A 46139-nucleotide genomic window follows, 5' to 3' on the forward strand; every position below is an offset into this window, starting at 1 on the left:
CGAAGGCGGCAGCAGGTAATCGGTCTGGCGATCCACAGGGATGAAGCGGCTCATGGCGATCTTCTCAGCTCGGCGATGACGGTGGTCAGTATCTCACGGTGCAACGGAAAGACCGACAGGCTGCTAGGGTCGGGGCGAGGTCGCTGGCTGATTCCGCCATGCGCTGGGGCACATCGCGGCTGCGGGTAATCTTGCCGGTGGTGATGCCGTACACCAACCCAATGGTGACGAAGTAGATAAACATCAGCGGCACGAGCGAGCGCAGAAACGGCGAAGGAATCAAACCGCCCTCTTCGTTGCGCAGCGGCGAGGCTTCGGGTAGCACCACCAGCAGCACCAGGGCAATGTAGGCCAGCGTTGCCAATCCAACGCGCTTGAGGCCGCGCTTTTCGGCCTCCGTCAGCGTCGGCGTGACCACCTCGGTTTTGAAATCTTTACCCATGGGGAGCGTACGCTGTAGCCGTGGCTCCACTACTTTGTCGACCAGCAGGGTGCCGACGGCTGCCAGTACAAACACTGAACAGGCCACAAAGTAGTAGTTATCTACGGGAGAGATGTAAGCGTCTGGGTCTACCAGCCGAGCAGCATCGGTCGTAATACCTGCAAACAGCGCATCGCCCACGGTGATGAACAGGCTAGCATCAAACCCAGCCCCGGCGGCTGCGTAAGCAGCGGCGGCCCCCGCCACGGGATGTCTGCCCACTGAGTAGTAGACCATCGCGGCCAGCGGGATCAGGATGAGGTAGTTGGCATCGGAAGCAATGCTGCCGCAAATACCCGCCATAAATACGCAGAACGTCAGCAGTGAAGGCGGTGCCTTGGCGACGCTCACCTGCATCAGCGTCGACATCAGGCCCACTTTATCGGCCAGCCCAATGCCGAACATCACCACCAAAATCAGCCCCAGCGGCGGGAAGTTGACGAAGTTACTGACCACGCTGGTCAGCATGAACTCGACGCCATCCGCAGAGAGCAGGCTGCGAACGGTCACTTCTGCCTCGGTTTGCGGGTTGACCGCCGAGACGCCTAGCGCGGCTAAAATAGCGGAAATAACCACCACCAGGGCGGCCAAAATAGTGAATAGGATAAACGGGTGCGGCAGCTTATTGCCTACCCGCTCGATGGAAGCGAGAACACCTTGCATGACAGTTTCCTTATAAGAAGCCTTGTTATTCAACGTTGTTATGCCACTTAACGTGGCGGCTAGCGCTGTTAGTCGCGCTTCAGTAGTGATGTGGCCAGCGCCACAAACATGCCGCCTGCGACGGGCAGAATGGCATCGTTAAAGTCGTAGCGTTCGTTATGCAGGTAGGCGCTGTCGCCGTTCCCCACAAAGAAGAAACACCCCGGTACTTCTTGCAGGTAAAACGCAAAATCCTCAGCGCCCATGGTGGGCATGTAGTCCAGCTGCTGAATATCGGCGCTGACGCCTTGTTCGGCGGCAATCGCCAACACACGCTCCGACCAAGCGGTATCGTTTACTAACGGAGGGATTTGGTGCTGATGCTCTAGCTGAAAACGAGCGCCGTGAGCGGAACACACCCCATTAACGACCTGTTCCAGCTTGCCGACCAATGCAGCGCGGGAGCTTTCCCGGTCGCTGCGGATGTTGACCAGCAGCTCTGCTTGGCCTGGAATCACGTTGGCGGCGCCGCCCGCATGAAAGGCCGCGACGGTAATCACGCCTGCTTCCAACGGTGATTTATGGCGGCCCACCAGCCCTTGCAGCTGCTGAACGAGAGACGCGCCCACATAGATCGGGTCGACCGCTAAATGCGGCATGGCCGCGTGGCCAGAGACGCCTTCAATGGTGATTTTGAAGGTGTCGTTACCGCCCATAGCGGGGCCGGGTTTGACGAACAGCTGCCCTTCGGGAAAGCCAGGGCGGTTGTGGTAGCCAAAAATCGCGTCTACCTGCGGGTTTTGGAGCACGCCCGCTTTGACCATCTTATCGGCCCCGTTTCCACCCTCTTCTCCTGGCTGAAACAGCAGTTTGATGTAGCCGCAGAGCTGATCGCGCTGGGCGATAATCGCTTCAGCGGCGAGCAGCAGCGTCGCTGTGTGTCCATCGTGGCCGCAGGCGTGCATCAGCCCTTCTCGTTGGGAGCGGTGCGCAAAGCTGTTGGCTTCTTTGATCGGCAGCGCATCCATATCGGCCCGAAAGGCAATCACAGGGCCTTTACGGCCGGTGTCCAGCTCGGCCAGTACGCCGGTAGTAGCAATGCCTTCGGTGACCTTATAGCCCAGTGACGTCAGCCGTTCGGCCACCCGTTTGGCCGTGTCAGTTTCCTCGAATTTGAGCTCTGGATGCTGGTGAAGCTGATGGCGCACGGCCACCGCGTCGTCAATTTGTGGCTGGGTGAAAAAGGGGGATGAATGCATGTCCTGTCCTTGCCGTTGTCTGTGTCGTTGTGGGCATCGGTAACGCTAAGCGACTTGGCGGGCAGGAACGAGTGCCAAAAGAGATGTGTTTGTTGCTTTCAAAGCAACGATGTGCGCAGGGGAGGCGCTGATGAATGTCGGAGATAGGAATTCGAACAAAACGTAGTATTGGGTGTGATTAAGGAACCGCTGATCAATTCGTCTCTAAGTGGCTGAAACGCTCATAATGGCGCTTTCACTGCATCAGCGGTCGCTTTCTGACCAGCGAAGGTGGTCTGTTTCCCTTGCCAGCTGGATTATCCGGCTGGCAGGGCAGATTCAAGACGCACTGGCCCTGTCAACGCGTCCTTCGCATCGTGCCGCCAGCACCAGATTGGCCAGCCCGAACAGGCTGAATAGCTGCGCCTGGTTCTTGGCCAGCCCCTTGTAGCTCACCTTCCGGTAGCCGAAGAGGTTCTTGAACACATGAAACGGATGCTGGCCTTCGCCTTCTCGATCTTGAGCAGCAGCGCTTTCATCGGGCTGTCGTCTATCTTCTTGATGGCGCCACGCTTGGCGGACACACAGCAGCGAGAGTCCGGAGCATCCTTCTCTTCCTCCAGATGCTTCCACATGCCGGTGTAGCCCGCGTCGCCGTATACCCGCTGGTCATCGTCCCGAACCAGGTGGCCCGCCATGGTGGCATCGGCGACGTTGGCCGAGGTGGCGTCGACGATGGTGCCCTCGCACATGAGCAGGCCCTGCTCAGCCAAGTGGGCGTTGATCTCCTCGAAGATCCGCTGGGTCTGCGCATGCTTCTCCAACAGATGAAGGAAGCGCAGCAGCGTGGTCGCGCCCGGTACGCTCTCGATGGCCAGATCGATACCCATGAAGTCGCGCATCGCCTGACTATCGTAGATCGCATCTTCGAGCGCCTCGTCGGTGAGCGCATACCACTGTTGCAGGAAGTAGATCCGCAGCATGCGCTCCAGGTCGATGGGTGAACGGCCACGCTTGCCCGCTGCGTTCAGGAAGTAGGACGGCGACAGCGCGTCGAGGAGCCGTTGCCAAGGCACCAGCACCTCCATCTGGGCCAGAAACCGCTCGCGGCGGGTTACCTTCTTCTTGTTCTGGTGCTCTGCCTGGGCGAAAGAGATCTGCTTCATCGGGTGGCTCGGTTAGCAAGTGATGGACAGCTAAGATTTTACCCTGCCGGTAGCGCTCTGGCAGCTTCAGGGGGATTTATGCAGCGTTTCCCTAATGCAAGGCATTTTCCCTAATCCATTATGGCCGCATCAAAGAAGCGATTCATGCGTGTCGGTGCATGTGGGTAAGCATCCCAGATGCTGGCTATGGCCAGCGGGAGCTGGCGACAGATGATCTGCTGAGTGTTTATGAAGCGGCTGGCGGTATTTCCATCGCCTGACTGACGAGGCCCGCCAGAGAGGTGCGCTATGAGCCCAAGACGAAAAGAGAAACACCCTATGAATGGCAGAGGCCCCAACTTCTGGCATGGGCTGCTGGATTTTTTTGCCCATCACTTTGGTGGCCATGCTTACGTTCACGATGGGCTTTATTCGTGGTGTTCACCGAGGGCGGTAGCCTGAAGAAATCACTACTCCATGGAAAAACGCTTCGTTGCCCCTCTCACTGAACCTGAACAACAGACGCTGACCTCCGCCTATCACCATGGCGAGAAGCGCGCTCTCCGTCGTCGGGCGCATGCCATTCTACTGAGTGACCAAGGCCATACGATTAACCAAATCAGTGAGATACTTTAGGTTCGCCGTGATGCCGTATCACGATGGTTCAAGCAATGGGAAGTGTCCGGTTTTGATGGTCTCATTCACTCAAGAGCCAACGTGACGAAACGGACTGGCGACGGAAACGGTCATAGAAGCGTTTGACCAGTTTGTGATCCAGAAGGATCCAGACACCTTCGCCGTTGTGGTGCTCGACAATGCCAGCATGCATCGCTCCATCGGTGGTTACGGAGCTGATCACGCGATTAATTTTGAATAGGCGTCTGGGACGCCGCCAGCACATACAAAAACTCCAGCCCCAGCGTCGCGGCGGCCAGCGAGGTAATGTCGCCGTGGTCGTAGGCGGGGTTCACTTCCACTAGGTCCATGCCCACCAGTTCCATCCCCACCATACCGCGCATCACTTTCAGCATCAGATCGGTAGACATGCCGCCGCATACCGGCGTGCCGGTGCCCGGTGCAAAGGCGGGGTCCAGGCCGTCGATGTCCAGCGTGACGTAGGCTGGGTGATGGCCCACCCGCGCGCGAATGCGCTCCAGCACTGCCGCCGGGCCGTGGTCGTTCACCCAGTCGGCGTCCAGCACTTCGTAAGGGTGGTTGTTGCGGTCATAGCTGGTACGAATACCGATTTGCAGCGAGTGCTCCGGCACGACCAAGCCTTCTTGTAAGGCGTGGTGGAAAATCGTGCCGTGGTCAAAGCGCGTGCCTTGCTCATAGGTATCGGTGTGGGCATCAAAGTGAATCAGTGCCAGCGGGCCATGTTCACGGGCGTGAGCGCGCAGCAGCGGCAGGCTGATGTAGTGGTCGCCGCCCAGCGTCAGCATCTTTTTGCCTGCATTCAACCAGCGCATAGCGTGGGTTTCCAGGTTGTCTACCAGGCTTTCCGGCTCGCCGTAGGCGTAATCCAGGTTGCCGGCATCGCACACCCGCAGGCGCTCTTCCAGAGCAAAATCCCACGGCCAGCGCCTGCCTTCCCAAATCAGGTTGGCGGTGCTTTGGCGAATGGCGTTCGGCCCCATGCGGGTGCCAGAACGGCCAGAGCACGCTAGATCAAACGGTACGCCGCTAACTACGACTTCAGCATCGGTGGCGTTAGGGTCGGTAGCTTTGGGCACGCCCATAAACGTGGAGATAACGTCACCAAACAGGCTGGGCATGATCTGAGATGGGGTCACCTAACGTGTACTCCTATGGTGTGCAACAGTAAGAAAAGGGTGGCAAGCGCGAGCGGGGATGCTCAAGGAAGCGCGACGATAAGGAATTTTTCGTAATGAATGAAATGAATGTTTAGAATGAAATCATTCACACTATGAATAGTGAGGTGCTATGCGTTCGCTTCGCCACTTTGATCTTAATTTACTGCTGGTGTTCGAGACGCTGATGCGCGAGCGCCATGTCACCCGCGCTGCCGAAAAACTGCATTTAAGCCAGCCAGCGCTAAGCCATGCCCTCAAGCGCCTGCGAGAAGCGCTCGACGATCCGTTGCTGGTGCGCACCGATCAGGGCCTGCAGCCAACGTCCAGAGCGCTCGCACTGCTGCCAGTGGTGCAGCAAGCCTTAGCCGCGCTTCAGGAGGGCCTCGCGCCGCCTGCCATCTTTGCCCCAGCCACCAGCACCCGGCGTTTTACCCTGGCGACTACCGACTACTTTGAAGAGGTCATGTACCCGGCATTTCTTAGCCAGCTGTTGGGCTATGCGCCGGGCATCAGTTTTTCCATTGAGCTGATTACGCCGGAGGTGCTTAGTGAGGCGTTAGAGCAGCGCCAAGTGGATATGGTGGTGGGGTTGGATAGCCAATCATCGCTACCCAGCGGCGTGTTGCAAACGCCCTGGATGCACGAAGAGCTGGTGTGTCTGGCGGCCCAGCACAATCCGCACATGGGGGAAGCGTTGGAACTCGAGGCATTTGCCCGCCAGCCCCATGTGGAGCTTGCCGATATCAGCGGACTGCTGCCCAGCCGCATTGAGAGCTGCCTAGCCCAGCATGGGCTGAGCCGCCGGGTGATCTCGAAAAACCTCAACTACATCGCCGCCGCGCGGGTGGTGGCGCTCACCGATGCCATTATTACCTTACCCCGGCAAATGGCCGAGCGCTTTGTCGCGATGCTGCCCGTTCGCATGGTTGCCCCACCTGAAGAACTACCCGCCTTAACCATGACACTGATCCAGCATAGTCTCTACGCCAATGCCCCTGAAAACGTGTGGCTCTATGACGAGCTGACCGCGTTTGCACAGAGTGCTAGCCGGTAGAAAAATAACGTGTATGTAGTTGTGTTGTAAATAAACAACACAGTTGAATCAAAGGTTGAATGGTCACTGGCGGGCTCGGCATTAGATCCTAAACTGCTATCTGGCGCATTTTTTCGCGCAATAGTGAATAGGCAATAGTGAGTAGATAATAGTGAGTAGACAGCGCCCAAAGACGTTGGGGCAACCACCCGGCTGCAAGGGATTGGGCGCTGAACGCAGACAAACCAAGGGAGAAAGCGTGTGAAAATAGGCGCACCGAAAGAGATTGCTCGGGGAGAAGCGCGAGTCGCGTTGACCCCCGAGAGCGCAAAGCAACTTCAGAAGCTTGGCCATGAATGTCTCATCGAAACAGGTGCCGGCCTGGCCGCGGGTTTTAATGACGACACTTATCGTGATGCTGGTGTGACGGTGGTAGACAGCGCCGACGCGCTTTGGCGCGACGCTGAGGTGGTCATTAAAGTCCGCGAGCCCTCTGATGAAGAGGCCGAGCGGCTGCGTGAAGGTCAAACACTGATTGCCTTCTTCTGGCCCGCGCAAAACGAAGCGTTACTGGAGAAGTGCAAAGCCCAAGGCGCTACCGTGATCGCGATGGACATGGTGCCGCGTATTTCTCGGGCGCAGAAGATGGATGCGCTGTCGTCCATGGCCAACATTGCGGGCTACCGCGCAGTGATCGAGGCGGGCAATAACTTTGGCCGCTTCTTCACCGGTCAGGTGACGGCGGCGGGCAAGGTGCCGCCTGCGAAAGTACTGGTGATCGGTGCTGGGGTGGCGGGCTTGGCGGCGATTGGCACGGCGACCAGCCTAGGCGCCGTAGTGCGCGCCTTTGACGTGCGCCCTGAGGTTTCTGAGCAGATCGAATCCATGGGCGCTGAGTTCCTGTTCCTTGATTTCGACGAGAGCCAGGACGGCTCCGAGAGCGGTGGCTACGCGGCCCCCTCAAGCCCTGAGTTCCGAGAAAAGCAGCTGGCGTGCTTCCGCGAACAGGCGCCGGACGTGGATATCGTGATTACCACGGCACTGATTCCCGGCAAGCCCGCGCCCAAGCTCTGGCTGGAAGACATGGTCGCCGCCATGAAACCCGGTTCGGTGATCGTGGATTTGGCTGCCGAGAAGGGCGGCAACTGCGACCTGACCAAGCCCGGTGAGCGCGTAGTAAGTGATAACGGCGTGGTGGTGGTCGGCTATACCGACTTCCCCTCGCGCATGGCGACACAGGCCTCACTGCTCTACGCCACCAATATTCGCCACATGCTCACCGACCTCACCCCGGAGAAAGACGGCGTTATCCATCACAACATGGATGACGACGTGATTCGTGGGGCCACGGTGACGCACCAAGGGGAAGTCACCTTCCCACCGCCGCCGCCGAAGGTGAAAGCCATTGGCGCGGCCAAGCCGAAGAAAAAAGAGAAAGAGCCAACGCCTGAAGAGAAGAAAGCCGCCGAGCTTGCCACCTTCAAAGCGCAAACGAAGAGCCAAGTGACCATGTTGGCAGTGGGCGGCGCGCTGATGCTGCTACTGGGGTTAGTCGCTCCTGCCTCGTTTATGCAGCACTTTATTGTGTTTGTGCTGGCCTGCTTTATCGGCTTCCAGGTGATTTGGAAAGTGAGCCACTCGCTGCATACACCGCTCATGGCGGTCACTAACGCCATTTCCGGTATCATTATTTTGGGAGCGATCCTGCAGATTGGCTCGGGCAGCGCGGTGGTTAGCGTGCTGGCGGCTATTTCGGTGTTAATCGCATCAATCAATATCGTGGGTGGCTTCCTGGTAACACGCCGGATGCTGGCCATGTTCCAAAAATCCTAAGCGGCGGAGAGACGATATGTTAGAGCAAGGATTCGTATCTGCCGCAGCGATTGCGGCAAGCGTGCTGTTTATTCTGTCGCTGGGCGGCTTGAGTAACCAGGAAAAAGCCAAGCGCGCCGTGTGGTACGGCATCGTGGGTATGGCGGTCGCGGTGTTTTTCACTGCGTTTGGCCCCGGTATCGGCGGCTACTGGTGGCTTATCCCGATGATGCTGATTGGCGCAGCCATTGGTGCTTACGTAGCGGGCAAGGTTGAGATGACCGAAATGCCCCAGCTCGTGGCCGCGCTGCACAGCTTTGTGGGCTTGGCAGCGGTTTTCGTGGCTTGGAGTGCCGACCTGGAGCGTCGCCGTGTGATGGCTGCCCGCGCCGCTGAAGCATCGCTGGACCAGTTCTCCGCCTTTGCGGCACTGGTGGCAACCAAAGCCCCCGATGAGCTGATGTTTCTGCAAATCGAGGTGGTGCTGGGTATCTTCATTGGCGCGGTGACGTTCACCGGCTCGGTGATTGCCTTCGGTAAGCTGGCGGGCAAGGTGGACGGTAAGCCCAAGCAGCTGCCCGGCGGCCATATGCTGAATGCGGGTGCGGCGGCGCTCTCGCTGCTGTTGGCGATTATGTACCTCAACGGCGCAGGCTTCTGGACGCTGCTGGTGATTGCGGCGTTGGCGTTCTTTATCGGCTACCACCTGATTATGGGCATCGGCGGGGCGGATATGCCAGTGGTGGTCTCTATGCTGAACAGCTACTCCGGCTGGGCGGCGGCGGCGATTGGTTTCACGCTCTCCAACGACCTGCTGATCGTGACCGGTGCGCTGGTGGGCTCTTCCGGTGCAATTCTCTCTTACATTATGTGTAAGGCGATGAACCGTAACTTTGTCAGCGTGATTCTAGGCGGCTTTGGGGGCACGAAAGGGCCTGCTGCCGAAATTGAAGGCGAGCAGGTGTCGATTGATGCCAACGGCGTTGCCACGGCGCTTAACGATGCCGATAGCATCATTATCGTGCCGGGTTACGGTATGGCGGTGGCCCAAGCGCAAACGGCGGTGAGTGATTTAGTCCGCAAGCTGCGCGCCGCTGGCAAAACCGTCCGCTTCGGCATTCACCCCGTGGCTGGGCGCTTGCCAGGCCATATGAACGTCCTGCTGGCGGAAGCTAAGGTGCCTTACGATATCGTGCTGGAGATGGATGAGATTAACGACGACTTTGCCAGTACCGACGTGGTCATCGTTATCGGCTCCAACGATATCGTCAATCCTGCCGCCGAAGAGGACCCCAACAGCCCCATCGCGGGGATGCCGGTGCTCAAAGTATGGGAAGCGAAGCAGGTGTTCGTCAGCAAGCGTGGTCAGGGTACCGGCTACTCGGGCATTGAGAACCCGCTATTCTTCAAGGAGAACACGCGAATGTTCTACGGTGATGCTCGTGATAGCTTAAACGCCCTGCTACCGCTGGTGGAGTAATCAAGTAAAGCAGTAGACTGACAAGGAACGGGGCGCTCAGCGCCCCGTTTCACGTTTGATTGTTAATAGCTATCAGCTTGTTGGTTAAATGCAAATTGTGACTATTGAGTAGGTGCTTTAAAACTGTAAAACATGAATAACGCATCCGCTGACGATCTACACAGTAGCTTGCAGCAAAGATGCAGAGCATTTGTTCCCTTGGTATCGCCAAGGCATAGAGCAATAAGGGAGAGAGCTATGAGCGGTAAATGTCCTGTCATGCACGGTGGTAACACCTCGACCGGTACTTCCAACAAAGATTGGTGGCCGGAAGGGTTGAACCTGGATATTTTGCATCAGCAAGATCGCAAATCAGACCCGATGGATCCGGATTTCAACTACCGTGAAGAAGTACGCAAGCTCGATTTCGACGCGCTGAAGAAAGATGTCCACGCGTTGATGACCGATAGCCAAGAGTGGTGGCCCGCTGACTGGGGGCACTACGGCGGTTTGATGATCCGTATGGCTTGGCACTCCGCTGGCACCTACCGTATTGCTGATGGCCGTGGGGGCGGTGGTACCGGAAGCCAGCGCTTTGCACCGCTCAACTCCTGGCCGGACAACGTCAGCCTGGATAAAGCGCGCCGTCTGCTGTGGCCGATCAAGAAGAAGTACGGCAACAAGATCAGCTGGGCAGACCTGATGATTCTGGCTGGCACCGTGGCTTATGAGTCCATGGGCTTACCTGCTTACGGCTTCTCTTTCGGCCGCGTCGATATTTGGGAACCCGAAAAAGATATCTACTGGGGTGACGAAAAAGAGTGGCTGGCACCTTCTGACGAACGCTACGGCGACGTGAACAAGCCAGAGACCATGGAAAACCCGCTGGCGGCTGTCCAGATGGGTCTGATCTATGTGAACCCGGAAGGTGTTAACGGCCAGCCTGATCCGCTGAGAACTGCACAGCAGGTGCGCGAAACCTTCGCCCGTATGGCAATGAACGACGAAGAGACCGCAGCCCTGACCGCAGGTGGCCACACCGTGGGTAAGTGTCACGGTAATGGCGATGCCTCTGCGTTAGCCCCTGAGCCAGAAGCCTCTGACGTTGAAAACCAGGGCTTAGGTTGGGGCAACCCCAACATGCAGGGCAAGGCGAGCAACGCCGTGACCTCGGGCATTGAAGGTGCGTGGACCACCAACCCCACGAAATTCGATATGGGCTATTTCGACCTGCTGTTCGGCTACGAGTGGGAACTGAGAAAGAGTCCTGCCGGTGCCCACCAGTGGGAACCGATTGACATCAAAGAGGAAGACAAGCCGGTTGACGCCAGCGACCCCTCTATTCGCCACAACCCGATCATGACCGATGCGGATATGGCGATGAAGGTAGATCCGACCTATCGCGCTATCTGCGAAAAATTCATGGCCGATCCGGAGTACTTCAAGAAGACTTTCGCGAAAGCTTGGTTCAAGCTGACGCACCGTGACCTGGGCCCGAAATCACGTTACATCGGCCCGGAAGTGCCGGCAGAAGACCTGATTTGGCAAGATCCGATCCCGGCAGGCAGCACCGACTACTGCGAAGAAGTGGTGAAGCAGAAAATCGCGCAAAGTGGCCTGAGCATCAGCGAGATGGTCTCCACCGCTTGGGATAGCGCCCGTACTTATCGCGGTTCCGATATGCGCGGCGGTGCTAACGGTGCCCGCATTCGCTTGGCCCCACAGAACGAGTGGCAGGGCAACGAGCCGGAGCGCCTGGCGAAAGTGCTCAGCGTCTACGAGCAGATCTCCGCCGACACCGGCGCTAGCATCGCGGACGTGATCGTTCTGGCTGGTAGCGTAGGCATCGAGAAAGCCGCGAAAGCAGCAGGTTACGAGGTACGCGTTCCCTTCCTGAAAGGCCGTGGCGATGCGACCGCTGAGATGACCGACGCAGACTCCTTCGCACCGCTGGAGCCGCTGGCCGATGGCTTCCGCAACTGGCAGAAGAAAGAGTATGTGGTGAAGCCGGAAGAGATGCTGCTGGATCGTGCGCAGCTGGTGGGCTTAACCGGCCCGGAAATGACCGTGCTGCTGGGCGGTATGCGCGTACTGGGCACCAACTATGGTGGCACCAAACACGGCGTATTCACCGATCGTGAAGGCCAGTTGACCAACGACTTCTTTGTGAACCTGACCGATATGGGGAACAGCTGGAAGCCGGTAGGTAGCAACGCCTACGAAATCCGCGACCGCAAGACCGGTGCCGTGAAGTGGACCGCCTCGCGGGTGGATCTGGTATTTGGTTCCAACTCGCTGCTGCGCTCTTACGCAGAAGTGTACGCCCAGGACGATAACGGCGAGAAGTTCGTCAAGGATTTCGTGGCCGCCTGGACGAAGGTGATGAATGCGGATCGCTTTGACGTCGCGTAATCACTACTAGTGCCAGCAAAAACCCCCGCATCTCAAAGATGCGGGGTTTTTGCTATCTGCAGCCCTCGAGTCTTTACGTGCCAAAGTCCTTTCTGAGGTGCTTTCCAATCGTCGCTAGCACAGAGGGATCAGAACTCCTCCCATTCCGCGACTGCATGTTTCTGCCTAGTTTTTGAGGGGTGGCGATCAGGGGGAGGAAGAAAGGCTGAATCTGTCGCTGGGTGGGCCTTAGTGGCATAAGGGGCAGGAGAGGCGGGCATGCCTCCTTCATGAAGTACGAATTCATGCATCAGTTGATCAAGCCTTTGGGCGTTATCTCGCATGTTAGAGGCCAGCGTGGCGCTTTGGCTCACCATGGCAGCATTCTGCTGAGTCATCATATCCATCTCGGCCACGGCTGTATTGACCTGCTGTATCCCCGCCGTTTGTTCGCGGGCTCCTGCGGCTATCTCGGCGATGACATCTGTCACTTGAGTAACGCTGAGTCGAATCTCTTTCATGCGCTCAGCCGCTGCTTTGACGATTTCACCGCCCTCTTTCGAGTGGCTCACGGACATATCAATCAGCTCGCGAATATCATGCGCCGCTGAAGCCGAGCGACTGGCCAAGGTACGAACTTCGCTAGCTACCACAGCGAACCCGCGACCTTGCTCTCCAGCGCGTGCCGCTTCGACCGATGCATTAAGTGCCAATATATTGGTCTGGAAGGCAATCGAGTCAATCAAGCCAATAATGTTGCTGATTTTATTGGCAGAGTCACTGATGGCTTCCATTTTGGCTTCCATCTGATTCATGGACTCAGTGCCCCGTTCTGAGGCACTGGCGGCTTCAAGCGCCAAACTATTCGCTTGTTCCGAGGCCTGAGAAGTATGCGATACCGTAGAGTGGATCTGCTCCATCGAAGCAGATGTTTCTTGGAGGTTAGCCGCTGCCTGCTCCGTGCGAGACGAAAGTTCTTGAGTTCCTGCTGCCATATCGCTGGCATCGGATAGAACTGTTCGTGCATTCGTGCGAACTTCCTGAAGGGTGGACTGCATGCGCTCGACAAAGGCATTAAAGCCATGGGCCAGGTCGCCAATTTCATCCTGAGTTTTGGCTTCTAAACGGCGCGTCAAATCGCCTTTTCCTTTGGCAATATCGGCCATGGCACTGGCGGTATGCTTGATAGGCGCAAGTGAGCGCCGCGCCGCATAGGCAACCACCAGCAGCAGCAATATCAAGAGCACGCCCCCCGCCAGCAGCAGCGACTGCAGCAGGCTGTTTGTCACGGTGGTAAAGGCAGTGATGGGAACAGTGACTCCCACCACCCAGGAAGTGCCTTCCACTGGACTCCACATGAGCACGGTCTGCTCGCCGCTGGGCATGGTTATTTCACCGGAGCCCGCTGTGCCGCTGAGTATTTGCTGACTCAATGCATCCATGCCTTGGTAGCCCTGCTGGTCGGCATCGGTGTAATTGAGCGACATGCGGTACTCTTCAACCGGATGGGCAATGACCTGTCCTTGGCTGTCGATGAGCCAGCCGTAGCTGCCTTCACCAACATTAATATCGGAGGTGATATCAGACACGGCGGCCATGGAGACGGTCATGCCCAACAGTCCCGCTCGATTGCCACGTTCATCGAATACCGTATCAGCGACAATGGCCGTTGGCAGGCCGCTCACCATGGAAATAACCGGATCGCTTAGCAGACTATCCTGGGTGCCGTCAGTCACCAAGGCTTTGAAATAAGGACGTTCGGCTATCTGCAAGTTGACGCCAGCGTGCGTTAACGTCGCACCCGTGGCATCGGTGAAGAACAGTGACTCGATCGTGCCCCCCGGCGGGTAGCGCTTTTCGAGCCAATCGCGGTGCGACGCAAGCGGCACGTCTTCCACCAAACGCTCATCCAGAGCCAGCACGGCTATCCAGTTACGGTACCCGGTAATCCAGCGACTGATCTCATCGGCCCGCGCTTCTACCTGCCGCTTACCGGCATTGTCAATTAAAGCAGGAATGGCCTGGTTAAGCTGTTGATTGACCACAAACCCTAAAATAACGGCTACCGCTACGAGAGGAAGCGCGACTGCGACCAGCAGTTTCTGCGTCAGTGAGAGACGAGAAATTTTTTTCATTTGTTGCCTCGAAGTGTTGGCCAGAAGTAGATCACGAGGGCGCTGGTGAGTGTCATTTTCTGGCTGTTTTTATGGTTCCCTAGGAGTTGTATTGCTACCGTCAAACATTGGCGGTGCATGATGCGTTTGCTTTCATTGTTTTTGATGTTTTCAATCTAGCATGATAGTGCTGGGCTAATATTTTTTCTGGTTTTTAATGTATTTTTTGTTTGGTTTTCATGTATCGCTTATGTATCTCTTGTGTTTTTTAGTGATCTTGTTAAATCATTGGGGTAATCAACATCAGTGAACACGCCTGGATCATCAAGAGAGACATGAATAACACGGTTGCTATGCTTTTTGATGACAGTGTTCGCGCCATTCGTGTTTTCTAAATGCGCTAATTCTTTCCAAAAATTTCTACCAAAAACAACAGGATGGCCGGTTTTTCCTTGGTGTGATGGTTTTACGATGCACTCTGGTGTAGCCTTCTCAGTTAGTTTGCAACATGTTTCTTGACTTACCCAGGGGAGATCGGCCAACCAGATGGCTGCTGCTCGGTAATGCTGCGTGTTTTCATCGCTGCATAGTTGTCTGAAGGCATCGCTAATGCTATAGCCCAGGCCCAAGTGACTTCGCGAACTAATAATCGTAGAGAATTGTGCAGAGAGTTCGAGAGACTCGAGGTTGTCCTCAGGTTTTATGACGATGCTAATGTTGGAAAAGTGTTTCTGGATGGCTGATAAAGTGGTATTTAAGAGTGTTTTTCCGCTATTTAATTGCGCTATTCTTTTGTCGCTGCCAAAGCGGCTTGATTGGCCAGCCGCCATTACGATAACGATAATGTCGCTACAAGGCATGACGCTCTTTTCCTCGGTAAAGGCGCACAATGTCGGCCATCACGGCTAGGGCGATTTCTGCGGGTGTTTTGCTACCCAGGTTCAGGCCAATGGGCATGACAATTCGAGCTAACTGGGTTTCCGTCAGGCCGCCGGAGCGTAGCAAACGCTCGGCGCGCTGTTGCGAGGTTTGCTGAGAGCCCATAACGCCAATGTAAAAGGCGTCCGTTCGGACAGCTTCGATCATCGCTAAATCATCAATACGCGGGTCGTGGGTCAAGGCCACAACGGCGGTATTGGCATGGCAACCGCCCGAGGTGATAAACACGGAGGGCAGCACTGCCTGCACTTCCACGCCCGCGACAGCAAAATTTTGCCTAGCCTCGTCTCTGGGATCGCAGACAATCACTTCAAAACCGAGTGATTGGGCAAACAGGGCACATGGCGCAGAGATCGCGGAGATCCCCGCGATGATCAGCCGTAGCGCAGGGCCTATGCGAATATTGACGCTAGCGGTATCGAAAGTAACGGTGGACTCGGTGTTATTCGATGGGTTAAAGCGCTTGCCGCTGCCATCCAACTTGATACAGCGGGTTAGCGGTTGGCGACCCAGTAACGTGGCATGCATCACTTCTAGGTGAGTGAGGTTTTCGGTGTTGGGCGCTAGCCGTTCAACCAGTATTTCTAGGCTGCCACCGCAGGGTAAACGAATATTCGCTGAATTAGCGTCACCGCCATAGCGCACCCGTTGAACCGGTTCGTTAAACTCACCCTTTTGAAGCCTTGCGATAAAGTCTTCTTCGACACAGCCACCCGACAGTGACCCTAGATAGTCGCCTGTCGAACATGCGGCCAGCATGGCACCCGGCTCCCGGGGGGCCGAGCCAAAGGTTTTCATAACTGTGCATAGCCAAACGGTCAGTCCCTGGTTGGCCCACTTCAGCGCCCGTTCGATAACCTGTAGATCAAGATGGTGCATTAACTCGTCGCCTCCATGGGGAGTCGAAAGGCGGCTTTCAGCGCATCGCGAATGGTGTCAGGAGTAAAAGGGGGATGGGTAAAGCGTACTCCTGTGGCATCAAAAAGCGCGTTGGCAATCGCGGGAGCGCCGGGCAGTGAGGCGGACTCCCCAACGCCGAGTGGGGGCAGTTCAGGGCGGTCAAGCAGCATGACATCGATGGTAGGAAGCTCCGAGAAACGCAGAATAGGGTAGCCGCCCCACTCTCTGCTGGTTGGTAAACCATCCTCAAAGGTTACCCGCTCCTTTAAAGTACGACTGAGCATCTGGATCACATTGCCATGCACCTGATGGCGAACGCCAGCGGGGTTCACCATCAAGCCTGCATCCTGGCCTACATATAGGTTCTCGACGACAATCCGCCCACTCTGCACATTGACTTTAAGCTCAATCACCCAGGCGGCGAGCGCGGCGCCAAAGCCTGGAAATTTGCTATGTACGTACTGGGCGTAAGCGAAGCCGCGGCCGTAGCGCCACTCGCCATCGCTACGCGGATTGGCGTTAGCGGTACCAGGTTTCCAGCTCGCCCGTTCGGCTAGCGCTTCGACAAGTTCGCAGGCGCGGTTATCGGCTAAATAGCGCAACCGATAGGCGACAGGATCTTCACCCGCCAAGTAGGCGAGTTCATCAATATAGCTTTCGTGGGCGAAGGTGCTGGGCAGCGCCGAGACACCACGCAGCCAGGAGGCGCGCACCAGGGTCGGGACGTCGTCGCATACTATTTGGCGATGAGGGTAGCGGTAGGGCGGCACCGACGTTCGATCCCCCATCTCAAAGGGGATATCAATCGGTGAGGCCGCACCGGTCAGCAGCAGTGCCAGGGTGGGCGCACTGTTAGAGGGGTAGCGCGTATTAAAACGATAACCTGCTGGGCTGCCATCTGCGTTCAAGCCGCCCTGGATGGCCATATACTGAGCAGCCCCTTTAGGCTCCCAGGTGTGCTCCTGCTCACGGGTTAGTTGCACTCGGACAGGACGGCCAACCGCCTGAGACAGCAGCACTGCATCCGCGCCAACGTCGTCGGCGCAGTTGCGGCCATAGCAGCCCGAGGTTTCCATGCGGGTAATGGTGATAACGCCTTCATCCAAATCGGTAAGGCGGGCAAGGTCGGCGCGCAGGCTGTGCGGATTTTGGGTGCCCGACCATACGTGAAGGCCATCTTCATTGGCATCGGCGACAGCGCACGAAGGGCCAATGGAGCCATGCAGTTGGAAAGGCCACACATAGTGGCGATTGAGCGGTTGGTCGGCGGCGGCCAGAGCACTTTCGAGATCACCCTCTTCGAGGAGAATGCGCTGCTTGCTGGGCAGGTCGAGCAGTGATTGCTCTATGTTGTCCAACTGAGGTAAGCCTTCGATGGGGCGCCACTGGATCTTTAGCTGTTTGGCTGCGGCAGCAGCCTGCTCTTCACGCTCGGCCACCACGCCAACAAAGTCACCGACCACGACGACGCTTATCACACCGGGCAAATGCGCCACAGAGCTTTCATCTACCGCGATTAAACTGTTGCCAATAAAGTCACCGCTATCATGGCCTACATAAGGCGGGCGAATCACTCGCCCATGCAGCATGTTGGGCAGGCGTAGGTCGTGGATAAAGGTCAATTGCCCGGTAGCCTTGGCGGGTATATCCACGCGGGAGGTCGATTGGCCGACCAGGGTATAATGGCTGACCGGCTTAAGCGGCACCTCATCGGCGAGCTTTAACGCATGACGGGTACCTAGCAGTAACTCCCCGAAGCTCACGTATGAGCGGTTATTATCACTTGGCGAAATAGCGCCGTTCTGGCAGCTAAGTAGCGAGCGCTCAGTGTCAAAGTGCTCTGCTGCCAGTGTTAATAGGTACTCCCGCGCCTGGGCCGCCGCTCGGCGTAGAGGCTCAGCAGTGATCTGAATCGACGCACTGGCAATGGTAGGGCCTTGGTTGGGGGCTTCAACGGAGTTGCCCAGCACCATTGTGACGCTGTCGAACGCGACGCTAAGCTCTTCTGCAACAATTTGAGCGAGCGCCGTGCGTATGCCGGTGCCCAGGTCTACGTGGCCGTTGAAAGCCACGATATGACTATCGCTCAATACGGCAATGAATATTTCGGGCTCATGGGGGGTGAAGTTTGAGTGTGTACCTGGCTGTCCGGGCGCGGGCTTGGGGGGCGTAACCGGGTCGCGATAGATCACCAGGACATCAGACCCATACAGCAGTGACTCTCTTGTATAGTCTGATTTGTCAGCCATGTCTGCCTCCCACGCTCGCGTTTACGATGATCAGTGCGGATGAATTTTAGGTGATGAAAGAGCGATAACTAAGGTAAAATTATAGCGTGTACGCCATAAAAGCATGATGAATTGATCCAGCGCAAGGAGTATTTCATACGTTGATGCATCATTTTGTTAACCAGTGCCATACTCGATACATGACGTCGCCAATAGATTAAGGATATGGAATGACAATGGATAGTGCGTTCAAACACTCGTCTTCCGGCGAGCACTCTACGCCTTCAGAGCAGGGGTATGATTTTTCTGAGCAAGTAGGCCATCTACTGCGTAAAGCCTACCAGCGGCATACGGCTATTTTTCAGCGCTACAGCAGCGATAAACAGCTCACGGCCATACAGTTTGTAACGCTGTGTACGGTGATGGAGCGCGGCCCCAGCTCGTTAACCGATATCGTCAACGCCACGGCGATTGATCCAGCCACTATCCGCGGCGTCATTAAACGTCTTAAAGCGCGGGGGTGGATCTCACTAACCACCGACCCCAATGATCAACGCAAAGTCATGGTCGTGATCACCGAGCCTGGCGAGACATTAGTCGAGGGCATGGTGCCCAGTGCCAAGCAAATTAGCGATCAGACCATGAAAAATCTCAATCCGGCAGAGCGGGTTGCCTTAATGCATCTGCTGGAAAAAATGAACGCTGATTCTTCTGTTACCTAATCAGGTTATCAAAAAGGTACCTTTAATCGCTGTAGGTCGCTTTTAAAGCGAACCCACAGTGGTGCTATGAAAGGTAGGACGATAGCAAAGATTGATAGGGCTAAGAGACTCATTGCTATTGGGCTATTCAGGAACAGATCCCAGGAGCCACGCCCAAGAATAAGACTGCGCCGCAGATTCTCTTCTAGGAGTGGCCCCAGAATGAGGCCGAATGCCAGCGGTGCGCTCGGCAGTGATAGAAGATGCAGCAGATACCCCAGTGCCCCGAAAAATAGCATGATATACACATCAGCCATGCTGTTACGGATGGCATAGGCGCCGACAACACAGAGCAGAGCAATGCCGATCAGTAACACATGGGAAGGAGTGCGTAGAATCACGGGAAGCCAGCGCATCAGTAAAAGACCAATGATGAGTGTCAGAAGAAGCGCAATAAGAAAGCCTGCATAAATGCTGGAAACCATTTGCGGGTTTTCGGCAAATAGCATTGGCCCTGGACGTAAACCATGAATCAATAGCGACCCCATCAGTACCGCTGTGATGGCATCTCCTGGTACACCCAGTGTCATCATGGGAATCATGGTGCCGCCTATGCTCGAACTGTTGGCAGCCTCTGGAGCAACTACCCCCTCAATTGCACCCTGACCAAATTGCTCAGGGTGTTTGGAAAAACGCATTTCCTGGGCGTAGGCAATCGCAACCGCGATGGCCGACCCCGCGGCAGGAATAGCGCCAACAAAGGCACCAATCAGCGAACCCCGTAGCATGGATTTCCAGCGTTTCAGTAGTGACCTTACTTTCATCTGGGTACGCTGAGTTGCTTTTATGTTAACCGTAGGTGCAGCCTGATGAGAGGCATGAAGGTGTTTCAGTACTTCGGCCAAGCCAAATAATCCTACACAAAGCGGTACCAATTCGACTCCCCCTTGCAAGATGCGAGTGTCAAACGTGAAGCGGGGAACATCGGTTAACGTATCGAAGCCTACCATGCCGCATATTAGGCCAATGGCACCTACCAGTAAGCCACGAACGGTGGTGCCAGGAGATGCATACGCTAAGAGAACCAGGCCGAAGATGGCGACAGCAGCGAATTCAGAGCTGAGAAAGCTCATGGCAACAGAGGCAAGCAGGGGGGCAATAATGACCAGCAAGCCCAGCCCAAATGCGCCACCTATCGTTGAAGCAACCAGCGCATAAACAAGCGCTTCTCTAGCTCTGCCTGCCTTGGCCATCGGATGACCATCCAGTTGAGTCACAATGGCGCCCGGTGTGCCTGGAATATTGATCAGAATGGCTGATATCGAACCTCCGTAAACACTGGCGACAAAGACGCAGAGCAAGAACAGAATCGCCAGATGGGCCTCCATGCTGAAACTTAACGGTAGCAATATGGCCAGTGCCATCGTAGAGCTAACACCCGGTAGTGCACCCAGAACGATGCCTAATAGTGCGCCCAGGGCGGCAAGCGATAAGCCCCAGGGCGAAAGAAGCGTACTTATCAGGGCAGTAATAAAACTTTCAACCAGCATGATCGGCTCCTGAGTTGGGCATCACAATGGGACGTCGAGCAGTGTGATAAAAATCACATAGAGACTGGCACATAGCAGGCTAGATATTAGGCAGCCCAGCAGCGCAGCTTGGACGACCCGTCGGGTGCGCCGGTATCCCAGCCAGAACAACCAGGGTGTTGTTATGGCAAGGGCTGCAGGTAAGAAGCTAAGCCATTGAACAATGCTTGGCAGGAGAGCCAGGGTTCCCAGAAGTGCCGCCGCATGAAGGTGCTGACTTATGGGCGGAAGGGGGTGTTCAGCTACTTCCGGCAGAGGGCTGTCTAGGGTTTGGCCGCGGTTTTTGGTGTGTTTCACCCATCACCAAATGCCCTTCATCAGAATCAGAGTGCCGCCGGTTAATAGCAGGCCCAGTGTGACCAGGGGGAGCAAGGCGGGGCCTGGGTCTAGCCCTCGGCCCAGGCTATTCATGAGGGCCGGACTGTTGACGACGCTAATCAGTCCTACCAGGGCGAACCCACAGAAAAAAGTACCGCAGGCCATATCGCGCCAAGCGGCGACTGATCGAAAAGCTGAAGTAGTCATCGGCTGTACTCCGCTCAAGGCTAGCGTGTCAGTGAGTCATCCACTAGGTTGGACTCGGTAAGAATCGCGTAAACCTCATCGGCACGTTGCTGCAGGTAGTCCTCCGTCTCAGCTTGTGATTTGGGTTGAATCACCAAACCAATGTCATGTGCGGCGTCTTGAAACGAGGTGTCCTGAAGTAGCTCATAGAACATTCCAGCCAGTTTGTTCCTGCGTGCTTCGGTCACTTCACCGGGAAGGTAGAGCATGAAGAAATCCTCCGCGATGAAGTCATATCCCTGCTCCTTGAAAGTGGGGACTTCGGGCGCGAAAGGATGGCGTTGTTCCGCCGCAACACCCAATAAGTTGAGCTGCCCTGCATCATGCTGATCAGCCAATAGTGGGATAGGCAGTAGCGCAGACATTACTTCGCCTGAAAGCAGTGCGGAAACAGTAGGAGCGTAACCTTGGTAGGGAATCTTGGTCAGTTCAACATCGAACTGGTTTTCAAGCATGGCAGCGGCAATGTAGGAGAAGCCACCGGGAGAGTCGTTGCCGTTTATGATGCTGCCTGGCGCCTCCTTCAGCGTATTGAGGTAAGCTGATATATCTGCAATATCCGTGTCATCAGTGACCGCTAGAGCGGCAGGTTCGGGGCCAATAAATACTAAGGGTGTGAGGTCATTCAACGCAGTGGCGTTGGGATTCATAAAGCTCTGGGCGATAGCATGGGTACCCATAACGCCAACGGTATAGCCATCGGCAGTGGCATCTGCCACATGCCTTACTCCTGTGGAGCCTGCCGCACCGGTGACGTTCTGGACGACTAACGGTACCGAAAAAGTTTGGCTAGCATGCTCAGCCATCAGCCTTGCGGCCAGGTCGTAAGCACCGCCCGCTGGCCAGGGAACCACAATGTTGATGGGTTTCTCAGGAAAATCATCAGCCAGCACAGGTGCTGCCCACTGCAGGCTTAGCAGCAGGACGGATGACATGATTAGATCTCGTGTTTTCATGATAGTTACCTATTCAATTTTTCAGGGGTCAACGCGGTGAATCTTATGGTTATGTTTGCTGGCGTGCGTTGATACCGTTTTTTCTCCTCTTCTATGCAGCAGCAGGGGGCTAGGGTCGCGTGGCTTTGCTGCAGCAATGGGCTATGTGTTGCTCGGGTTGGTCAATAGATGGTTTATAGCCAACTGGCTATCGATGACATCCCCATATTTGCTATCGATATCAAACAGGTTAGCTTCATGGGGCGCGGGGTGGCGGTCGCCTACGCAATCACGTACCACCATCACCCGAAAGCCGTGCTGTACGCCGTCAACGGCGGTGGCGCGAATGCAGCCGCTGGTGGAGCAGCCGGTGATGATCAGCGTATCGATACCCATGGCGACCAGCGTGGAGGCGAGCGAGGTGCCAAAGAAGGCGCTGGCATACTGCTTGGTCATTACCAGCTCATCTTCACGGGGTGCCACCTCGGGGCAGAACTCGGCGTAAGGATTACCCGCCACCATCGCCCGCATGACCGGCGCCTTCTTGACCCAAATGCCGCCATCGATTTGATCCGGGGCGTGATACAGGATGTTGGTGTGGATAACAGGCGTGCCAGTGCGCCGTGCAGTATTGAGTAGCGGCGGCATATTGGCCACCGCATCCACCACGCCCTGGGCAAATAGCGGCGAACCTGGTGTGGTGTAGCCTTGCATAAAATCAACCACCAGCAGCGCGGACGTTTTGCCAAAACCGATGCGTCCATCCCACACGCCCTTGTAGTTGTTATCTAAGCTGTCATCTAAAGAGCGGTCACTAGCTTCGCTGCCGTTGGTTGCTTGGCTGGGGTTCGTCATGGCGCTATCTCCTAGTAAGCCCCTGATAAAAGCGCGCCTGCGCCCGGTACGATGGGCTCCAGGTCGAGTGCCTTGAGCATGGCGTAGGTGGTCGCGATAGCTGCGGTAACCACCGGCTTACCGGTCAGGGCTTCGACCTTGGCGACGGCCGGCAGCGATGGCATTTGTACACAAGCTGACAAGACGATAGCGTCCACGTTACTTAAATCGAGACTGGCGACGATTTCGGGGAGATTGGCGGGATCGTGGCGAGCGACATCCAGGTTATTGGGGATCTCAAGCGCTCGGTAGTCGAGCACGTCAATGCCTTCCTGACGGATGTAGTCCACCACCATTTCGGTCAACGGCTTCATGTAGGGAGCCACTACCACCACGCGCTTGGCCTTCATCACACCCAGGGCATCCACCAGAGCACCTGCACTGGTCACCACGGGCGTATCGCAGCCGTTTTCTGCGGTTCGGCTGCGCAGGCGCTTTTGCGACGCTCGGTGGTAGCCAGGCCCCATCGCCATAATGGCGACTAAACAGGCATACCCCATCACATCCACTGCCGCGTCAGAGAGCTCTAGGGCGCAGCGGTCAGACTCTGCATCCATGGCCGCCAACTCATCCTTGCTGACGGTCTTCATGCGCATACGGCTGGAGTGGAAGGTAAAACGTTCTGGGCGAATTAACTGCCGCGCCGCCAGCATCGCGGGGATCTCAGTCTCCATAGTGATATTGGAGCTGGGAACGATCTGGCCGATACGGTATGTCTTGGTCATGGCATTTCGGGTGATAGCACTGTGGGTCATGATTATTGGCCTTTGTTAGAGTTGTGTGCCCAGAAAGTCTTCAAAGGCGGCAAAAAAGCCATCGAAGTCATCCCAGGGAATCATATGGCCCGCTTGTTCCGCGGTGGAAATGCGAATCGTCGGCAGCAGGGTGCGTATTTCGGCGCGATCTTCATCTTGGATAACACCGCCCTTGCCTGCACACATCAGCAGTGTAGGCACTTTGATACCGGGAAAATCCTGGTGGATATCGACGCTGTGGAACTCTTCAAACGCCTGAACGATGGCGGGCTCAAAGCAGGTGTGTAGCCACTCGGCGCGTAACCGCAGCTGCTCGTCGCTCCAGGTGGGGCAGTAGTGGCGCATGGTCTCGATATCGGCACCCCGCGTGCAGTCGCGAATCGAATCCACGTACCAGGGCAGTTTGCTGGGGTACTCACGGCGTCCTGGCCCTGAAACCGGTGGGTCGATAAGTACCAGTTTGTCGATTCCCTTGGCGCCGCGACTCATGGCGCGTAGCGCAAAGCGCGCACCCATGGAGTGGCCCGCCAGGATGACATTGCTTAGACCTAGCGCATCGATAAAGGCGATCACATCGTCGGCGCAGGTGTCGGTGTCATAATCGAGCTCGGGCCCGGTAGACGACAAACCGCGCCCACGGACATCCAACACATAAGTGTCGAAGTGCTGACCGAGTCGCTCGGCCACAAAACGCCAGGTGATGGCCGGGCTGGTAATGCCCGGTATCAGTACCAGCGGCTGGCGCGAGGTCTCGGCGCTGCCACCAAAACGCAGGTAGTGCTGACGAATACCATTGGCGTGCACGTTGGCGCCATAGAGATAGGTGCTGCTCATGCTGGGCTCCCTTGGCTGGTGGGTTGCTTCAGCGTTACTTCAAAGGGGTCATAGGCGAATACCCAGGCCGGGTCTTCGTCTTCCCGTAACCAGGTATTGTCATGGGAAACCTGCTGAACCCGCGAGGCGCGTTCAAAACGGTTGGTGCGGTAAAGTTCGAATGCCTGTTGGTAGTGCTCGGCGCCCACTTCCTCCAGGCAGCGCACTAGCATGGCGGCATCCTCGATGGCCATAGCGGCGCCCTGGGCCATATGTGGCTTCATCGGGTGGCAGGCATCGCCCAGCAACACTAGCCGATTTTCATGCCACAGGGGTAGCGGGTTGCGCTCCAATAGGGGCCACTTGGTAACGCTTTCAGTACAGTCGATTAGCGCTTGTACGGTGGGGTGGTACCCCTCGAATGCTTTGCGCATCTCTTCCCGTGAGCTGTCGACGAAGGAAGTGCCGTGGCTCCAATCGGGTTCAGGCACGCCGGTCACGTAGTAGTACTCCTTCTCGTCGCCGGTCACGAAGTACACCATCATGTGCCGGTCTTCCGACCACCACTTCACGCAGGCTTCGAAATCCAGGTCGTATGCTTTGAGTTTTTCCGCCGAGATAATCGCCCGGTGAGCGACCCAACCACTGTAAATAGGCGCTTCAGGGCCAAGCAGCTTCTCGCGTAGCCGCGAGTTAACGCCATCAGCGCCGATCACCAAATCTGCCTCTTCGGTTGAGCCATCGGCAAAGGTCATGACCACCTTGTCGCCGCTGTCATCCACATCGACCAGGCGCTTATCGAAATAGAGGTTGTCCTGGTCGAGCGTGCTGACCATCAATTCGTGCAGATCACCACGGTGTACGGTGATGTAGGCCGCCCCATAGTTTTCGCGAGCAAACTCGCCTAGCGGGATGCGAGACTGATACTCGCCGGTCATACCGTTGCGGCTAAACCAGTAATCGGGGTGTGAGCCCATGGCATTGAGCTTCTCCTCAATGCCGATCCGGCGCATCACTTTCATCACGTTGGGGCCAAGGTGAATGCCCGCCCCAAGGCGCGCAAACGCTGGTGCCTGTTCGTACACCTTGGTGGGGTAACCCGCTTGCTGCAGCAGCGCGCCTGCAGCGGCGCCGCCAAGGCCCGCGCCAATAACGGCGATGGTGGGTTTGTTGTTCATATACTGGTTTCCTCGCTGTTTTATTCGCCTATCACTCGTTTCTGAATGCGTTCGTGAATCTCTATAAAATAACGTATACACCATTTATTTTTTGGTCAAGAATTAGTTTCGAAATTATTTTTTAACGTGAATAAAGCTGTATTTTTTAATAAATATATGAATTTAATGGGTTTGTGGTTGTTTTTTGGGTTTTATGCAAAAACTTGAAAAACGCATCCATTGAGTGCTATACGTTTATTAGGCTTATTTTTATAGTGTACGCACCTTTAATGCTCGATGGGTATTAGCTCTGCACTTAGCTGGTGCAAGTGAATTGGCCGTATGTGAAAGGTAGATGAAAATAGGCGGGTTTAAGGTGCTACGAAGCGTGTTTGGCAGGCAGTGTTTATTAGTAATATCTAAGTCATATCCAAGCCCTATTCAGAGCAAAAGGGCGGGCGTAACAATAACGATGATGATCCCCTATGACGCTAAAGCTAACTATCAATGGGCAAGAACGCGAGCTGGCCGTGCCGCCGCAGACACCACTGCTCAATGTGTTGCGTAATGACCTGGCGCTCAATGGGCCCAAGTATGGGTGTGGTTTGGGCGAGTGTGGGGCATGCAGCGTATTGATCGATGGCATGGCCGCACGCACCTGCGTGCTGCCTGTGTCCGCTGCCGTTGGCCATGAGGTAACCACCCTTGATGGTCTTTCCCAGGGCGGTGAGCTTGACCCTGTACAGCAAGCCTTTATCGATGCTCAGGCAGCCCAGTGTGGCTACTGTTTGAACGGCATGATCATTACTGTTCGTGCGCTGCTAAACCATAATACCCAACCCTCTGCACAGCAGATTCGCACCGCTTTAGAGCATAACCTCTGTCGATGTGGCACCCATGTTGAAATTCTCCAGGCAGCGGAGCGTGCCGTGGTCATTAACGCGGCCGCGTTGCAGGAGGCTTCTCATGAGTGAAGGGTCGATGCGCCATGGCCAGCAAAAACAGGCCGGCATCCCCGCGCTGCTAGCGAAGGCACGTTTTGGTGTCGTCGTGCGTCCTCCTTACTACCGGTGGAATGGCGAGCACTTTGATAGTGATCGCTTAGTGGGCGTCGATAGCAGCAGTATTGCCTCACTATCCGGATCTATTGAAGTAGTGGTGGAAGGGAGCTTTGTGGGGGTGGTGGCCGATAGTTTGGCCTTGGCGACCGATGCCGCTAAACAGCTGCAGGTTGAGTGGCAGGCCGTTCACCAGGCGCCCGAAAAAGCGCCTGATAGCGATCAAGCGCCCTGTGAATCGCCTCTTGTTAAGCCTAGCCCGTCATACACGCATTCGAACCATGCGTATGGCTGGCCGAGTCGCATGCGCTGGGGCCATCACCCCAGCTGGGTAATCGCCGATTGCCGCGATCAACAATTGAGTGTGTGGGGGCAAACCGTTACCCCAACGGCGCTTAAACAGGATCTAAGCCGTTTAACCGCGCTGGATATTAGCCAGATTGAGCTTTATAGCTCCGATGGTGAACACACATCACATCAGGCCTCAGGGCTGGGTCGCCATTGCGGTGACGATGCCGCCGTGGATGCAGCGTTGATGTCGCGAGCTGTGGGCGGCCCAGTCGCCGTCTGGCTGGATGCCCGCTACGCCAAGGATGTTCAGGCATTGGGCCAAGCGCAGCGAATTACCCTAAACGCGGATATTGCCAGTAGTGGTGAGATAGCCCGTTATCACTATCAGCAGGCCAATCTTACTGGTGAGGTGGCTGCCGTTGGGTTGTTGTTAAGTGGCCGGGCCACGATAGCAACGTCTAGTGCTGAGGCCACCGTCGGCGAGCAAGACACAGCGCCGTTCTCGCCCTATGTATTTCGCGATCAATACCTTGCCGCACGCTCCCAGCCAGCTTCGCTCTCCTCCAACTCCACCTTAATGGGGATACAGCAGACGTTTGCGCGGGAATCCTTTTTAGATGAGGTGGCCCGTGAGAGTGATCAAGACCCTGTCGCGCTGCGACTTCGCCATCTTGACGATGCGCGTGGTATTGAGCTGATTGAGTCCGTTGCTAAACGGGCCGAGTGGCAAAGGGCGTTCAATCCATCAGCGGACTCTTTACCCCAGGATCTATTGCGCGGGCGGGGTTTTGCCTACTCCCAACTACCTGACCGCGAACAACGCGTGGAATCGGGCGTGCGCTCTGCCTGGATTGCCGATGTGGAGGTTAATCGTGTTACCGGCGATGTTCAGCTTACCCGTTTGGTCGTTGGTCAAGACGTCGGCGCTGATGTGGATACTGATCGCCTTCAGCAAACGCTACAGGCCCGGGTCTTGGGGGAAGCGCGCCCCCTTTTGGGGCAGGCGCCCAGTTTCGACGAGTGGGGTGACGGCAGTCGTGCGCTGACTGAACGTGAAGATTCCGCAGGATTACCAACCACCGCATCTTCGTCAAGCCCTGTTGAGGAAGGTGCTAATCAAACCGTCGGTGAAGACGTATTGACCGGGGCGGAGCTATCGCCGGGTGTTGCGGTAATAGCCAATGCGATTTTTGATGCCACTGGCCTGCGTTTTCGCCAACCACCGTTTACCGCCAAGCGCGTGCGCCAGGCACTCGAAGCTTCGTCCACCGAGGAGGCAGGGCGCCCATCTAAATTGAAACCGCCGCGGTCAACGAAACGGCGCTGGTTAGCCGCAGCAGCGTTCACCACCATTGCGGGCACTGCGGCCATGGCATGGCCGTGGAAAGGGGCCATTGCGCCTGTCTCTCGGCCAGCCGCCAATCTCTATTCTGCCGAGACCATTGAGCGCGGGCGACTCGTTGCGGCTGCAGGTGACTGCGCGGCGTGCCATACCACCGAAGGTGGCGTGACCAATGCCGGTGGGCGTGGGTTTGAGACACCTTTCGGGACGCTCTACAGCACGAACATTACGCCGGATGAGGCGACGGGGATTGGTCAGTGGTCTTACGCAGCCTTTGAGCGCGCCATGCGACACGGCATTAGCCGTGATGGCAGCCACCTTTATCCCGCGTTCCCCTATACGGCATTTGCCAAGACCAGTGATGCCGATTTACAGGCGCTTTACGCCTACTTAATGGCTCAGCCCCCCGTGTCGACTGAAAAAAAAGCCAATGCGCTCACTTTCCCCTTCAGTGTGCGTAGCTTAATGGCAGGCTGGAATACGCTTTATCACGACGCAACTCCTTTTCAGCCTGACCCCATGCAAAGCGAGCTGTATAACCGGGGAGCCTACCTTGCCGAAGGATTAGGCCACTGCAGCGCCTGCCATAGCCCTCGCAATGCCATGGGGGCTGAGAAAAGCGGCGAGGCATATTTTGCCGGTGCCTTTGTAGATGGTTGGGAAGCGCCACCGCTTAATACGCTGTCGCGTGCGCCCATCCCGTGGAGTGAAACATCGCTTTACGACTATCTGCGCCACGGTGAATCTGAGCTGCACGGTGTTGCCTCTGGCCCTATGGCGCCGGTGGTAGCGGGGCTGGCTGAGCTACCTGAATACGATGTGCGGGCTATTGCCCACTATGTGGCTGCCCAGATGCAGGCGCCCACAGCTAATAGCGATACGGCCGTGGCGGACGCTACGCAGCGCGTGACCAGTGCCGCCGTTAGCTCAACAGAAATGGAGGCAGGGGAGCGGCTCTTCGAGGGCGCCTGTGCGGCGTGTCATGCTGATTCTGGTGTGCCTACCTTTTCGAGGGCAAGCACTAATCTGGCGCTGAATACCAATTTGCACAGCGATCATCCCGATAACGTTATTCAGTCAATTTTGGGCGGTGTTCACGCCGAACACGTTCCCGGTATTGGTAGCATGCCAGGCTTTGCCGACAGCTTTAGTAATACCCAGGTCGCTGATTTGACGACCTATCTCCGAGCGCGTTTTGCCCCAGACAAAGCGCCTTGGCAACAAGTAAAACAACGTAGCGCAGATTTACGCCAGCCTCACCACAACAACTCACACTCTTCTCCCTGACGGAATAAAACGAGGTGGACTATGAAACGCAGTAAATGGATATGGCTAGTATGGGCAGTCGTCTTGCTGAGCTATTTAGTGCCTTACACCCTATTAAGCGGGGTGACACTTTGGTATGGCAGCTTCCTGTTTTGGGCAGTTGCCGGACTAGTCGTCATTGCGCTGAACGTGTTTATCACTAAAGATTTTGAGGAGCACAGCAATGACTGAGTCACTCATCTGGTGGTCGATTGCCATCTACTTATTAATCGCGATTGGTATTGCGATTATGTCCCGCCAAGGCCCTTCAGAAAGCATGTCCGGCTACTTTTTGGGCAACCGACAAATGAACGGCTTTGTCTCGGCGCTGAGTTACAGTGCCACTACCTACAGCGCTTTTATGATGGTGGGCCTGGCAGGCCTTACCTATGCCGGCGGCGTTGGCGCCCTAGGCTTTGAAATTATCTACTTCGCCGGTGTTTCCCTGGTGGCTATTTTCGGGCCCAAATTCTGGGCGGTGGGCAAGAAGTTTGGCTTTGTAACCCCTAGCGAGATGCTCGGCCACCGCTACAACAGCAAGCATGTGGCCATGGCCGTTTCCATTGCCAGCTGTATCTTCCTGATTCCTTATTCAGCTGTTCAGCTCGCCGGCGTTGGTTACCTGCTGCAAGGAATTACCGATGGGGCGATAACCTTTACCACCGGTGTGGTGCTGGCAACCGTGATTGCTATCTTCTTCTCCTATATTGCCGGTATTCGTTCGGTAATGTGGACCGACTCCCTTCAGGCGATCATGATGATTGTCGCCTCAACGCTGGTGGCTTTCCTGGTAATTCAGGGGCTGGGTGGCTTTGGTGCGCTATTCGATACGCTGGCGACGGAGCACCCGCAGTCACTGACGGTACCTGGCCCTGGCCTGTTCAGCTTTGTCACTTTCCTAGGGCTTACGATTCCCTGGTTCTTCTTTAGCCTCTCTAATCCGCAAGTGAGCCAGCGTCTGTTTATGCCCTCTTCGTTGCGCTCCATGCGCCATATGCTGATTGGCTTTCTGGTGTTTGGCTTTATTTACACCATGGTCTCTGTGCTGTGGGGCTTCTCGGCCTTGGCCGCTTTCCCGAGTCTGGAGCGTGCAGATTTAGCCACGCCCACCCTATTGGCTTCGGAGTTTGTGCCACCGGTACTCGGGGTGATTGTGATGATCGGCATTATGGCCGCGGCCGTTTCCACCATCGATTCGATCATGCTGACTCTGGCCTCCATGGTTTCCCGGGATGTCTATGCCAACGTTAAACCGAACGTCAGTGAAAAGCGCCAACTGCTGGTGGGTAAGTTCGTGGTGCCGGTGATTGCGCTAATGGCGCTGGCCTTTGCCGAGCTGCAGCTTGACCTTATTGCGGTGCTGTCGGTGGCTGCCTCTTCGGGGCTGGTTGCCATGGTGCCTGCGCTTATCGGTGCCTTTTATTGGAAGCGCGGTACTGGCGTCGGTGCACTGGTCAGCGTGGTGGGCACCAGCGCCTTTGTACTGTTGATGTATGCCACCGGGAACTCGCTGTTGGGCCTGCCAGCAGGCGTATGGGGCATTGTGGTCGCTAGTGTGCTGTTTGTTGGCGTTAGCCTTATGACCAAACCTCATCAAGCCTCTTCGGATGCCTTCTTTACCGCCATCGCTGAAGAGCTGGGTAAAAAGCGCCGTACTACCACCGATCAAGCGACGAAAGAGGCGGCTGCCTAATTGACGTTCAGCTTTGACCGATAACACCATAGAGCGCTTGGTGTGCCTACAGGCGAGCACGAGCGCTCTCAGTTAACACTTCCCAGTACGCTATAGCTGTGCTTTCGCCTGGGGAGTTAGGAGACTTTATGGATCACGCAAGCTTTGCCGAAATTTGCCTCCATCAGCTAAAAATGTCCGGCGTACATGAAGGCGAAAAACTCGTCGTGCTGACCCAGGGCAGCGAACGCCTCGATTATGCGGATGCCTTTATGGCGGCGGGGCAGCGTTTAGGCGCCAATATGTACCATATGCGGTTACCCGCGCCGCTACCCACCGGTGGCTGGGCCGTGGGAGCAACGGGGCTTGCCAGCATGCCCGATGCGGTGGAAGCGCTTAAAAACTGCGACATGTTGATCGATTGTATTTTCCTGCTGTTCTCTCCCGAACAAATGGCGATCCAAGCCGCGGGTACGCGTATACTGACGGCGGTTGAGCCCCCGGAACTGCTGGCCAGAATGCTGCCCACCAAGGAGCTGAGAGAAAAGGTCGAACTGGCCGCCGCGCTGCTCGAAAAAGCCAAGGTCATGCGCATCACCTCGCCCCACGGCACTGATGTCACCTACCAACTGAATACGTATGAGACGGTTGCTGAATATGCCTGTACTGACGAACCGGGGCGTTGGGATCACTGGCCCTCTGGCTTTGTATTTACCGGCGGCGATGACGATGGCGTCGATGGCACCATTGTGGTAGCGCCGGGCGATATTCTGCTCCCCCAGAACATGTATGTCAGAGAGCCCATTACCTACACCATTGAGAAGGGCTGGATTACCGATATACGCGGCGGGCTCGATGCGGAGCTGGTGAAGTCCTATATGGATAGCTTTAATGACCCGCGCGGCATGGGCATGAGCCATGTGGGCTGGGGCATGAATCCCAATGCCAAGTGGCACCGCATGGTGCCAGGCGAGTTCCCAGGTGGCATGGGGATGGAGCCGCGCAGCTTCTATGGCAACGTGATGTTCTCAACCGGCCCGAACAGCGAGCTGGGCGGCTCCAACGATACTGCCTGCCATCTAGATATACCGATGCGCAACTGCTCGCTCTTTCTAGATGACGAGCCCATCGTCATCGATGGCGATATCGTCGTGAAAGAGCTGCAGATGCAAAGACGTTAAGCCGCAGATAGTAATATTGTCGATATAAGCCCCTGTCTACAGGGGCTTTTCAGCCTACTTCCACCGCAACAGCTGCTTGCGATACGCTGCCTGCGCCTGCGTCGCACTGATCGGCTGCAAACGCACCTTGGTGCCCGGCAAGCACTGGGCGAGGCGGGCGCAGGCCATGGGCGTCAAAGCACCCAGGCGCGGGTAGCCGCCAATGGTTTGGCGGTCGTTCATCAGGATGATCGGTTGGCCATCGGGAGGAATCTGCACGGCCCCTAACGGGATGCCCTCGGAGACGATACCGCCAAGGCGGCTGTTCAGCGCTTTGCCGGTCAGTCGAATGCCCATGCGGTCGGCGCGTTGGTCCACGGTCCAGGGCTGGTTGAATGCATCGAACAGGCTGCGCCCGGCAAAGTGCGCGGCCTGGGAGCCCAGCACCATGTCCAGCACGGTTTCTTCTGAGTCGGGCAGGGGAAGTTGGGTGCCTTGAGGCAACTGTCGCGGCGTGGCGCTGCTGCCTTTCCAGGTGAGCTGATCGCCAGTTTTAAGCGGTTTGCCATCTTCGTGCAGGCCACCGATTTGCTCTCTTGCCGTGCAGGCTTGGCTGCCTAGCACCTCGGGCGCATCAAGCCCGCCAGGAAAGGCGAGGTACGCGCGCAGGCCCTTTTTCGGCTGGCGAAAGACCAGCGTTTGGCCCGCTTGCATCATAAAGCTGTCGTTGGGCGTCAGCGGCTGGCCATCCAGCGTGGCGGCAAGGTCGGCTCCGGTGAGGGCAAGGCGCACGTCGCTATTGGCCACCAGCGTTAGGTTGCCGCCCATGACGATTTCCAGCGCAGCGCTCTCCAGCGGGTTGCCCAGTAGCCAGTTGGCCCAGCGGAAGGCGATCCAGTCGGCGGCACCGCCCTGAGTCACGCCTAAGTGGCCGACGCCGAAGCGGCCCGCATCTTGAATCAGCGCCAGCGGTCCGGCTTGCTTGACGGTCAACATGGGTTGGCTCATGACCGCTCCTCCAGCGGGGTGGTATCGCCCCCAGCCGCTTCAAATTCTGATTGGGATATCGCCTTAAAGCGCACTTTATCGCCCGGGCGCAGCAGCGGCTCGCCACGTTTGGCGTGCTCGAAAAGCGGCACGGCCGTTCTGCCAAGAATGTTCCAGCCGCCCGGCGAAAGCAGGGGGTAAATGGCGGTTTGCCGGTCGGCAATGCCCACGCTTCCGGCCGCCACGCGGCGGCGGGGCGTTTTTAAACGCGGCGTGGCAATGGCCTCATCTACCAGGCCCATAAAGCCGTAGCCAGGGGCAAAGCCCAGTGCAAACACGCAATAGTCGTGGCTGCAGTGGCGCTCAATCAGCGCCTCGACGCTGAGCCCAGCGCGCTTGGCAACGGTGGGCAGCTCCGGTCCAACGCTCTCGTCGTACCATACGGGGATTTCGTGGAGCTGGCCCTTTTGGGCATCGGCGGGCGTGAGATTGCGCAGTGCGCTACGCACCAGCGTCGTGGCCTGGGCAAAAGTGAGCTTCTGGCAGTCGTAATGCACCAGCAGGGTGGTGTATGACGGGATGAGATCAATCAGCGCGTGATCAAAGGCGCGCCGCAGCGCCTCGTCAGCGGCCATGATCCACGCCATATTGCTTTCATCAATGGCATCGAACAGGCGCACCGTCAGGGCGTCCATCGCCGCCGTTTCTAAGCGCAGTTTCACGCGGACTCCAGCGCCGTAAAGGCCTCACGAATGGCGCGCACGGCGGCCACGGATTCGGGGTTATCGCCATGCACGCAGAGCGTGTCGCAGGGGAGCTGTAAGGCGCTGCCATCCCGGGCGGTCAGCGCTTTGCCTTTGGCCAGGGCAACGGCTTGGGCGACGATAGTGGCTTGGTCGTGATGCACAGCCTCCGGCAGGCGGCGAGACGCGAGATGCCCAGTGGCCTCATAAGCGCGGTCAGCGAAGCTTTCAAACCACAGCGTCACGCCCATTTTTTCCGCTAATTGACGATGCGGCTCTGGGTTGGCCGTGGCCATCACCATGAGCGGCAGGCGGGCATCGAATGCCTTCACGGCCCGCATGGCACCTTCCAGCAATTCCAGATTGGCAGCCATGTCGTTGTACATCGCCCCGTGGGGTTTGACGTAGCTCAGCGCGGTGCCTTCCGCTTGGCAAATGCCTGCCAGCGCGCCGATCTGGTAGAGCATCATGTCTTCCACTTCGGCAGGAGAGCAGGCCATGGAGCGGCGGCCAAAGCCCATCAAGTCGGGATAGCCGGGGTGCGCGCCGATCTTCACGCCGTGCTGGACGGCAAGTGCCACCGTTTTACGCATCACATGGGGGTCTGAGGCGTGGTAGCCGCAGGCAATGTTGGCACAGTCAACGTGGGGCATGACCTCAGCGTCCAAGCCAATCGACCAGTTACCGAAACTTTCGCCCATATCGCAGTTAAGCAGCGGAATCGCCATAACGTCTCCTGCCGGGTTGTGTGTTGTTAGTAATTGATATCGCTATTCATTAGCCAAATGAGACAGTCTATTTGCTCATAGTGATGACGTATTAATGAGCCTATTTATGGTGTTGTTAGCGCAAAAATAATATATGGAGCCTGCGTCACAAGTGCCAATCGTTTTTAGCGATATTAAGTATCGGTGCTTCCTATCATGCTGTTATTTAGTGGAAAAATAGTTGACGCTAGGGCGCTATACGATTATCAACTAAATAAAGCGACTCAAAAAAGATTACAAAAGAGATGCCCTTATCCGCCTGATGTAGCGCCGTTGCGCCACCAATAAAAATGGCAATGAAAGGGTGATTTCGAGGAGTACCACATGCGGTTGCCAGCCCCGCGACAGCATGTCCGTGCCCAACACGACATGTTTCACTTACATTTGCATATCAATGCCTCACGATGGGAGACCATGGTGTGTGGCGTGGTGGAGGCGCTTGACGCTGTGCTTCCCGTGAATGCTTCATTACAGGCTGGTTAAGCACGATGCTGGATTTTAAGGAACTCGACGCCTTTGTTTGGGCGGTGAAACTTGGCTCTTTTCGTAAAGCGGCGGTGCGTTTACACATTACGCAACCGTCGATATCTGAGCGTATCTCGCGTTTAGAGAGCACGGTGGGCGAGCTACTGCTTGAGCGCTCGGCGCGGCCTATTCAGCCTACTATGCGTGGTAGGGAGTTCTTCCTGCATGCCGAACGTATGCTGGCCCAGCGCGATGAAGCCCTTAAACTTTTCGATAGTGAAGAAGACTTTTCCGCCCCGCTGCGCCTGGGCACGATTGAAACCATTGCTCACAGTTGGTTCCCCACGTTTATGCAGCGGCTCACCGAGCGCTACCCGCGGTTGATTATTGAGCTCACCGTGGATTACTCCCCGGCGCTGAACGAGCGGCTGAACAGCAATGAGCTGGATATTCTGCTAGCCATGAACGGCTACCTGCCTTCAGAGCAAATTGACCATGAGACGCTCAGCCCCTATGAAATGGGGATGTTTGTTTCACCTCGACACGCCCAGATGTTAAGCAAACGCCCCGATGCTTGGCATTCAACGCTGCCGTTTATCTCCTTTGGCAAGCTAGCGCGTCCGTATGAAGAGTTAGTGCGTTATTTAGCCGACCAAGGTGTTCAACAGCCGCGTATTCATAGTGTGAGCACGCTGATGACGATTGTGCGTTTAACCACGGAAGGGCTGGGTATCGGCGCGCTACCAGTAGCCACCGTGCTGGATGAGTGGCGGCGGGGCGAGCTGTTCCGTTTGGCGCTTCCTACGCCACTACCAGCCATGCACTATGATGTTATTTGGCGCAGCGCAAATCATCCTCGTTTCTGCCGTGGCGTTGGCCGCTTGGCGCAGGAGTGCGCGCTAGAGTATGCCGCTGAAAAGCATAACGAGATTACTAACACGTGTTTTACCGGGCGTTGGGTGACCCCTAACGCCGCCTCCTCCACCCCTGTACAGCACCTCCATCCCTATGAATAAGAGGACTTTACTTATGCGTACTCGCATTGCGACCCCCCTGCTTCTTGCCACGGCGTGCAGCCTTGCCGCCGCCGCCACGGCTCAGGCCGCCGAGTGGACCATGGCCACGCCCTATGGGGATGCCAGCTTCCATACCCAAAACACCAAGCAGTTCGCGGAAGATGTGGCAGAAGCCACTGATGGCGAACTCACCATTACTGTCCATAGCGGTGGTTCGCTGGTGTCTCACGGCGAAATCAAACCCTCTGTGCGTCGTGGCACGATTGATGCCGGTGAAGTGTTCCTCTCGATTCTCTCTAACGACGACCCGATTTTTGAAGTCGATACGCTGCCCGGTGTCGCCGGTAGCTACGATGATGCCTATGCGCTGTGGGAAGCCACTAAGCCGATGATTACCGAGCTGTTCGCCTATGAAGGGCTGATTCCGCTGTATGCCGTTGCCTGGCCTGCACAGGGCATCTACACGGCGGAACCGCTGACGGATCCGGCACAGTTCGAGGGGCTGCGCGTGCGTGCGCCGAACATCAACACCCAGCGCTTCGTCGATAACCTAGGCGGTAGCCCCACCGAAACCGAAGAGTCTGATATCCCCACGGCCTTTAGCACCGGCCGCGTGGACGCGATGATTACGTCGAGCTCTACCGGCAACTCCATGGCCGCTTGGGACTACGTCACCGACTACACCGATGCCAACCTGTGGCTGCCGAAGAACATCGTTTTCATCAGCCAGCGCAGCTTCGATCGTCTTGACGAAGCGACGCAAGAAGCGCTGATGGAAGCGGCGGCCCGTGCCGAAGAGCGCGGCTGGCAGATGAGCCGTGAGAACAATGACGAGAGCCTCGCGGCGCTGCAAGAGAACGGCATCAGCGTGTCCGAACCCAACGCTGAGGTAGCTGCTGCGCTGCAAGCGGCGGGTGACGAGCTGTTCACCGATTGGCAGTCCCGCGCCGATGACGAAGCCAAAGCGGCACTGGAAGCCTACCGCGCCCAGCGTGGCAACTAACCCTTCGTTGCTACGGTAACGCCTGGGGCAGCCCGAGGGCTGCCCCTTTCCCTACGCGCTCTGTGAGACTGCGAACATGACGTTTAAATTCGACAAACTCTACCGCCTAGGTGCCTGGGGCGCAGCAGCATGCATGGTGGCGATTTGTGCGCTGATCGCGCTTCAGGTCACTTTCCGTTTAGTAGATGCGCTATTGGTTTTGGTCGGCCAGGAGCGGCTCGGTGTCAGCATTACCGGCGTCTCGGAAATGGCCTCCTATTTATTGGTAGGTGCCACCTTTCTTGGGTTGGCCTACACCTTTGTTCACCACGCCCATATCCGCGTGACCTTACTGATTTCACGCCTGCCTTCTGCGGTGCGCGTGTGGTTTGAGGTGTTTGGGCTGATTATTGCGCTGGTTATCAGCGTACTACTGGCCTACGGCCTGATTGGTTTGGCGAGGGAAAGCCTAGAGTACAACGATGTGTCGTCGGGCTTTTTGTCGATTCCCCTGTGGATCCCCCAGGTGGTGCTGGCCGTTGGGGTAGGGCTGCTGGCCCTGGCGCTGTTAGAAGCGCTGTGGATGGCCGGGCGCATTGCCATACGCGACCCGTCAAGCTTCCGCGAAGCCACTTCCATCGACGATAACGAAGCGCATTAAGCGGCTACTCGGGAGATACCCTCGTGCTACTACTAAGTTTAGCGACTATTTTTACCCTGGTGCTGCTGCTGGGCAGCGGGGTGTGGATTGCCTTTGCCTTGATAGGCACAGCGTGGATTGCGCTGCAATTTTTCAGCCCTTTTGACCCTGGCCCGATTCTGGCCTCCGATTTTTGGGGCGCAAGCTACGGCTGGGATTTAACCGCGCTGCCGATGTTTATCTGGATGGGCGAGATTCTGTTTCGCTCGGGGCTGGCGGACAATATGTTCCGTGGACTTTCACCCTGGTTGAACCGTCTGCCGGGCCGCTTGCTGCATACCAATATCATTGGCAGTGGCATGTTTGCGGCGGTGTGCGGTTCGTCGGCGGCTACCTGTGCCACGGTGGGCAAAATGACCCTGCCGGAACTGGAGCGCCGGGGCTACGACAGCAATATGGCTATCGGGACGCTGGCCAGTGCCTCTACCCTGGGCCTGCTGATTCCACCCTCGATCGTGCTGATCGTCTACGGGGTGGTTACTGAGCAATCCATCTCGCGGCTGTTTATGGCGGGCATTGGCCCAGGCTTGATGATCTTGGCGCTGTTCATGGCCTATTTGGTGCTCTGGGCGCTACTGAAAGGCAACCGTGACGGCCTGACCGGCGCTGATGAATCCGATATGAGCTTTGCTGAAAAGCTGCGCAATACCTGGGCGTTAGTGCCTATTTTGCTGCTGATCGGTGGGATTATCGTGTCGATTTACGGCGGGCTGGCATCGCCGACGGAAGCGGCAGCGGTTGGCGTGGTGCTGTCGATGATCATTGCTCGGTTCAACGGCCACTTTAATCGGGCGATTTTTACCGATTCGCTGTTTGCTGCGGTACGCACGGCCTGCATGATCGCCTTTATTATTGCCGGGGCGTCGTTTTTAACCTCAGCCATGGGCTTTACCCAGGTACCCATGAAGCTGGCTCAGGCCATTGGTGAAATGGGGCTGTCGCCCACCATGCTGCTGATTGCGCTCACGTTGCTGCTACTCATCATGGGCTGCTTTCTGGATGGTATTTCGCTCATCCTACTGGTGACGGCGATTATCATGCCGGTGGTCAGCGCGGCAGGCTTTGACCTGATTTGGTTCGGTATCTACTTGGTGATTGTGGTGGAGATGTCGCAAATCACACCGCCGGTTGGATTTAACCTGTTTGTGATTCAGGGGTTAACCGGCAAAGATATTCTGACCATTACCAAGGCCACGCTGCCCTTCTTCCTGCTGATGATGCTGGCTATTGCGCTTATGCATATCTTCCCCAGCATTGCGCTCTATCTTCCCTACGCAATGACGAGCTAAACCTTTACTCCACCGCCCCGCCGACAAGCGGCGGGGTTAGTGGCCATAAACCGATACACCGCCCCGGCCAGAGCGCTTGGTGAAGTACATGCTTTGATCGGCGGCGTCGATAAGCTCCCGTTCATCTCCAAACCCGCCGTCGGTGAGGCAGGCCACGCCAATCGATACGGACACGTAAAGCGGCTCTTGGTCTACTCGGGCCATGGGCCGCTCCTGCAGCCGCCGGGTAATACGCTCAGCAAAGCGCCGAGCACCCTCGGCATCTTCATCGGGAAGAATCACCAGAAACTCTTCACCACCATAGCGGCCTGCAAGATCGCCCACGCGAATTAACGAGGCGAGCATCCTGCCGAAGTGAGCCAGCACCTGATCACCCGCCTGATGACCATATCGGTCATTCAGCACCTTAAAATGATCCAGGTCGATAAACACCACCGACATGGTTCGTTCGGTTGTGAGGCAAAGGCGGAAGCGTTCCCGTAACTGCTCCTCTAGCCAAGCGCGATTCGCTAATTGGGTTAGCGGGTCGAGCCGGCTGCGCTGTTGCAGCTCGGCATAATCGTTGAGCAGCGTTTCCCGCGCTTTTTGCTGAGCATCTAAGCGTGCGCTTAGTGATAAGGTGTGTTCAAAAAGCCGCTGCTGGGCCTCTTTTAGCAGGGCGACGCTATCAACGGTGACCGGCATGCCCAGCCCGAGCGTCTCCATCAGCGGTGGAAGCGTTTGCTGTAAATGGGCCAACAGCCCCGACATGGCCCACTCGCTTGATGGGGTTAACGCGTTGAGCTGGCGCATCACGCCGGCTAAAGCGTCGGCAGGGTTCGCCGATAACCAAGCATCCGCGATGGCGCCGGAGACGCGTAGGCAAAGTGCCGCGTTATCTTCCGTATCCAGGCCATCGTGACTGTGTTGAATGGCGTGAATCAAGCCGTCATGGGCACCCCATTTCGCCAGCAACCAAGCGCCCACAAGGGCGTGGTGGCAGCCAAAATAGCGCTTTTCCACCTGCATAATGTGTTGATGGGAGGTGTTCTCGATGCCGTAGAGTCGCTCTGCGTCGCCGGGGTAAGCGGTTTGTAACGCTAAAATACCAATATCTTGCAGCAGCGCCGTGGTGAATACGCTGCCTGATTGGTGAGGACAAAGCTGCTGTGCGAGATAGCTGGCGGCGACGGCCGCCGTGATAGATCGCTGCCAAAACGGTAAGCGACCGCGTGCGCCATGATCGTTTTCAAACAGGCAAAAGCTCAATACGGTAGCCAGGGTGACATCTAGCCCTATGCGCTGTGTGGCATCAAAACACGTATGGGGGGGCTGTGCCGCGCGCAGGTAGTGAACGCTATTGGCCACGCTCATGATCCGCGCGGTTAACGCGGGGTCATGTTCGATGGCACTGGCATAGTCGCTCAAAGTGGCCTCAGCGCCCCGAGAGATATCCAGGATGTTGAGGGCGACCGCCGGTAGAGTAGGCAGCCGCTTACACTGAAGCAGCGCGCTGCTAAGAAAGCTGGGCAGCTGGTCAGTTAGCGAGGTGTAGAGTGTTTCGCTGACGGCAGTAGGCCCCGTCATAGTGTCTCCTCAAATGCCGTGCAGCGAAGCGGGCAGTCAACATAATATCGATAGATGTTTCTAACATAATGTTAGGGGTGGCCGATATCGTTTATGGCCCCAGTGTTCTTCCATAAGGTAGCTGTTTATGGTGCAAATGTCGCTGTGCTTTGTTAAAACGGAGGCAAAGCTTAGCTGCTCTATAACGACATAAGTGAGTGTGACGATGCACACAAGGAAAGAAGAAGCAGAGGTTTTTCGTCAGCTAGCGGAAGGTTTTGGGCCCAGTGGTCATCCCAACTTCTTCGCTATCCTGGTGGAGCAGCTGGCTCGTCTACTCAATGTCGACCACGCACTGGTCGCCGTGGTCACTGAAGCTAATATAGCCGAAACCTTGGCCGTTTGGTCAAGCGATGCCCTGCAGGCCAATATTACCTACCCTCTTGCGGGCACGCCCTGCGAAACCGTGGTGGGCCATGAGCCCTGTCTGTACGCCTGCGATGTGCAATCCCGCTTTCCAGAAGACGATCTCCTAAGCCAGCTCGGTGCCGATAGCTATATGGGGTTGCCGCTATTCGCCCCAGATGGCACCGCCATTGGTCTGCTGGCAGTGCTCCACAATCAGCCAATACAGTTTGATGGATTGGAAAATGAAATTCTGCGTATTGCGGCCGCCCAAGCTGGCGCTGAATTAGGGCGTCGCCAAGCGGAAAATGCGCTACGCAAAAGCGAAGCCGCTGCCAAAGAGAACGAACGTCGGCTCAATACCCTGCTGAATCACCTACCGGGGATGGCTTACCGCTGCCTGAATGATAACGACTGGACCATGCAGCTAGTGAGCAAGGGTGCTGAAGCGCTGACCGGCTATCGGCCTGATGAGCTTGAGAATAGTCGCATCACCAGTTTTGCGAATTTAATCCACAAAGAAGACCACGACCGGCTGGTTAAAGCCGTGCAGTCCGCCATTCATCAGCGACGCCCTTATCGCATGACGTTCCGCATTCGCCATCGCGACGGCAGCGAACGCTGGATGTGGGAGCAAGGGCAGGCCATTTTTTCTGATGAGGGCGACGTGCTCTGCCTGGAAGGTTTTATTACCGACGTGACCGACCAGCAAGAGGCACAACGGGTGCAGCAGGCGGTGGTGCAAGTTGCCTCAACCGTCACCTCGCGGGTAGGGGATGACTACTTTCAGCAGCTTATTTCTACGCTCACCACGCTGTTAGAAGCCGATGCGGGCTTTATTGCCCTCTTAGACCAACCTGTGCCGTCTCAACAGAGCGAGCACACTCACCCCAATAGCCTATTGCCTGCGACCACAGGCCATACCGTAAGCTTAGTGGTCGACGGCCAAATCCGTAAAAATCACACCTTTCTTTTGCGTGACACCCCCGTCGAACGGGTGGTGTTAGAGCAAGAGAGCGTCGTGCATCACGGCCAGCGGTTCACGCTGCCGGGAGCGACGCTGAGTGCGCAGGCATGGATTGGTCGACGCTTAGATAACGCAAAAGGCGAAGCCATCGGAGTGATGATGGTGTTTTATCAAGCGCCCCTCACGACAAATGCCTTTGCGACATCGGTGCTACAAATTCTCTCCAACGGTGCTGCGGCGGAGCTAGAGCGACGCCGCGATCACCGCCATATGCACCAGCTGGCCTATACCGACAGCACTACCGGTTTGCCAAACCGGGTGCAGTTTATGGAACACCTGCGTGAGATGGGCCAGCAGGCCCAAAAGCAGCAGTCGCCACTGGCATTACTGCTGCTCGATTTGCGTCGTTTTAAAGAAATTAATGACCTGTACGGCCATCAAATTGGCGATCAGCTGCTGGCCACTGTGGCAGGAAGGCTACGCCATTTAGAGTTGCCGGGCGTGCACTGTGCGCGGCTTTCTGGCGATGAGTTCGCGCTCCTTTTCCCCCATACTGAACGTGCCAGCCTTGATGAGGTGGTGAAGCAGCTATGTGCGTTGGTGAATCGGCCTATTCGTCTGGATCGCCACGTGTTTAACCTGGATGTCAGCATTGGCTTCGCGCGTTATCCGAGCGATGTAGCTAAAGTCAGCGAACTGTTCAACGCGGCTAGCATCGCACTGCATCACGCCAAAAAGCGTGATACGAATATCTCCCCCTACACCCAGGCCATGCGCCATACGCTGGAGCGCCGCCAATGGATGACCGAGCGGCTGCATCGGGCAATTTTAGAAGGGCGGCTTGAGCTCTACTTTCAGCCTCAGGTAGATCTACATACCCAAACGCTGACCGGGGCAGAAGCGCTATGCCGCTGGCACGACCCCGAATGGGGCTGGGTTAGCCCCGGTGAGTTTATTCCCCTAGCGGAGGAGCGCGGGCTGATTCGTTTACTCGGCGACTGGGTGCTGAAGGAGGCTGCTCGCCAGCTTAGCGCTTGGCAGTCGGCGAGCACGCCGCTGCCGGGACGGCTTTCGATTAATATCTCCGCGCAGCAGTTTGCCGACCCCCGGCTGACGGCGCATATTGCGACGCTTACCTCCAGCGTTTCACCCAGTGCGATTGGCTTGGAACTGACGGAAAGCGATTTTATGCGCGACCCGGATCAAGCCATCATCATTACTCATGCCATGCGCAAAGCTGGGTACGCACTGTTTATCGATGATTTTGGCACCGGCTACTCATCGCTCTCGTATCTGCGCCGCTTTGCCGCCGACGCGCTGAAAATCGATATCTCCTTCGTGCGCGATATGCTCGATAACCATCACGACCGAGCGATTGTGCAAACGATTATTGCCATGGCGAACACATTAGAAATGAAAACCCTCGCCGAAGGGGTTGAAAGTGCCGAGCAAGCGGCGCTGCTGGCTGAGATGGGCTGCAATCAGGCTCAGGGCTACTGGTTTGGAAGACCGCTGCCCGCCGATGAGTTTGCCCGCACTTGGCTAAACGGCTAGCGCGGCGTTTAGATTGGCGGGCAGCCGCAACTACCTCTGTTACTAAGGTGATTTAACTGCATGGTCAGGTTTGCCAGTCGGGCCATAGCGTCTCCTTGAAGGGCTCTGCTGGCAGAGCCCGCTATATGACTAAGTTATGAGGCTGGGCAAGGAGCACCGACGTGCAGAGCCGCCGCAGACATGGCGGGGATATTCAGCGTGAGCTGACCATTCTCCACCGTGATACATTGCTCTTCGGCCGTCACGTTTTGATAGCGGCCATCTGCCATATCGGTTTGAAAAGTGTGGGTGAGCGCTTGCTGCTCCCGGTTAATCGCAATAAAGCCCTGGGCTTCGCGGCTGAAGGCGATTTGATGATGGCCATTATCCCACCAGTGGGTGACCTCTGCGCCTTCGGCTTGTTGGCGAAACGCGACCATATTGGCAATCTCGGGCCAGCGGTGTTCGCATACCCAGGCTTCCCCACATTGGGCCTCGCCCTGCTGGTAGACGGCGACTTGCGGTGGGCCTTGGTCGCTATTAGAAAAAGCGTAGCTTGACATGACTTTCGGGTAACCATAAGGCCATGCCAGCATAAACATGTTGGCTAAGCGATAAAGCACGTCATCTCGATGCGTCAAAATATTGCTGCCGCCCGCACCGTGGCCACGCTGGTTATCGTGGTTGTCGGTAAATACGACGGCTTGTTCGCTCGGCAGCAGGGCAGGCGATTCGCCAAACTGCTGAAGGTTGGCAAGGGCTTGATTGTTGAAAATATCACCAAGAGACGCGCCGTAGCGAAACTCGGTGATATCCCCCGTGCCTTGATACTCCGTGGCACTGATCGCTTCGCCCCCTAGGTCAATCACTTCCTGAAAGGCATAAAGCGGAGCGTCTACCTGCGCCAGAATTTCCGCAATATCGCTGGGTGCCATATGCTTGGCTGCATCGATCCGAATACCTCCCACACCCAGTGCTGCCAAGGTATCCAAGTAATCCGCAATACGGCTCTGCACGGTGGGGTCGCTCGTGTTCAGATCGGGCAAGCCAACTAACTGACATTGTCGAACGCTTTCGGCATTTTGCGCATAGTCGCTCTGTTCGATGCCGCAGGGTTCGTGGAAGTCGTCGCGTTGATAATGGGGATAGCTCAGTGCTTCACTGTCATAAGAGGAGCCTGCAATGCCCAGGCCCTTGCCGTGGGCAACATGGTTAATCACCGCATCCGCATAAACATCGACCCCCGCTGCGTTACAGCGCTGCACCATATCAGCAAATGCTTCGCTGGAGCCGCTGCGGCTTTCAAGTTGATAGCTGACCGGTTGGTAGCGAGTCCACCAAGCATCACCCTGAATGTGCTCTTGTGGGGGCGAGACCTGTACGGCTTTAAATCCTTTTGGGCCTAGCCAATTTTCGCACTCCTGGGCAACATCCTCCCACTGCCACTCAAATAAGTGTACGAACGTGTCGGCGCTAGCAGGTTGCGCGGAAAGCCCTATGCTCAGTGTCGCGCTGGTAGCCAGGGCAACGGAGTATTTCGCAAACATAAGATCACCTTTGTTGTCATTGTTGCTCATAACATGACGGTATGCAGGGTGACTCAAACCCTCCTCGCGAGCCTGTTAAGGGGCGTAGATAAGAGGAGGAGGGCGCCTACTTGTGGAAAACGTCAGCAAAAACCCGCGTGAACCCTCGCCCACTCGGGCGGGGAGGTAAGCGGGGGCCGCACAAGCGGCCCTATTCTGGTGTCTTCTGTCCCTGCACATAAGCCTTGAGCGTCTCGATAGTGGCTCCGCCTGCGCTACAAGCGAAATACGATCTCGACCACAGCACGGCGCTCTTGCTGAGGCGCGGAATATGGGCATTCAAGAACCGCACCCGTCGGGACGACGTGGATTTCAAATTGTTGACCAGCACACTGATCGACAGCCTCGGCGGATATTCCACGAGCAGGTGAACATGGTCTTCTTCACCATCGAACTCAAGGATGCGGCAGTCGAGTTTTTCGCAAGCTGATTCAAATGCCTCTCGGAGCTGCCCTATCATGTAGCCGTCGAACACTTTGCGCCGATACTTCGTCGTAAAAACAAGGTGGACGACTAGCCGAGTGACGCTATGCCGCCCTCGCCGATAACTTTCATACACACTCACTTTACATTCCTCGTTATAGTCCTTAATCTCTGGCTATTATAGCAGTGAGCACTGACATGCTGAAGGCCACCAAGGTACGCATCTATCCCACGACCGAGCAGGCGGAGTTCCTGAACCGCCAGTTCGGTGCGGTACGTTTCTGCTACAACACCGGCCT

At 56.5% G+C, this 46139-nt stretch carries 36 protein-coding genes and 2 pseudogenes; 17 read left to right on the forward strand and 21 right to left on the reverse strand.

Annotated elements, in window-relative coordinates; all coding sequences use genetic code 11:
• Positions 1-85 precede the first annotated feature (85 nt).
• The 3 genes and pseudogenes from L1249_RS13165 to L1249_RS13175 form a co-directional block, all read right to left on the reverse strand.
• The gene (locus tag L1249_RS13165) at positions 86-1144 is read right to left on the reverse strand and encodes an AbgT family transporter (RefSeq protein ID WP_228168969.1); all 1059 of its coding nucleotides are present in this window, start codon (positions 1142-1144) and stop codon (positions 86-88) included.
• A 68-nt stretch (positions 1145-1212) separates the two neighbouring features.
• Positions 1213-2382, reverse strand: coding sequence for a M20 metallopeptidase family protein (locus L1249_RS13170; RefSeq protein WP_228168968.1), 1170 nt, complete (start codon positions 2380-2382; stop codon positions 1213-1215).
• Positions 2383-2700: 318 nt separating this feature from the next.
• A pseudogene (locus L1249_RS13175) lies at positions 2701-3527 on the reverse strand (transposase).
• A 456-nt stretch (positions 3528-3983) separates the two neighbouring features.
• Here L1249_RS13175 and L1249_RS13180 point away from each other — a divergent pair.
• Positions 3984-4208: pseudogene (locus L1249_RS13180) on the forward strand (helix-turn-helix domain-containing protein); the annotation flags it as partial.
• Positions 4209-4369: 161 nt separating this feature from the next.
• On the opposite strand, the gene speB reads toward L1249_RS13180, so the two are convergent.
• Positions 4370-5281 (reverse strand): agmatinase, encoded by a 912-nt coding sequence (speB, locus tag L1249_RS13185; protein ID WP_054641041.1) that lies wholly within the window; start codon positions 5279-5281, stop codon positions 4370-4372.
• 169 nt (positions 5282-5450) lie between these two features.
• Between speB and L1249_RS13190 the strand changes: the two genes are divergently transcribed.
• The 4 genes from L1249_RS13190 to katG all read left to right on the forward strand — a co-directional run bounded on the left by L1249_RS13190 (position 5451) and on the right by katG (position 12036).
• The gene (locus L1249_RS13190; protein ID WP_228168967.1) at positions 5451-6374 is read left to right on the forward strand and encodes a LysR family transcriptional regulator; all 924 of its coding nucleotides are present in this window, start codon (positions 5451-5453) and stop codon (positions 6372-6374) included.
• A 240-nt stretch (positions 6375-6614) separates the two neighbouring features.
• On the forward strand, positions 6615-8186 hold the full coding sequence (locus L1249_RS13195) for a Re/Si-specific NAD(P)(+) transhydrogenase subunit alpha (protein ID WP_228168966.1): 1572 nt from the start codon (positions 6615-6617) through the stop codon (positions 8184-8186).
• A 16-nt stretch (positions 8187-8202) separates the two neighbouring features.
• A complete protein-coding gene (locus L1249_RS13200; protein ID WP_137093931.1) occupies positions 8203-9645 on the forward strand; it encodes an NAD(P)(+) transhydrogenase (Re/Si-specific) subunit beta in 1443 nt (480 codons plus the stop codon).
• A gap of 237 nt (positions 9646-9882) precedes the next feature.
• Complete coding sequence (gene katG, locus L1249_RS13205; protein WP_228168965.1) at positions 9883-12036, forward strand: catalase/peroxidase HPI; 2154 nt, start codon at positions 9883-9885, stop codon at positions 12034-12036.
• Between the two features lie 128 nt (positions 12037-12164).
• Here katG and L1249_RS13210 read toward each other — a convergent pair whose 3' ends face one another.
• The 4 genes from L1249_RS13210 to L1249_RS13225 all read right to left on the reverse strand — a co-directional run bounded on the left by L1249_RS13210 (position 12165) and on the right by L1249_RS13225 (position 18217).
• Positions 12165-14150, reverse strand: a complete 1986-nt coding sequence (locus tag L1249_RS13210) for a methyl-accepting chemotaxis protein (protein WP_213262402.1) — start codon at positions 14148-14150, stop codon at positions 12165-12167.
• Between the two features lie 227 nt (positions 14151-14377).
• Complete coding sequence (locus tag L1249_RS13215; protein ID WP_213262403.1) at positions 14378-14989, reverse strand: nucleotidyltransferase family protein; 612 nt, start codon at positions 14987-14989, stop codon at positions 14378-14380.
• Positions 14979-15947, reverse strand: coding sequence for an XdhC family protein (locus tag L1249_RS13220; protein WP_213262404.1), 969 nt, complete (start codon positions 15945-15947; stop codon positions 14979-14981). Before L1249_RS13220 ends, L1249_RS13215 begins: the two co-directional genes overlap by 11 nt.
• On the reverse strand, positions 15947-18217 hold the full coding sequence (locus tag L1249_RS13225; RefSeq protein WP_213262405.1) for a xanthine dehydrogenase family protein molybdopterin-binding subunit: 2271 nt from the start codon (positions 18215-18217) through the stop codon (positions 15947-15949). Before L1249_RS13225 ends, L1249_RS13220 begins: the two co-directional genes overlap by 1 nt.
• A gap of 209 nt (positions 18218-18426) precedes the next feature.
• Here L1249_RS13225 and L1249_RS13230 point away from each other — a divergent pair, with 209 nt between their 5' ends.
• A complete protein-coding gene (locus L1249_RS13230) occupies positions 18427-18918 on the forward strand; it encodes a MarR family winged helix-turn-helix transcriptional regulator (protein WP_319001042.1) in 492 nt (163 codons plus the stop codon).
• Positions 18919-18926: 8 nt separating this feature from the next.
• Here the strand turns inward: L1249_RS13230 and L1249_RS13235 are convergent, their stop codons facing one another.
• The 7 genes from L1249_RS13235 to L1249_RS13265 all read right to left on the reverse strand — a co-directional run bounded on the left by L1249_RS13235 (position 18927) and on the right by L1249_RS13265 (position 25625).
• Entirely contained in the window at positions 18927-20447 is a 1521-nt protein-coding gene (locus L1249_RS13235) for a tripartite tricarboxylate transporter permease (protein ID WP_228168964.1), read from the reverse strand.
• A gap of 339 nt (positions 20448-20786) precedes the next feature.
• Positions 20787-21011: a hypothetical protein gene (locus tag L1249_RS13240; RefSeq protein WP_213262406.1), complete on the reverse strand. Its 225-nt coding sequence runs from the start codon at positions 21009-21011 to the stop codon at positions 20787-20789.
• 20 nt (positions 21012-21031) lie between these two features.
• On the reverse strand, positions 21032-21985 hold the full coding sequence (locus L1249_RS13245; RefSeq protein ID WP_235253630.1) for a Bug family tripartite tricarboxylate transporter substrate binding protein: 954 nt from the start codon (positions 21983-21985) through the stop codon (positions 21032-21034).
• A gap of 162 nt (positions 21986-22147) precedes the next feature.
• Entirely contained in the window at positions 22148-22840 is a 693-nt protein-coding gene (locus L1249_RS13250; RefSeq protein WP_213262408.1) for an N-carbamoylsarcosine amidohydrolase, read from the reverse strand.
• 11 nt (positions 22841-22851) lie between these two features.
• Positions 22852-23634: a maleate cis-trans isomerase family protein gene (locus L1249_RS13255; protein WP_319001043.1), complete on the reverse strand. Its 783-nt coding sequence runs from the start codon at positions 23632-23634 to the stop codon at positions 22852-22854.
• Positions 23635-23649: 15 nt separating this feature from the next.
• The gene (locus L1249_RS13260) at positions 23650-24468 is read right to left on the reverse strand and encodes an alpha/beta fold hydrolase (RefSeq protein ID WP_213262409.1); all 819 of its coding nucleotides are present in this window, start codon (positions 24466-24468) and stop codon (positions 23650-23652) included.
• Entirely contained in the window at positions 24465-25625 is a 1161-nt protein-coding gene (locus tag L1249_RS13265; protein WP_213262410.1) for an FAD-dependent monooxygenase, read from the reverse strand. The genes L1249_RS13260 and L1249_RS13265 overlap by 4 nt, the downstream gene beginning before the upstream one ends.
• Before the next feature lie 464 nt (positions 25626-26089).
• Between L1249_RS13265 and L1249_RS13270 the strand changes: the two genes are divergently transcribed.
• The 5 genes from L1249_RS13270 (at position 26090) to L1249_RS13290 (ending at position 32453) form a co-directional block, all read left to right on the forward strand.
• On the forward strand, positions 26090-26578 hold the full coding sequence (locus L1249_RS13270) for a (2Fe-2S)-binding protein (RefSeq protein WP_213262411.1): 489 nt from the start codon (positions 26090-26092) through the stop codon (positions 26576-26578).
• Entirely contained in the window at positions 26571-29582 is a 3012-nt protein-coding gene (locus L1249_RS13275; RefSeq protein ID WP_228168963.1) for a c-type cytochrome, read from the forward strand. The genes L1249_RS13270 and L1249_RS13275 overlap by 8 nt, the downstream gene beginning before the upstream one ends.
• Positions 29583-29603: 21 nt before the next feature.
• On the forward strand, positions 29604-29792 hold the full coding sequence (locus tag L1249_RS13280; RefSeq protein WP_088699225.1) for a hypothetical protein: 189 nt from the start codon (positions 29604-29606) through the stop codon (positions 29790-29792).
• Positions 29785-31293, forward strand: coding sequence for a sodium:solute symporter family protein (locus tag L1249_RS13285; RefSeq protein WP_088699226.1), 1509 nt, complete (start codon positions 29785-29787; stop codon positions 31291-31293). Before L1249_RS13280 ends, L1249_RS13285 begins: the two co-directional genes overlap by 8 nt.
• A gap of 128 nt (positions 31294-31421) precedes the next feature.
• Entirely contained in the window at positions 31422-32453 is a 1032-nt protein-coding gene (locus L1249_RS13290) for a leucyl aminopeptidase (protein WP_228168962.1), read from the forward strand.
• 54 nt (positions 32454-32507) lie between these two features.
• Here L1249_RS13290 and L1249_RS13295 read toward each other — a convergent pair whose 3' ends face one another.
• Genes L1249_RS13295 through L1249_RS13305 form a run of 3 tightly spaced genes read right to left on the reverse strand, consistent with a single transcriptional unit; the run spans position 32508 to position 34890 of the window.
• The gene (locus tag L1249_RS13295; protein WP_228168961.1) at positions 32508-33440 is read right to left on the reverse strand and encodes a biotin-dependent carboxyltransferase family protein; all 933 of its coding nucleotides are present in this window, start codon (positions 33438-33440) and stop codon (positions 32508-32510) included.
• Positions 33437-34141, reverse strand: coding sequence for a 5-oxoprolinase subunit PxpB (gene pxpB, locus L1249_RS13300; protein WP_062374188.1), 705 nt, complete (start codon positions 34139-34141; stop codon positions 33437-33439). Before pxpB ends, L1249_RS13295 begins: the two co-directional genes overlap by 4 nt.
• Complete coding sequence (locus L1249_RS13305; protein WP_228168960.1) at positions 34138-34890, reverse strand: 5-oxoprolinase subunit PxpA; 753 nt, start codon at positions 34888-34890, stop codon at positions 34138-34140. The genes pxpB and L1249_RS13305 overlap by 4 nt, the downstream gene beginning before the upstream one ends.
• A gap of 527 nt (positions 34891-35417) precedes the next feature.
• Between L1249_RS13305 and L1249_RS13310 the strand changes: the two genes are divergently transcribed.
• The 4 genes from L1249_RS13310 to L1249_RS13325 all read left to right on the forward strand — a co-directional run bounded on the left by L1249_RS13310 (position 35418) and on the right by L1249_RS13325 (position 39381).
• The gene (locus tag L1249_RS13310) at positions 35418-36410 is read left to right on the forward strand and encodes a LysR family transcriptional regulator (RefSeq protein WP_228168959.1); all 993 of its coding nucleotides are present in this window, start codon (positions 35418-35420) and stop codon (positions 36408-36410) included.
• Between the two features lie 13 nt (positions 36411-36423).
• Positions 36424-37413 (forward strand): TRAP transporter substrate-binding protein, encoded by a 990-nt coding sequence (locus L1249_RS13315; RefSeq protein ID WP_044629685.1) that lies wholly within the window; start codon positions 36424-36426, stop codon positions 37411-37413.
• A 76-nt stretch (positions 37414-37489) separates the two neighbouring features.
• Positions 37490-38053, forward strand: coding sequence for a TRAP transporter small permease (locus tag L1249_RS13320; RefSeq protein WP_044629684.1), 564 nt, complete (start codon positions 37490-37492; stop codon positions 38051-38053).
• Positions 38054-38076: 23 nt separating this feature from the next.
• A complete protein-coding gene (locus L1249_RS13325) occupies positions 38077-39381 on the forward strand; it encodes a TRAP transporter large permease (RefSeq protein WP_054645047.1) in 1305 nt (434 codons plus the stop codon).
• Between the two features lie 36 nt (positions 39382-39417).
• Here the strand turns inward: L1249_RS13325 and L1249_RS13330 are convergent, their stop codons facing one another.
• On the reverse strand, positions 39418-40947 hold the full coding sequence (locus L1249_RS13330) for a sensor domain-containing diguanylate cyclase (protein WP_228168958.1): 1530 nt from the start codon (positions 40945-40947) through the stop codon (positions 39418-39420).
• Between the two features lie 205 nt (positions 40948-41152).
• Between L1249_RS13330 and L1249_RS13335 the strand changes: the two genes are divergently transcribed.
• Complete coding sequence (locus tag L1249_RS13335; RefSeq protein ID WP_228168957.1) at positions 41153-43852, forward strand: bifunctional diguanylate cyclase/phosphodiesterase; 2700 nt, start codon at positions 41153-41155, stop codon at positions 43850-43852.
• 134 nt (positions 43853-43986) lie between these two features.
• Here L1249_RS13335 and L1249_RS13340 read toward each other — a convergent pair whose 3' ends face one another.
• Both L1249_RS13340 and tnpA read right to left on the reverse strand, forming a co-directional pair.
• Complete coding sequence (locus L1249_RS13340; RefSeq protein ID WP_228168956.1) at positions 43987-45378, reverse strand: alpha-amylase; 1392 nt, start codon at positions 45376-45378, stop codon at positions 43987-43989.
• 190 nt (positions 45379-45568) lie between these two features.
• Complete coding sequence (tnpA, locus tag L1249_RS13345) at positions 45569-45976, reverse strand: IS200/IS605 family transposase (RefSeq protein WP_371858625.1); 408 nt, start codon at positions 45974-45976, stop codon at positions 45569-45571.
• 62 nt (positions 45977-46038) lie between these two features.
• On the opposite strand from tnpA, the gene L1249_RS13350 reads away from it, so the two are divergent.
• Positions 46039-46139 (forward strand): helix-turn-helix domain-containing protein (locus L1249_RS13350; RefSeq protein WP_235253631.1); only part of this gene is annotated, 101 nt, incomplete at its 3' end.

The sequence above is a fragment of the Halomonas sp. Cn5-12 genome (assembly GCF_021532545.1).
GTDB classification, from domain to species: Bacteria; Pseudomonadota; Gammaproteobacteria; order Pseudomonadales; family Halomonadaceae; genus Vreelandella; species Vreelandella aquamarina.

Bases quoted from the DNA above. Each gene is read 5' to 3' on its own strand.
- L1249_RS13165 (WP_228168969.1), bottom strand. From the start codon at position 1,144: ATGCAAGGTGTTCTCGCTTCCATCGAGCGGGTAGGCAATAAGCTGCCG.
- L1249_RS13170 (WP_228168968.1), bottom strand. From the start codon at position 2,382: ATGCATTCATCCCCCTTTTTCACCCAGCCACAAATTGACGACGCGGTG.
- speB (WP_054641041.1), bottom strand. From the start codon at position 5,281: ATGCCCAGCCTGTTTGGTGACGTTATCTCCACGTTTATGGGCGTGCCC.
- L1249_RS13190 (WP_228168967.1), top strand. From the start codon at position 5,451: ATGCGTTCGCTTCGCCACTTTGATCTTAATTTACTGCTGGTGTTCGAG.
- L1249_RS13200 (WP_137093931.1), top strand. From the start codon at position 8,203: ATGTTAGAGCAAGGATTCGTATCTGCCGCAGCGATTGCGGCAAGCGTG.
- katG (WP_228168965.1), top strand. From the start codon at position 9,883: ATGAGCGGTAAATGTCCTGTCATGCACGGTGGTAACACCTCGACCGGT.
- L1249_RS13210 (WP_213262402.1), bottom strand. From the start codon at position 14,150: ATGAAAAAAATTTCTCGTCTCTCACTGACGCAGAAACTGCTGGTCGCA.
- L1249_RS13215 (WP_213262403.1), bottom strand. From the start codon at position 14,989: ATGCCTTGTAGCGACATTATCGTTATCGTAATGGCGGCTGGCCAATCA.
- L1249_RS13220 (WP_213262404.1), bottom strand. From the start codon at position 15,947: ATGCACCATCTTGATCTACAGGTTATCGAACGGGCGCTGAAGTGGGCC.
- L1249_RS13225 (WP_213262405.1), bottom strand. From the start codon at position 18,217: ATGGCTGACAAATCAGACTATACAAGAGAGTCACTGCTGTATGGGTCT.
- L1249_RS13230 (WP_319001042.1), top strand. From the start codon at position 18,427: ATGACAATGGATAGTGCGTTCAAACACTCGTCTTCCGGCGAGCACTCT.
- L1249_RS13235 (WP_228168964.1), bottom strand. From the start codon at position 20,447: ATGCTGGTTGAAAGTTTTATTACTGCCCTGATAAGTACGCTTCTTTCG.
- L1249_RS13240 (WP_213262406.1), bottom strand. From the start codon at position 21,011: ATGACTACTTCAGCTTTTCGATCAGTCGCCGCTTGGCGCGATATGGCC.
- L1249_RS13245 (WP_235253630.1), bottom strand. From the start codon at position 21,985: ATGTCATCCGTCCTGCTGCTAAGCCTGCAGTGGGCAGCACCTGTGCTG.
- L1249_RS13250 (WP_213262408.1), bottom strand. From the start codon at position 22,840: ATGACGAACCCCAGCCAAGCAACCAACGGCAGCGAAGCTAGTGACCGC.
- L1249_RS13255 (WP_319001043.1), bottom strand. From the start codon at position 23,634: ATGACCCACAGTGCTATCACCCGAAATGCCATGACCAAGACATACCGT.
- L1249_RS13260 (WP_213262409.1), bottom strand. From the start codon at position 24,468: ATGAGCAGCACCTATCTCTATGGCGCCAACGTGCACGCCAATGGTATT.
- L1249_RS13265 (WP_213262410.1), bottom strand. From the start codon at position 25,625: ATGAACAACAAACCCACCATCGCCGTTATTGGCGCGGGCCTTGGCGGC.
- L1249_RS13270 (WP_213262411.1), top strand. From the start codon at position 26,090: ATGACGCTAAAGCTAACTATCAATGGGCAAGAACGCGAGCTGGCCGTG.
- L1249_RS13275 (WP_228168963.1), top strand. From the start codon at position 26,571: ATGAGTGAAGGGTCGATGCGCCATGGCCAGCAAAAACAGGCCGGCATC.
- L1249_RS13280 (WP_088699225.1), top strand. From the start codon at position 29,604: ATGAAACGCAGTAAATGGATATGGCTAGTATGGGCAGTCGTCTTGCTG.
- L1249_RS13285 (WP_088699226.1), top strand. From the start codon at position 29,785: ATGACTGAGTCACTCATCTGGTGGTCGATTGCCATCTACTTATTAATC.
- L1249_RS13290 (WP_228168962.1), top strand. From the start codon at position 31,422: ATGGATCACGCAAGCTTTGCCGAAATTTGCCTCCATCAGCTAAAAATG.
- L1249_RS13295 (WP_228168961.1), bottom strand. From the start codon at position 33,440: ATGAGCCAACCCATGTTGACCGTCAAGCAAGCCGGACCGCTGGCGCTG.
- L1249_RS13305 (WP_228168960.1), bottom strand. From the start codon at position 34,890: ATGGCGATTCCGCTGCTTAACTGCGATATGGGCGAAAGTTTCGGTAAC.
- L1249_RS13310 (WP_228168959.1), top strand. From the start codon at position 35,418: ATGCTGGATTTTAAGGAACTCGACGCCTTTGTTTGGGCGGTGAAACTT.
- L1249_RS13315 (WP_044629685.1), top strand. From the start codon at position 36,424: ATGCGTACTCGCATTGCGACCCCCCTGCTTCTTGCCACGGCGTGCAGC.
- L1249_RS13320 (WP_044629684.1), top strand. From the start codon at position 37,490: ATGACGTTTAAATTCGACAAACTCTACCGCCTAGGTGCCTGGGGCGCA.
- L1249_RS13330 (WP_228168958.1), bottom strand. From the start codon at position 40,947: ATGACGGGGCCTACTGCCGTCAGCGAAACACTCTACACCTCGCTAACT.
- L1249_RS13335 (WP_228168957.1), top strand. From the start codon at position 41,153: ATGCACACAAGGAAAGAAGAAGCAGAGGTTTTTCGTCAGCTAGCGGAA.
- L1249_RS13340 (WP_228168956.1), bottom strand. From the start codon at position 45,378: ATGTTTGCGAAATACTCCGTTGCCCTGGCTACCAGCGCGACACTGAGC.